General features: G+C 58.7%; 42 protein-coding genes and 2 pseudogenes (1 of these 44 only partly in view). 29 read left to right on the forward strand and 15 right to left on the reverse strand.

Features of this window, described 5'->3' with window-relative positions; translation table 11 throughout:
• Nucleotides 1-534, forward strand: partial view of a PAS domain-containing protein gene (locus ACR3FE_RS19300; RefSeq protein ID WP_458209123.1) — the final stretch only. Its footprint begins 2,976 nt before the window's first position; the window shows 534 of its 3,510 coding nt (coding positions 2,977-3,510); the start codon falls outside the window, past its left edge; it ends in the stop codon at nucleotides 532-534.
• Nucleotides 535-619: 85 nt separating this feature from the next.
• On the opposite strand, the gene ACR3FE_RS19305 is transcribed toward ACR3FE_RS19300, so the two are convergent.
• On the reverse strand, nucleotides 620-1,042 hold the full coding sequence (locus tag ACR3FE_RS19305) for a hypothetical protein (protein ID WP_458209124.1): 423 nt from the start codon (nucleotides 1,040-1,042) through the stop codon (nucleotides 620-622).
• Between the two features lie 158 nt (nucleotides 1,043-1,200).
• On the opposite strand from ACR3FE_RS19305, the gene ACR3FE_RS19310 reads away from it, so the two are divergent.
• Entirely contained in the window at nucleotides 1,201-2,277 is a 1,077-nt protein-coding gene (locus tag ACR3FE_RS19310; protein WP_458209126.1) for a saccharopine dehydrogenase family protein, read from the forward strand.
• A 67-nt stretch (nucleotides 2,278-2,344) separates the two neighbouring features.
• Here the strand turns inward: ACR3FE_RS19310 and ACR3FE_RS19315 are convergent, their stop codons facing one another.
• The gene (locus ACR3FE_RS19315; protein ID WP_458209127.1) at nucleotides 2,345-3,994 is read right to left on the reverse strand and encodes an acyl-CoA synthetase; all 1,650 of its coding nucleotides are present in this window, start codon (nucleotides 3,992-3,994) and stop codon (nucleotides 2,345-2,347) included.
• Nucleotides 3,995-4,336: 342 nt separating this feature from the next.
• Between ACR3FE_RS19315 and ACR3FE_RS19320 the strand changes: the two genes are divergently transcribed.
• On the forward strand, nucleotides 4,337-5,497 hold the full coding sequence (locus ACR3FE_RS19320; protein WP_458209179.1) for a glutathione-independent formaldehyde dehydrogenase: 1,161 nt from the start codon (nucleotides 4,337-4,339) through the stop codon (nucleotides 5,495-5,497).
• 54 nt (nucleotides 5,498-5,551) lie between these two features.
• Here the strand turns inward: ACR3FE_RS19320 and ACR3FE_RS19325 are convergent, their stop codons facing one another.
• Nucleotides 5,552-6,382: a helix-turn-helix transcriptional regulator gene (locus ACR3FE_RS19325; RefSeq protein ID WP_458209128.1), complete on the reverse strand. Its 831-nt coding sequence runs from the start codon at nucleotides 6,380-6,382 to the stop codon at nucleotides 5,552-5,554.
• A 214-nt stretch (nucleotides 6,383-6,596) separates the two neighbouring features.
• Between ACR3FE_RS19325 and ACR3FE_RS19330 the strand changes: the two genes are divergently transcribed.
• On the forward strand, nucleotides 6,597-8,378 hold the full coding sequence (locus ACR3FE_RS19330; protein ID WP_458209129.1) for an FAD-binding protein: 1,782 nt from the start codon (nucleotides 6,597-6,599) through the stop codon (nucleotides 8,376-8,378).
• A gap of 167 nt (nucleotides 8,379-8,545) precedes the next feature.
• Complete coding sequence (locus tag ACR3FE_RS19335; RefSeq protein ID WP_458209130.1) at nucleotides 8,546-9,769, forward strand: ornithine cyclodeaminase, nickel-pincer nucleotide-dependent; 1,224 nt, start codon at nucleotides 8,546-8,548, stop codon at nucleotides 9,767-9,769.
• A 57-nt stretch (nucleotides 9,770-9,826) separates the two neighbouring features.
• Here the strand turns inward: ACR3FE_RS19335 and ACR3FE_RS19340 are convergent, their stop codons facing one another.
• Nucleotides 9,827-10,327: an Lrp/AsnC family transcriptional regulator gene (locus tag ACR3FE_RS19340; protein ID WP_458209131.1), complete on the reverse strand. Its 501-nt coding sequence runs from the start codon at nucleotides 10,325-10,327 to the stop codon at nucleotides 9,827-9,829.
• A gap of 20 nt (nucleotides 10,328-10,347) precedes the next feature.
• Nucleotides 10,348-11,451: an ABC transporter ATP-binding protein gene (locus ACR3FE_RS19345; RefSeq protein ID WP_458209133.1), complete on the reverse strand. Its 1,104-nt coding sequence runs from the start codon at nucleotides 11,449-11,451 to the stop codon at nucleotides 10,348-10,350.
• A gap of 146 nt (nucleotides 11,452-11,597) precedes the next feature.
• Here ACR3FE_RS19345 and ACR3FE_RS19350 point away from each other — a divergent pair, with 146 nt between their 5' ends.
• From ACR3FE_RS19350 to ACR3FE_RS19390, 9 genes are all read left to right on the forward strand, one after another.
• On the forward strand, nucleotides 11,598-12,719 hold the full coding sequence (locus ACR3FE_RS19350; RefSeq protein WP_458209134.1) for an ABC transporter substrate-binding protein: 1,122 nt from the start codon (nucleotides 11,598-11,600) through the stop codon (nucleotides 12,717-12,719).
• A 23-nt stretch (nucleotides 12,720-12,742) separates the two neighbouring features.
• Nucleotides 12,743-13,663 carry an ABC transporter permease gene (locus ACR3FE_RS19355; RefSeq protein ID WP_458209135.1) on the forward strand — a complete coding sequence of 307 codons (921 nt, stop codon included), beginning with the start codon at nucleotides 12,743-12,745 and terminating at the stop codon, nucleotides 13,661-13,663.
• A 1-nt stretch (nucleotide 13,664) separates the two neighbouring features.
• Nucleotides 13,665-14,534: an ABC transporter permease gene (locus tag ACR3FE_RS19360; RefSeq protein ID WP_458209136.1), complete on the forward strand. Its 870-nt coding sequence runs from the start codon at nucleotides 13,665-13,667 to the stop codon at nucleotides 14,532-14,534.
• Between the two features lie 93 nt (nucleotides 14,535-14,627).
• Nucleotides 14,628-15,950 carry an aspartate aminotransferase family protein gene (locus ACR3FE_RS19365; protein ID WP_458209137.1) on the forward strand — a complete coding sequence of 441 codons (1,323 nt, stop codon included), beginning with the start codon at nucleotides 14,628-14,630 and terminating at the stop codon, nucleotides 15,948-15,950.
• 358 nt (nucleotides 15,951-16,308) lie between these two features.
• Entirely contained in the window at nucleotides 16,309-17,658 is a 1,350-nt protein-coding gene (locus tag ACR3FE_RS19370) for an ABC transporter substrate-binding protein (protein ID WP_458209138.1), read from the forward strand.
• A gap of 24 nt (nucleotides 17,659-17,682) precedes the next feature.
• On the forward strand, nucleotides 17,683-18,549 hold the full coding sequence (locus tag ACR3FE_RS19375; protein WP_458209139.1) for a branched-chain amino acid ABC transporter permease: 867 nt from the start codon (nucleotides 17,683-17,685) through the stop codon (nucleotides 18,547-18,549).
• A gap of 3 nt (nucleotides 18,550-18,552) precedes the next feature.
• Nucleotides 18,553-19,665, forward strand: coding sequence for a branched-chain amino acid ABC transporter permease (locus ACR3FE_RS19380; RefSeq protein WP_458209140.1), 1,113 nt, complete (start codon nucleotides 18,553-18,555; stop codon nucleotides 19,663-19,665).
• Nucleotides 19,655-20,443: an ABC transporter ATP-binding protein gene (locus ACR3FE_RS19385; protein ID WP_458209141.1), complete on the forward strand. Its 789-nt coding sequence runs from the start codon at nucleotides 19,655-19,657 to the stop codon at nucleotides 20,441-20,443. The genes ACR3FE_RS19380 and ACR3FE_RS19385 overlap by 11 nt, the downstream gene beginning before the upstream one ends.
• Nucleotides 20,440-21,192, forward strand: a complete 753-nt coding sequence (locus tag ACR3FE_RS19390) for an ABC transporter ATP-binding protein (RefSeq protein ID WP_458209143.1) — start codon at nucleotides 20,440-20,442, stop codon at nucleotides 21,190-21,192. The genes ACR3FE_RS19385 and ACR3FE_RS19390 overlap by 4 nt, the downstream gene beginning before the upstream one ends.
• A 66-nt stretch (nucleotides 21,193-21,258) precedes the next feature.
• On the opposite strand, the gene ACR3FE_RS19395 is transcribed toward ACR3FE_RS19390, so the two are convergent.
• Complete coding sequence (locus ACR3FE_RS19395) at nucleotides 21,259-22,242, reverse strand: formyltransferase family protein (RefSeq protein WP_458209144.1); 984 nt, start codon at nucleotides 22,240-22,242, stop codon at nucleotides 21,259-21,261.
• Between the two features lie 818 nt (nucleotides 22,243-23,060).
• On the opposite strand from ACR3FE_RS19395, the gene ACR3FE_RS19400 reads away from it, so the two are divergent.
• From ACR3FE_RS19400 to ACR3FE_RS19415, 4 genes are all read left to right on the forward strand, one after another.
• Nucleotides 23,061-24,302 (forward strand): MFS transporter, encoded by a 1,242-nt coding sequence (locus ACR3FE_RS19400; RefSeq protein ID WP_458209145.1) that lies wholly within the window; start codon nucleotides 23,061-23,063, stop codon nucleotides 24,300-24,302.
• A gap of 58 nt (nucleotides 24,303-24,360) precedes the next feature.
• The gene (locus ACR3FE_RS19405; RefSeq protein WP_458209146.1) at nucleotides 24,361-25,005 is read left to right on the forward strand and encodes a helix-turn-helix domain-containing protein; all 645 of its coding nucleotides are present in this window, start codon (nucleotides 24,361-24,363) and stop codon (nucleotides 25,003-25,005) included.
• A 151-nt stretch (nucleotides 25,006-25,156) separates the two neighbouring features.
• A complete protein-coding gene (locus ACR3FE_RS19410; protein ID WP_458209147.1) occupies nucleotides 25,157-25,522 on the forward strand; it encodes a DUF7344 domain-containing protein in 366 nt (121 codons plus the stop codon).
• Between the two features lie 235 nt (nucleotides 25,523-25,757).
• Nucleotides 25,758-25,952, forward strand: a complete 195-nt coding sequence (locus tag ACR3FE_RS19415) for a hypothetical protein (protein WP_458209148.1) — start codon at nucleotides 25,758-25,760, stop codon at nucleotides 25,950-25,952.
• A 283-nt stretch (nucleotides 25,953-26,235) separates the two neighbouring features.
• Here the strand turns inward: ACR3FE_RS19415 and ACR3FE_RS19420 are convergent, their stop codons facing one another.
• Entirely contained in the window at nucleotides 26,236-26,742 is a 507-nt protein-coding gene (locus ACR3FE_RS19420; RefSeq protein WP_458209149.1) for a hypothetical protein, read from the reverse strand.
• Nucleotides 26,743-27,013: 271 nt separating this feature from the next.
• Between ACR3FE_RS19420 and ACR3FE_RS19425 the strand changes: the two genes are divergently transcribed.
• From ACR3FE_RS19425 to ACR3FE_RS19435, 3 genes are all read left to right on the forward strand, one after another.
• Nucleotides 27,014-27,598 carry a hypothetical protein gene (locus tag ACR3FE_RS19425; protein ID WP_458209151.1) on the forward strand — a complete coding sequence of 195 codons (585 nt, stop codon included), beginning with the start codon at nucleotides 27,014-27,016 and terminating at the stop codon, nucleotides 27,596-27,598.
• 214 nt (nucleotides 27,599-27,812) lie between these two features.
• Entirely contained in the window at nucleotides 27,813-28,280 is a 468-nt protein-coding gene (locus ACR3FE_RS19430; protein ID WP_458209180.1) for a zinc ribbon domain-containing protein, read from the forward strand.
• A 387-nt stretch (nucleotides 28,281-28,667) separates the two neighbouring features.
• Nucleotides 28,668-30,743, forward strand: a complete 2,076-nt coding sequence (locus tag ACR3FE_RS19435) for a PA domain-containing protein (RefSeq protein WP_458209152.1) — start codon at nucleotides 28,668-28,670, stop codon at nucleotides 30,741-30,743.
• 155 nt (nucleotides 30,744-30,898) lie between these two features.
• Here ACR3FE_RS19435 and ACR3FE_RS19440 read toward each other — a convergent pair whose 3' ends face one another.
• Complete coding sequence (locus ACR3FE_RS19440) at nucleotides 30,899-31,087, reverse strand: hypothetical protein (RefSeq protein WP_458209154.1); 189 nt, start codon at nucleotides 31,085-31,087, stop codon at nucleotides 30,899-30,901.
• Nucleotides 31,088-31,221: 134 nt separating this feature from the next.
• Between ACR3FE_RS19440 and ACR3FE_RS19445 the strand changes: the two genes are divergently transcribed.
• Nucleotides 31,222-32,649, forward strand: a complete 1,428-nt coding sequence (locus ACR3FE_RS19445; RefSeq protein WP_458209156.1) for a carotenoid oxygenase family protein — start codon at nucleotides 31,222-31,224, stop codon at nucleotides 32,647-32,649.
• A 906-nt stretch (nucleotides 32,650-33,555) separates the two neighbouring features.
• Here ACR3FE_RS19445 and ACR3FE_RS19450 read toward each other — a convergent pair.
• Nucleotides 33,556-33,918 (reverse strand): hypothetical protein, encoded by a 363-nt coding sequence (locus ACR3FE_RS19450; protein WP_458209158.1) that lies wholly within the window; start codon nucleotides 33,916-33,918, stop codon nucleotides 33,556-33,558.
• A 270-nt stretch (nucleotides 33,919-34,188) separates the two neighbouring features.
• Here ACR3FE_RS19450 and ACR3FE_RS19455 point away from each other — a divergent pair, with 270 nt between their 5' ends.
• From ACR3FE_RS19455 to ACR3FE_RS19485, 7 genes and pseudogenes are all read left to right on the forward strand, one after another.
• Nucleotides 34,189-34,665: a Cdc6/Cdc18 family protein gene (locus ACR3FE_RS19455; protein WP_458209160.1), complete on the forward strand. Its 477-nt coding sequence runs from the start codon at nucleotides 34,189-34,191 to the stop codon at nucleotides 34,663-34,665.
• A 72-nt stretch (nucleotides 34,666-34,737) separates the two neighbouring features.
• Nucleotides 34,738-35,412, forward strand: a complete 675-nt coding sequence (locus ACR3FE_RS19460; protein WP_458209161.1) for a P-loop NTPase family protein — start codon at nucleotides 34,738-34,740, stop codon at nucleotides 35,410-35,412.
• Nucleotides 35,399-35,671, forward strand: coding sequence for a DUF8156 family protein (locus tag ACR3FE_RS19465; RefSeq protein WP_458209162.1), 273 nt, complete (start codon nucleotides 35,399-35,401; stop codon nucleotides 35,669-35,671). Before ACR3FE_RS19460 ends, ACR3FE_RS19465 begins: the two co-directional genes overlap by 14 nt.
• A gap of 4 nt (nucleotides 35,672-35,675) precedes the next feature.
• Nucleotides 35,676-37,457 (forward strand): annotated as a pseudogene (locus tag ACR3FE_RS19470) (type B DNA-directed DNA polymerase); the annotation flags it as partial.
• A gap of 86 nt (nucleotides 37,458-37,543) precedes the next feature.
• The gene (locus ACR3FE_RS19475) at nucleotides 37,544-38,839 is read left to right on the forward strand and encodes an O-acetylhomoserine aminocarboxypropyltransferase/cysteine synthase family protein (RefSeq protein ID WP_458209164.1); all 1,296 of its coding nucleotides are present in this window, start codon (nucleotides 37,544-37,546) and stop codon (nucleotides 38,837-38,839) included.
• 1,025 nt (nucleotides 38,840-39,864) lie between these two features.
• A complete protein-coding gene (locus ACR3FE_RS19480) occupies nucleotides 39,865-41,160 on the forward strand; it encodes an RNA-guided endonuclease InsQ/TnpB family protein (protein WP_458209166.1) in 1,296 nt (431 codons plus the stop codon).
• 288 nt (nucleotides 41,161-41,448) lie between these two features.
• Nucleotides 41,449-41,844: a hypothetical protein gene (locus tag ACR3FE_RS19485; RefSeq protein ID WP_458209168.1), complete on the forward strand. Its 396-nt coding sequence runs from the start codon at nucleotides 41,449-41,451 to the stop codon at nucleotides 41,842-41,844.
• A gap of 59 nt (nucleotides 41,845-41,903) precedes the next feature.
• Here the strand turns inward: ACR3FE_RS19485 and hepT are convergent, their stop codons facing one another.
• The 6 genes and pseudogenes from hepT to ACR3FE_RS19515 form a co-directional block, all read right to left on the reverse strand.
• Complete coding sequence (hepT, locus tag ACR3FE_RS19490) at nucleotides 41,904-42,335, reverse strand: type VII toxin-antitoxin system HepT family RNase toxin (protein ID WP_458209169.1); 432 nt, start codon at nucleotides 42,333-42,335, stop codon at nucleotides 41,904-41,906.
• Nucleotides 42,336-42,770, reverse strand: coding sequence for a type VII toxin-antitoxin system MntA family adenylyltransferase antitoxin (gene mntA / locus ACR3FE_RS19495; RefSeq protein WP_435158939.1), 435 nt, complete (start codon nucleotides 42,768-42,770; stop codon nucleotides 42,336-42,338).
• Nucleotides 42,771-42,976: 206 nt separating this feature from the next.
• Nucleotides 42,977-43,531: a dihydrofolate reductase family protein gene (locus ACR3FE_RS19500; RefSeq protein WP_458209171.1), complete on the reverse strand. Its 555-nt coding sequence runs from the start codon at nucleotides 43,529-43,531 to the stop codon at nucleotides 42,977-42,979.
• 547 nt (nucleotides 43,532-44,078) lie between these two features.
• Complete coding sequence (locus tag ACR3FE_RS19505) at nucleotides 44,079-44,372, reverse strand: hypothetical protein (protein WP_458209173.1); 294 nt, start codon at nucleotides 44,370-44,372, stop codon at nucleotides 44,079-44,081.
• Nucleotides 44,373-44,456: 84 nt separating this feature from the next.
• A complete protein-coding gene (locus ACR3FE_RS19510; protein WP_458209174.1) occupies nucleotides 44,457-44,855 on the reverse strand; it encodes a type II toxin-antitoxin system VapC family toxin in 399 nt (132 codons plus the stop codon).
• A 26-nt stretch (nucleotides 44,856-44,881) separates the two neighbouring features.
• A pseudogene (locus ACR3FE_RS19515) lies at nucleotides 44,882-44,974 on the reverse strand (IS1595 family transposase); the annotation flags it as partial.

Raw genomic sequence — 44,974 nt, forward strand, 5'->3', positions numbered from 1 at the left:
ATGGAAACCATCATCCAGAGCCTGTTGACAATGGCACGGGAGGGTCAAACCATCTCGGAACCGAACCCGACCTCCCTGCCGAACCTCGTCGAGAGTGCGTGGCGACACGTCGATACCGGTGAAGCGACCCTCCACGTCGACGACGCGACACCGATGATTCTGGCCGACGAGACCCGACTGCAAACCGCCTTCGAGAACCTGTTTCGGAACGCTATCGAGCATGGCAAGAAAACCACGGACGTGCGCGTCGGCCCCCTCGACGCTCCCGAGAACGAAGCGACCGACCACTCGGATTCGATCAGCGGTGGCTTCTACGTCGAAGACGATGGTGTCGGAATCGGAATCGACGAACCATCGCGGGTGTTCGAATACGGTTATTCGGGAAGCGGCGGAACCGGGTTCGGTCTCGCCATCGTCCGCGAAATCATCCAGGCACACGGCTGGGAGGTATCCGTGACCGAATCGGAGAGTGGCGGTGCCCGATTCGAGATTCGCGGTGTCGAAACCGCCGACTCAACCGTGACCGGTCCGTAAGTCGTCCGTCGGTATCGGTAAGTGAGTCGTCGATCAGTGAGCCACTGGGCGAGGTGGGGTTGCTGGCCGAGGAGAAATGCCGTCCTTACCCGGACTGGCTCTCGCTCGCGTCACCGAGCGTCTTCACGACCCACTCGTTGGTGTCGCGGAGGTAGTCGGGAATCTCGTCGCTATCCACTCTCTCGTGGATGTAGATGGTATCGTCGTCCACCGTCCCGCGACCCAGATCGACGAACAGTCGCTGGAGACCGCTTCGCCAGCGTTCGTCCACCAGTTGCCGCCAGCACGCCTCGAATGCTGCCTGCTCCGGCTCAGTCGGGCCACCGCTTTCCCGAGCGAGTTCGACACAGCAGTCGGGGCAGTTGAAGACCGATACGGGACCGACGAGCGCGTAGACGTGTTCGTCGGCGGTGACGATGGGTGCTCGCTGCTCCATCCTTCCGTGTCGGTCGCAGACGGCGGATTCGGGGTCGGTGCCGATGTAGATGGGGCGTCGTTTCGATGTCATGGGTCGTGGATAGGATCGCTCGACTCGGTTGCTCGTCGGTCGAGCACTGCTGGTCGATTGCGACAGACTAACGACTGACACGTCCATCAAGCTACCGGCAGGGAGTTCGCCAGGAAACGGCCCCGGCAGTTTTGTCCGTCGACTCACAACAGGATACTATGGGGGACGAACTGCTCATCTACGGATCGTACGGTTACACAGGTGCATTGGTCGCACGAACAGCGGTCGACGAGGGACTCTCGCCGGTGCTCGCCGGTCGGGACGCGGAGCGGGTCGAAGAGCAGGCGATGGAACTCGGACTCGACCACCGCGTGTTCAGCCTCGAGCATCCGGAGGTGGTCGAGCGCCACGTCGAGGATGCCGCCGCCGTGCTGAACTGTGCCGGGCCGTTCTCGAAGACGGCAGCCCCACTGCAATCGGCGTGCCTGCAGGTCGGAACCGACTACCTCGATATCGACGGCGAGATCGACGTGCTCGAAGCCACCGCCGAACGGGACAGGGAGGCCGAGCAGGCCGAGGTCACCCTCCTGCCATCGGTGGGCTTCGACACCGTCCCGACTGACTGTCTGGCCGCACACCTCGAAAGTCAGTTGCCGACCGCAACCCGCCTCCTGCTGGCGATAGACGGCCTCGGGACGTTCTCGCCCGGCACCCTGAAATCCATCATCGAGGGACTCGCCAGACCGGGCGCGATCCGAACGGACGGCCAGATTCGAACGGTTCCTGCGGCGTGGCAGACGCGCCAGATCGACTTCGGCCAGGAACCGAAGACCGCCGTGACCATCCCGTGGGGTGACGTTTCCACGAGCTACTACACGACCGGCATCCCGAACATCGAAACATATGCCACGGTCCCGGAACGGGCGGTCGGGACGATGCGCCGAACGCAAGCACTCACGCCTGTGTTCGGGTCGAAACCGTTCCAACAGGCCGCAAAGCGCATCGTAGACGCCGTGGTTTCGGGACCGACCGCGGAGCAACGCGCACAGAGCACGACACGAATCTGGGGTCGCGTCGAAGACGACGAAGGCCGTCACGTCTCCGCGCGACTTCGAACGCCGGACACCTACGAACTGACAGCTCGAACCGCGGTCGAGGCCGCCCAGCGCACGCTTGCTGGCGAGGTTGCACCCGGTTTCCAGACGCCAGCCTCGGCGTTCGGTGCCGACTTCGTCCTCGACTTCGAGGGCGTCGAACGCGAAGACGTGAGCGAGAAGATGGCCGTAGAGTCGTAGCGACGGGTCTCGGTGACGGTGATGTAGCAGAATCACTGCGAAAATTACGACGGTCGATTTCCCTGTTCTATTCGGTCTCGTCGCGCAGTTCGGTACGCCGGATCTTCCCGGTCACCGTCTTCGGCAGTTCGTCTACGAACTCGACTTCACGCGGGTACTCGTGTGCCGAGAGTTCCTCTTTGACGTGGCGTTTGATGTCCTCGGCGAGGTCGGGGGATGGGTCGGCTCGCTCGCTCGGGACGATGTACGCTTTCACGATGTTGCCCCGCTCCGCGTGTGATTTCGGAACGACGGCGGCTTCGGCGACTGCTGGATGTTCGCCGAGCGAACTCTCGACTTCGAAGGGGCCGATGCGGTAGCCCGCACTGATGATGACGTCGTCTGCCCGTCCCTCGAACCAGAAGTAACCGTCCTCGTCCAGATGGCCGAGGTCGCCGGAGAGATACCAGTCGTTCACGAAACAATCCTCGGTCTTCTCGGGCTTGTTCCAGTACTCGGCGAAGAAACAGGGGTAGTCGCCGCGCTGGGCTATCTCGCCCGTCTCGCCCGGTTCCAGGGGTTCGCCGGTCTGCGGATCGACGACGGCGGCCTCGATTCCGGGGAGCGGTTTGCCCATGCTTCCCGGTCGAACCTCCATGGTCGGGTAGTTGTTGATTATCATGTTGCCCGTCTCAGTCTGCCCGTAGGTGTCGTGGATAGTGACACCGAGCGTCTCCTCACCCCACTCGACCACGCCCGCCGAGAGCGGTTCGCCGATGGAGAGCGCGTGACGGAGGTCGAGGCTGGCGTCCTCCAGCACGCTCTCGTTCTCGCGGAGCATCCGATAGGCGGTCGGAACACTGAACAACACGTTGATGGGGAACTCGTCCAGCAGTCCGGCCCACGTCTCGGGGTCGAACTCGCCTTCGTAGGTGAACAGGCTGGCACCCCAGAACCACGCGCCGAGGGTGTTGATCGGCCCCGTCAGCCAGCCGAGGTCGCCGGTCGACCAGTAGAGGTCGCCCGGCTGCAGGTCGACCGCGAACCGTTGCGTCGCGGCGACTCCGGCGACCCAGCGATGTTTGTGCAGGACACCCTTCGCCAGCCCGGTCGTGCCACTCGTGTAGTAGAGGAGTGCGTCGTCTTCGCCGCCCGTCTTCGCAGTCTCGTACCCACGGCTCGCGTCGGCCATCGCGGCGTGATAGCTGATGTCGCCCTGCCGAATCCCGGTGCCATCGTCACTGACGACGATGACGTGTTCGACCGACGGGGCGTCGTCGAGTGCTGTGGCGATGGTGTCTCGATTACTCGGCGTCGTGATGACGACCTTCGCGTCACAATCGTCGAGGCGATAGGCGATCCCGTCGGGGCCGAATCGCTCGTTGACGCCGCCCCACACGCCACCAGCTTTGAGTGTGCCGACGAGAGCGACGTAATGTTCGGGGATGCGGGGCATGTAGGAGAACACCCGGTCGCCCGACGTCACGAGGTCGGAGAGGAGGTTGGCGAATCGACTCGACTGTTCGGCGAGTTCCCAGAAGGTGAGTTTCTGGCGCTCGCCGTTCTTTCCGGCGTAGTAGAGTGCGACCTTCTCGCGGTCGTTCGCGTGCCGGTCACAGACTTCGTGCGCGATGTTCAGTTCTTCCGGCGCGTTCCAATCGGCTTCGGCGTAGATATCGTCCCACTCGAAGGAGTTCAGTTCCTCGTCGTAGTCGTGGAGATTGTGACCAGACATCATACATTCAATCCACGATGGGCCGTATAATCGTTCCCCTACCACCCATCTATGGGTACTTTTCATCTCCGGCGAATGTCAGCAGTCACTACTGTCGAACAGCTGTTCGATAGTCACGAATTGTGGCAGATGGTGGCGCTCATCGACGTTGCCCCGGAACGAACCCGAATGAGAGTGCTGTCGACGGAGTCGATCTGTATCGATACGGTACCTGAATTCGACACGACCACGGCTGAAAGAAGACCGCAGACACCTCGGTTCAGTCTAGATTTACCATATCGAATCGAATAACACCATTCCGGTCACGGGCGTACTGGGTGAACTGCGGGGTGGGAGTATATGACAATGGACGCGGTCGTCTATCAAGGACCGCACGAGGTAGCAGTGGAATCGGTCGATGAACCGGAGATCGAACACCCGAGCGACGTCATCATCGACATCTCGACGACGGCCATCTGTGGCTCGGATCTCCACATGTACGAGGGACGGACAGACGCAGACCCTGGAATCGTGTTCGGGCACGAGAACATGGGTACCGTAGACGAGGTCGGCGAGGGCGTGACGACCCTCGAAGAGGGTGACCGTATCGTCCTCCCGTTCAACGTCGCCTGTGGCTTCTGTAAGAACTGCGAGAACGGCTATACGGGGTTCTGCCTGAACGTGAATCCCGGCTTCGCAGGTGGCGCGTATGGCTACGTTGCGATGGGGCCGTACAAGGGTGGGCAGGCCGAGCGTCTCAGAGTGCCGTTCGCCGACTTCAACGCGCTCAAACTACCGGAGGGAGACGTCCACGAGGATTCGTTTATCCTCCTCGCGGACATCTTCCCGACGGGTTGGCACGGGACGGAACTGGCGAATCTCCAACCTGGGGAATCGGTCGCCATCTTCGGGGCAGGGCCGGTCGGATTGATGGCCGCCTACAGCGCGAAGATAAAAGGTGCGGCGGAGATCTACGTCGTCGATAGAGTACCCAGTCGGCTCGAACTCGCCGAAGAGTACTGTGACGCGACAGCCATCAACTTCGAGGAGTCCGACCCGGTCGAACAGATAAAAGACGCACATGGTGGCGGTGTCGACAAGGGAGTCGATGCGGTTGGGTATCAGGCCATCGACCCCGAAACGGACGTGAGCGACGACGCCTACGATCCGGCCCGAGAGAACCCGGCAGTGGTTCTTAACCAACTCATCCAGGTCGTCCGCGCGACTGGTCAGCTGGGAGTTCCCGGTCTGTACGTCCCGTCCGACCCCGGAGCACCGGACGAGATGGCAGCACAGGGACGACTCGGTATCGATTTCGGGAAGTTCTTCGAGAAGGGCCTCAAGGTCGGCACCGGTCAGTGCAACGTCAAGGAGTACAACCGCCAGCTTCGGGACATGATCATCGAAGGGCGCGCCGACCCGAGCTTCGTCGTCTCACATCGCGTCGACCTCGAACAGGCACCCGAGATGTACGAACGGTTCGACAATCGCGAAGAGGGCGTCACGAAGGTGTTGCTCGAACCCTGACTCGACGACCACGTTTTTTCTGCGTCGACTCGAATCGACACGATAATCGAGTATTCACGCAGTTTGCAGCCCTTCCTCGAGGGCCTGCCGAAATCCCTGCAGCGTATACTCCTCGATACGAACGGCCCCCTTCTCGTACGATTCGAAGACGGCACACGCCCACTCGCGCACTTTCGGCGAGTCGGTATCGACGAACACGTGGAGGTTTCTGGTATCCGTTTCGCAGACGCCGATGCCGACTCGGTCGTCGAAGATAGCGAGCGCGAAGGGGAGGTCGTCGTGCAGCCAGGCGGTGAGATAGCCACTCGCACAGGCTTCGATACATCTGTCGGGGTAGCCGGTCAGTATCTCCTCAGTGACACTTGGAACGCCGATGTTCTGGGTCTCTACCCCGTCGACGATGTGTTCTACGATCTCATCCATGTAGATGGGGGCGATAGCGTCCATGTCGAGACCACGGAGGGTGTCGGTCTCCTGAATGAGTGTGACGAACCGACGGACAGGGCTATAGGGGTCGCCACGGTCGGTTCGCGTCACGGTCGCACCGTTGAACGCTTCGGCGTCGATCTCGATCGGTGCATCCCGTACCGCCTCTAGCACGGGGGCTAGTTGGAGCACCGACCCGGCCTCCGTTTTGAACGTGACCAGCGTCTTCGTGAGAAGTTCTCCCACCTCTGTGAGCGCGAACTCACCTCCCTCCTTCTCGATGAGGCCTAACTCGCCGAGCAGTCGGGTGTGACGATGACTGGTCGCTCTCGACACCGCCAATCGTTCCTGTAACTCCCGCCGGTCGAGCGACCCCTGCTGGAGCTCTTCGAGCAGCGACGACCGCCGAAGCAGGTCGATGAGCAGGTCGGTTTCATCGACCGTGTGTGTGCCAACCATACACACAATCGGTGTTCGAGTACATTAGTTCTGTCTCAGGGGGTGAGACACCCCTATCAAGACTCTCACGACGGGGCAAATTATCACTAGTTGATTACATTTTCTGTGCGACCGTAGCCTCGTCTATGTCTCTCGAAGAGACACCGATTGCAGGCACAGACGACAGAATACGGCTCGCAACGAGCCACCGAGTAGATGATGGGAGAACGACCACATGACAGCCGACACCGAAACGCAGCAAGCAAACGAAACGCTCGTCCGCGGACTCATCGACGCGGTGTGGAACGATGGTGACCTCGACCGACTCGACGACCTGTGTGCGCCGGACGTGACCATCCGCGACCCCTCGACACCGACGACGACCCACGGGATGGACGGCTACGAACGGTACGTCTCCCGGTTTCGTCGTGGCTTTTCTGACCTGGGGGTGACCGCCGAGTCGTTCGAAACCACGAACGAGTTGGTCGCGGTTCGGATGACCGGGCGCGGAATCCACCCTCGTGGATTCCGCGGTCGTGAGCCGACCGGTGAGGAGACCACCCTCACCGGGTTGCAGGTGTTCCACGTCGAAGACGGTCGCATCACGGAGTGGTCGGGTGCGCTCCTGGACGAAGGCGACGTGTCGTCGTTCAGCGAATCGTTCGGCGGGCGGGTGATCAGCCCCTCCGACGAGGACTACGACGACGTTCGAGCAGTCTGGAACGGGATGATCGACCGCTACCCCGCGCTCGTCGCTCGCTGTACTGGCGTTGCCGACGTCATCGCCGCCGTAGACTTCGCTCGGGAGAACGACCTGTTGGTGTCCGTTCGCGGCGGTGGACACAACGTGGCGGGCACCGCCGTCTGTAACGGCGGGCTCGTCATCGACTGCTCGCCGATGACGGGTATCCGGGTCGACCTCGACACCCAGACGGTTCACGCACAGGCCGGTGTTACGTGGGGCGAACTCGACCGGGAGACGCAGGTCTTCGGCCTCGCCACACCGGGCGGTGTCGTCTCGACGACCGGCATCGCGGGACTCACCCTCGGTGGCGGTCTCGGCTGGCTCCGCTGCAAATACGGGCTGAGCATCGACAACCTCAGATCGGTCGATATCGTCACGGCCGATGGCGAGTTCCTGACGGCGTGTGGGACGGAGAACCGAGAGCTGTTCTGGGGAATCAAGGGTGGTGGCGGTAACTTCGGCGTCGTCACCTCGTTCGAGTACCGACTCCATCCGGTCGGTCCCGAAGTGATGTTCGCCGGGGCGATGTATCCGCTCGAAACGGCCAGGGATATCTTACCTGCGTGGCGCGAGTACATGGCTGACGCGCCCGAGGAGGTGACCGCGGAAGCAGCGTTCTGGTCGATACCCGAGGTTCCGGATTTCCCCGAGGAGACCCACGGGGAACCCATCGTCGCACTGCTGGCCGTACACTGCGGGTCGGTCGAAACGGGACGGCGCGTCCTTCAGCCCCTCCGTGAGTTCGACGATCCCCTCATCGACTTGAGCGGCCCGACACCGTACATCCAGGTTCAGCAGATGTTCGACCCGTTCCTTCCCGAGGGCGAGTTGAACTACTACTGGAAGTCGATCGAACTCGACTCGCTCGACGACGAGGTCATCGATGCGGTCGTGACCGCCGCCGAGAACCGACCGTCTCCGCAGACGATCATGCCGGTCTGGCACCTCGGTGGCGAGATGAAGCGCGTCGGCCCGACCAAAACGGCGTACGGCGACCGGAGTACCACGTATCTGTTGAGCATCGATTCGACGTGGGACGACCCTGCCGACACGGAGGAGAATATCGCGTGGACGCGGGAGGTCTGGGCTGACATGCACCGGTTCTCGGATGGCAGTTTGTATCTGAACTTCCCCGGCTTCAACGAGGAAGGCGAGGAGTTGGTTCGGGCTGCCACGGGCGAGCAGAACCACGAACGCATGGTCGCGTTGAAAGACGAGTACGATCCGACGAACCGGTTCCGGATGAATCAGAACGTCACACCGACGACCTGATTTTGCCCGGACGACGCGACAGGAACGACGGTGACCGCTACCTTGCGATGATTCGGGAGGCGTCGTCCGACCCCTAGCCAGGTGACGGTGCTCGACCACCGGCGTCGTCTCCGTCACACGTTGACGCTGGCGCAACGCTGATAGCGTTCACGTGCGTCGGAATCAGTATGACAGATGCTCGCACGGTCGAGCTCGAAGGGCACATCATCGACTCCGGCATGATGCAACGATGTTTCGGAGTCGTGATGGACCTGGGCGGCGATTTCGAGGTCGAGGAGTTTCGCGTCGGCAAGCACAAGGACGAAGAATCCTACGCCCGGATGACGGTCTCCGCGGACGACGACGAGACGTTGCGCTCTATCCTCCACGAACTTCACCAGAATGGAGCCCATCTCGCAAACCCACCGAATGCGACGCTGAAACCGGCACCCGCCGACAAGGTGGTTCCAGATGGTTTCTACTCCACGACGAACCATCCGACGCAGGTGCGATACGAGGACGAGTGGCTCCCGGTCGAGAACATCGAGATGGACTGTGCGGTCATCATCGACCCCGACGAGGGGACGGCGACGACGAAGGTGCTCAACGCGATCGAGGAAGGCGACCTCGTCGTCACGGACGAAGCAGGTGTGCGTGTCGATCCGCCGGAGCGCCCGCGCGGGTCGGGCGGCCCGTTCGGATTCATGCAAGGTGGCGTGTCGAGCGAGCGCCCCTCGGAGTCGCTCATTCGAGAGATCGGCGAGACGATCGCGGAGACGAAAGAAGATGGCGGGACGGTACTGGCCGTGGTCGGCCCGGCACTCATCCACTCGGGGGCTGGCGACGACCTCGCGCGCCTCATCCGCGAAGGGTTCATCGACATGCTCAGTGCGGGCAACGGCTTCGCCGTCCACGACATCGAACGTGGACGATACGGTACCTCGCTCGGCATGGATATCGAGACGCTGGAGCATCCGCGGAAGGGCCACAAACACCACATCTACACCATCAGCGAGGTGATCCGGGCAGGTGGTATCGCCGAGGCCGTCGAAGACGGACTCATCGAGGAGGGTGTGATGTACGAGTGCGTGACGAACGACGTACCGTACGTACTCGCGGGGTCGATCCGCGACGACGGCCCGCTTCCCGACACCATCACCGACGCGGTCGAAGCACAGAATGCCATCCGCGAGCAGGCCCACGAAGCCGACCTCGTGTTGATGCTCTCGACGCTGCTGCATTCGGTCGCGGTGGGCAACTGTCTCCCGTCGACTACTCGCGTGGTCTGTGTGGATATCAACCCCGCGACCGTCACGCAGTTGCTCGACCGGGGGAGCGCCCAGGCTATCGGGATGGTCACCGACGTGGGGACGTTCGTGCCGACGCTCGCCGAGGAGGTACTAGCCGAGTAGTCGAAGGTTACAGAGAGTGCCCGACCACGAGTCGGTGAGCGAGAGACGATCCGCGACCTACTCCACGATGGCTTGCAGGTCGCTCTCGTCGTAGTTCACCAGTAACCGCGATTCGTTCTTGAACTCCCGGAGAACGATGTGGGTTGCGGAGTCCTCGACGCCGTCGGTGTGGATGATGTCGTCGATGAGCCGCTGAAGATGGTCGTGGTCACGAACCTTCGAGATGACGATGAAGGACATCTCGCCGAGCATGAAATACACCTGATCGACGCCGGATAGCTCCGAGAGTTCGTCTGCGATGTCGTCGTATCCCGGCCCGTAACTGCTCTTGATCTCGGTTATGGCGGTCAACTCGAAGCCGAGCTCGTCCGGGTTGAGGTCGGCTATCTTGCCGTCGAACAACCCCATCTCCCGGTACTGTTCCACGCGGTAGTAGACGGTGGAGGTGCTCACGTCGAGTTCCTCGCTGAGTCGCTCGGCGTCTATCTCGCCAGTGGAATCTATCGATTCGAGGATCTGCAGGTCTGTCTCGTCGAGATCGTGATCGTGATCGCCCATCCGTACTCCTCCAACGGTTGTTAGGCAGATCCCTCGAACACGACAGGGGCGTCCTCCGTCACCGCGAACGTTGCGTCGTCGCCCTTATCGACTGGCGTCGTGCGCCCCTGTAAGACGACGTTGATGGCTGGTAGTTCGCTCGCCTCGGGTTTGAATGTGTAGATTGTCTGGTCGCCTTGGAAGTATCGCTCGACAACCGCCCCACGAATCCCGGCCTCGTCGTCGCTGATGGCGAAGTCTTCCGGCCTGACGGAGACGGTGACCTCTCCATCGACGGCAGTGTCGGTCGTGAACCGGAAGCCACGCTCTCCACCGACCTCGACGACCGATCGACCGTCTTCGTTGCGCGCGACACCGGACATGAGGTTCGTATCACCGATGAAATCTGCCACGAACGGGGTTGCTGGCTGGCGATAGATCTCTTCAGGTGTACCGACCTGTTCGATCTGACCCTCGTTCATCACCGCGAGACGATCCGAGAGGGTCATCGCCACCTCTTGGTCGTGGGTCACGTAGAAGAACGCACCCTGGGTCTTCTCGTGGAGCGTCCGGAGTTCGACCTGCATCTGCTTGCGGAGCTTTCGGTCGAGGCTCGACAGCGGCTCGTCCAGCAGGAGCACGCTCGGCTCGTTGACGAGTGCGCGAGCGAGCGCGACACGCTGTTGCTGGCCGCCCGAGAGTTCGCCCGGATTACGGTCTTCGTACCCACCGAGATCGACGAGTTCGAGGTATCGTTCGACCTTCTCCTGTCTGACGTCACCCTCGGACTTGCCTTCGGGAACATTGCTGGTACTTAGTCCCGACTTTCGTAGCCCGTAGCCGACGTTCTTGCCGACGCTCATGTGCGGAAAGAGCGAGAGGTGCTGGAAGACGAGGTTCGTATCGCGTTCTTCGGGTGGGATCCCGATTGAATTCTGTCCATCGATCTCGACCATCCCGGCAGTGGGTGTCTCGAACCCGCTAATCATCCGGAGCGTCGTCGTCTTCCCGCAACCTGACGGGCCGACTAACGAGAAGAACTCGCCGCGCCGCACCGTGAGGTCGATGCCGTCGACGGCGGTCACGTCTCCGTACTCCTTGCGGACGTTCGAGAGGTCGACCAACGGTGTGTCGTCCGCTACCATAAGTCACTGTTTGATAGTGGTGTATCTTAAATCTATGGGTTATTTCGGAGTAATCTCAATCTAGGGTTTGGAATAGTCGAATCACTTTAATTAGAATGCAATAATGTTGAGGTAACTTTAATACGTGTTAATCGCTTGCACTACGTATGCCACTTGATGACAGTGGTGACGGTCAGAGCACTGGTACGAAACGGCGGCGATTCTTGCAGTCGGCCGGATTGGCCGGCGCAACTGGGTTGGCTGGTTGTGTCGGTGGTTTCGGTGGTGGTAGTGGCACCACCACGATCAACATCTACACCTGGGAGGAGTACAAGGACTTCAAGGACGAGATCGAGAAGAAACTCGACGTGAAGGTGCAGATGAAAGTCGGTACCTCGTCCGCGAAGATGTTCTCGGCGTTCAACTCCGGGCAGGACGCCCAGTACGATATCGTCATTCCCAATAACAACTACATCCCGAAGCTGATGGCCTCGGGGAAAATCGCCCCGCTGAATAAGGATGCCGTCCCGAATTTCGACAAGCTGTACGGCAAGTTCAACGAGTTCGCCAACACGCAGTTCTCAGACGGCGACAAGATCTACGGCGTTCCCATCCGTTTCGGCTGGTACGGCGTCTCCTACGATAGTCGGAAGATATCGAGTCCCAAGAAGAGCTACTCGGAGCTCTGGAACTCCAAGCATAAGGGCAACATCGTCATGTACGACAACCATTTCAAGTCGATGAGCGCGACAGCCCTCATGCTCGGATACACCGACGCATTCAAAGGCGCGAAGGTGTCGCTGTCCGACCAACAGATCAAGAAGGTCAAACAGAAGCTCATCGAGCAGAAGAAGCTTCTTCAGGGATATATCTCGGCCGACCCGACGTATATCAAGTCACTCCGACAGGGGAACCACACCATCGGTCTCTCCGGGCGGAACGAGATCGTCGAGATGTGGGCCAACGGTGACGACTGGCCGGATATCTACGTTCCGAAAGAAGGCTCGCTCGCGTGGTTCGAGGGTGCCGCCGTCTCGAAGAAATCCAAGAACAAGGAGATGGCCTGGAAGGTCGTCAACGAGTACATCTCGACCAAGATCGGTGCCAAACTCGCCCAGGCCGGCTACTCACCGAGCTGTAACCCCAACACGCAAAAGAAGCTCTCGAAGGAGCAAAACGAGATGTACGGCTCCATCAAGCCCTCGCGGCTCGATGGCTTCATCCCATTCAAGGCGGTCGAGAAAGAGGACGCCTGGATCAAGGCATGGGAGGAAGTCAAGTCGGCCTGACGGCTGCACACTCTTATCTCACCATGTCAACTGAATCACAAACCACGCGCCAGCGACTCGTCAGAACGTTCGCCTCAGGAAGGAAACGGCTGGGGCTTTCGCTGGGGCCAAGCGTCATCTGGCTGTTCCTGTTGTTGCTCGCACCGCTCACCTTCGCGATGACCGTGAGTTTCCTGCAGGTCAACGAAGCCTATCAGATCGTCTGGGAGCCGACGTTATCGAACTACAGGCAGTTGTTCGAGGGGAGCGGTCCGTTCTGGCAGACTACGTTCTTCCAGGCGTTGACGCTATCTTACGCAATCGCGATGGCGACGACGGTGCTCTGTCTGTTCCTGGCGTTCCCACTGGCGTACCTCTTGGCGAGGAAAGACGGTCGCACGTTCAAGATCATCATCTTCCTTGTCTTGCTTCCGTTCTTCACGATGTATCTCGTGCGGGCGTACTCGTGGCTGCTGATGTTCGGACCGAACGGCGTTATCAACAGTACGCTCATACGATTCGGTCTGATCGGCAAACCACTCGCACTGTTCAACTACGGGAAATCCGCCATCGTCATCGGGTTGACGCACGCGTACTTCCCGTATATGCTCCTGTCGCTGTACGCCAGCCTCGACGGTCTCGACTTCTCTTTGACCGAGGCCGCCCGCGACCTGGGCGCGAGCCGACTCGCGGTGCTCAAAGACATCATCATCCCACTTACCCTGCCCGGCATCATCAGCGGGAGCCTGTTCGTCTTCGTCCCGTCGCTGGGCGCGTTCATCACGCCCCGTTTCCTCGGTCGGGGGAAGGTGTTGATGATCGGTCAACTCATCGAGAAGCGTATCAACTCCCTGTACGCCATCGACTACGGGAGTGCAGCCTCGATGTTCATCATCATCTCCATCGTCATCGCGTTCGGACTAGCGTTCCGCTACGTGAGCATCGACGAACTGGGGGGTGTCTGACATGGCGACCCAAAGCGAGACGGAAACTCGAACTGGATCCACGTCCCTGTTCGACCACCGACTCCAGGAACGGTTCCTTCACCACGGTCTTTACGGGGTCGCTGGCCTTCTGCTGGTGTTCCTCTGGATCCCGCTGTTGGTGATGATAATCCTCTCGTTCAGCGTCAACTCCAGCACGCTCTTCCCGTTCAAGGGCATCACACTCTCCCACTACACTGCGACGTTCGCAGACCGTACCCTGTTGCGGTCGCTACAGAACAGCGTCATCGTTGCGACGTTCTCGGCGATCATCGCCACGGTGCTCGGCGTCATGGCGAGTTTCGCGCTCGCTCGGTACGATTTCCCGTACAAGGAACTGTACCGAACGTTCGGTATCCTGCCGATGATCATTCCGGGTGTCGTCTTCGGGATGGCGTTGCTCATCTACTTCCAGACGCTGTTGGGTTTCAGCACCGGCTTCCTCACGCTCGTCCTGACCCACAGCATGTACGGTTTCCCGTTCGTCCTCCTCATCGTAACCTCCCGACTCTACACGTTCGATACGTCACTGGAAGAGGCTGCCCGTGACCTCGGTGCCGACCCATTGACGACGTTCCGGGACGTGACGCTTCCCATCATCGCCCCTGCGGTCGGCGCAGGATTCCTGTTCGCCTGGATTCGCTCGTTCGAGGACTTCATCCGGGCACACTTCGTGAGTGGCGTGATGCAGGTTCTCACGACCTACATGTTCGGAATGATCAAATACGGTGCAGCCCCGAAGATGAACGCGGTCTCGTCGTTCATCGTCTTCGTCATCGCCATCCTGCTAGCGATCGCGATGAACGTCGGCAACGTCACTCAGCACGTGGCAGGCACCGAGGAGGACGAGTAGATGAATCCCGCCCACATCAGCAACCCCATACTGACCCCATCCATCACCCGACGACCACCTGACCAGGCGTCTCCGGTCGACTAACCTCCATCCATGGCGAACCATCATTCCGAGCACGACAGAAACGAACGAAGTCGGAAACTCGTCTCGCGTGCCCGCGACGTGATCCCGGGCGGCGCCCAGACGGGCTTGCGCGCCCAGGCGTACGAGACAGGTGCTGTCGCGTTCGCCCACGCGAAGGGCGCGACGCTCACGACGGTCGACGACGAGGCGTACACCGACTACCACCTGGGCTTCGGTCCCATCATCCTCGGCCACGCCCACGAGTCGGTGGATGACGCCGCCCGCCGCGCCATCGACGGCGGCGTGCTCTACGGCGCGGGGACGACCGAACTGGAAGTCGAGGTCGCCGAGCGCCTGGTCGACCTGTTGCCGAGCGTCGACCAGGTCAACTTCTGCAACAGCGGGAGCGAAGCCACGTATCACGCCATCCGGCTCGCACGCGCCCACACGGGCAACGAGAAGATCCTGAAGTTCGAGGGCTGTTATCACGGGTGGCACGACTACGTCGACGTGAGCGTCTACCCACCGGAAGACCACCTCGGCGAGCAGTACCCCGAATCCGAGGGGATGCTCTCGGCGGCCGTCGAGAACACGCTCGTCATCCCATTCAACGACAGCGAGGCAGTCGAGGAAGCACTGCACGAACACGGCGACGACCTCGCGGGCGTCATCCTCGAACCCGTGCCCCATTCGGTCGGCTGTCTACTGCCCCGTCAGGAATTCTTACGAACCTTGCGCGAACAGACCCGAAAGCACGACGTGCCGCTCATCTTCGACGAGGTCATCACCGGCTTTCGCCACTCCCCCCACGGCGCGCAGGGCGAGTTCGGCGTCGAGCCCGACCTGACCTGCGTGGCCAAAGCCCTCGGGAACGGGTATCCGGTCGCGGCGGTCGGCGGCCGGGAAGACCTGCTGGGGCAAGCGGGCGGCGACAACAAGTCGGGCGTCGTCATCAGCGGCACCTACTCGGGCAACTTGCCGGGATTGGCGGCGGCGCGCGAGACCATCGACACCATCGTCGAAGAGGACGTGCAGGGCCACGTCACCGAACTGGGTGATGCATATCGGGCGGGTTTGCGTGACCTGCTCGCCGACCACGCTCTCGAGGGGCGGGTCGTCGGTCATCGCAGCATCTTCAGCTTGCAGTTCGGCGTGACCGGCGAGCCACGAACCTACGAGGACGTCCTTGGATTGAACGAAGAGAAATTCCGCGCGTTTGCGGCGGGGATGCGTGACCGAGGCCACTTCTTCACGCCCAATCCCTACAAGCGCCATCATCTCTCGTTCGCGCATGGCGACGAGCACTTAGCGGCGTATCTCGACGCCGCCGACGCTGTGCTGTCGAGCTTATAACGTCTCGATCGCCCCAGTCGGCGACGCACCTCCTTTGATTTTCACGCCGTTCGACCTGCTATCACTCGTTTCGACTGTGCTGTTCGGTGTGACCCTTACATCCCAAAAGGACATTGAGCGTAGCTCTCCGATAGAAGACAACTGCTTGGTACAGACAGACGAATTGGCAGACAGGTGTGAGATTTCGGCGGCAGTACGGACACGGGAACGACCAGCCTGTCGACCACGATCGGTCAGATTTGGGGGCATCGACTGTTCGGACTTTGGTCGTGGGGTGTAGAGGATGACTGAAGTACGGTTTAACATGTTAACAACCCGCACACTTATGCGGATTGTGATGGATACTGCTAAGGGGAAAATGGTAAACGACGATACCAACTGTGGTGGGGGAGCGTCGGAGGGGCGGAGCTATCAAAGCGACGATGACACACATATCACTGTGGGGGAAACGACAGGTTTCGACCGACGACGATTCCTGCGATATGCTGGTGCTGGAGCGACCGTCACGCCACTCACGGGATATCTCGGGTCGGTACGAAGTCTGCAAAATGCGCTCACTATCGGCGTCCTCGCACCCGAACCCGGAAACAATCCGATCGGTGCATCGATGGCGAACTCGGCGGAGCTCGCCGCGAACGAACTTAATCAGAACGGGGGTATCCTCGACCAGGACGTCGAGGTCAGCGTGAAAGATACGAAAGAAGACCCCTCGACCGGCCAGCGGGCGTATCAGGAGCTCACCGTCGGTGAGCAGGTCGACCTGACGACTGGCGTGTTCACGAGCGAGGTGCTGATCAACCTCATGCCGAGCATCGCCCAACAGCAGACGCTCCACATGAGCACGGGTGCGGCGACACCCGACGCGAGCAGACGGGTCGCGGAGAACTACGACCAGTTCAAATACTTCTTCAGAACCGGGCCGGTCAACTCCCGGTTCCTCGGGCGGAACATGGTCACCTTCGCGGAGGCGAACTTCGAGTCGATGGGGTGGAACTCGGTCGCCGTGCTCGCGGAGGACTTCAAGTGGACGGAGCCGATCTCTGCCGAACTCGAAGGCGCACTGAGCGACACCGGAATCGACGTTCCGGTCAACCAGCGCTATGCGAGCGGGACGGAGAATTTCTCGCCCATCTACGACGACATCCAGAACGCCGGGGTCGACGCAGCCTACGTCGTCATGGCACATACCGGGACGGCAGCCCTCGTCCAATGGGCGAAACAGCAACGACCGTTCGGCTTCGGTGGTATCCACGTCCCAATGCAGTTGCCGTCGTACTACCAGTCCGTCAACGGCGCGAGTCGATTCGCCGTGACCCAGAACTCCGCGACGCCGACGAGCGAGATCACCGAGAAGACGGTTCCGTACGCGAACGCATACCAGAACTCCTTCGACCGGTTCCCCGTCTACACCGGTTACATCACCTACGATGCGGTCAAGCAGTACGCCGCAGCAGCCGAGCAAGCGGGGAGCAAGGAGGCCGAGGAGATCATCCCCGTCCTGGAACAGATGTCGTTCACGGGGACGACCACGGCGTCACTCGAATACTACGGTCGGGATCAGCAGTTCCCGCACGACGTGAAGTACGGGGAGGAGTTCGCCTGGCCGGTCTGGCTCCAGTGGCAGGAAACGGATGGGAACGGAACCCAGGAGGTCATCTGGCCGGAGGACGTCAAGACAGCCGACTACCAGTCCCCACCCTGGGTGTGACCACCCACATTCGTTCTCGAAACCATGGTCGACGTACTCAACGTGACGGTCAATGCCGTCTTGATAAGTGCACTGTACGCGCTGGTCGCTATCGGATTCACACTGATATTCGGCGTCGGTGGCGTCCTGAATCTCGCACACGGAGCGAACATCACCATCGGTGCCTTCGCGGCGTACTACGTCGTCACCGCGCTGGGAGCCAACATCTGGGTCGGGGCGGTCGCCGCACTGCTCGTTCCGGGACTGTTCAGCGCCGCACTGTACGCAGGCATGATACGCTGGGTGCAAGACGAGCCGATAACCGTGATGATACTGACGCTCGTAACCGCGATCGCCGTCGAGCAACTCGTCCTCGTCGTGGAGGGAACGCAGCCGAAGGCGATCCCGTCGCTGCTCCCCGGACAGCTATCGTTCGCCGGAAGCACCGTCCAGACGAACCTCGTCTTGGTGTTCCTCCTCTCGTGGCTGCTCATCGGGATCCTGATAGTGGCGATACACTACACGCAGACGGGAAAGGCCATCCTCGCGACGAGTATGAGCACGAAAGGTGCCGCACTCGTCGGCATCGAGAGCGACCGCATGTACCTCTACACGTGGTTGGTCGCGGGAATGCTCGCAGGCATCGCCGGACTCTTTCTCGGGTCGTTCAGAACCGCCACCTGGACGATGGGACGTGGGCCGCTGATCCTCTCCTTTTCCATCGTCGTGCTCGGTGGCATCGGCTCCATCCGTGGGAGCGTCGTCGGTGCGTACCTGATCGGCTTCCTCGAAGTGTTCACCGTCTCGTACGTCGATTCGAGTCTGAGCGGTCTCGCATCGCTCGTCGTCCTGGTCGGTGTCCTCCTGCTCAAGCCCGAAGGACTGTTCGGTCGTGAACTCGCGGAGGCCTGACCCATGGCGGACGACGTCACCACCGAACGGCGGACGTACCGGGACCTCCTCGACCCGACGTCGCTCGCGCTCCGTCACCAACTCGGCATCCTCGGACTCCTCGGACTCGGATTGCTCCCGTTCGGCGTCGAACCGCTCACGGTGCTGAAACTCACGGGTGCGTTCTACTTCGCCGTCTTCGCCATGAGCTGGGACGCCGTCTCGGGGTACACCGGCCAGATCAGCTTCGGGCACGGCCTCTTCTTCGCCGTCGGGGGCTACTCGTCGGCGCTTCTCAATCTCGAACTGGGAATCGACCCACTCGTCGCGATACCGCTCGGGACGGTCGTCGCCGCGATCGCCGGAATCGTCATCGGCGTCCCTGCACTTCGGTTGGAGGGGCCGTACCTGTCGCTCGTCACGCTCGTCGCGCCGCTCATCCTGCTCCAGGTCTTCATCGTGTTCAGCGGGACGTTCGGTGGGGAACTCGGCCTGGCGAGTCCGGACGAACTCCTCAGCTTCGAGGATTTCCAGATGGTGATCACGGCCAACTACTACCTCGCGTTCGGGCTGTTCGCGTTCGTGTTGCTCCTGTTGCTCGCCGTCACGCGCTCCGACGCGGGTGCGGTGTTCACCGCCATCCGCGAAGACGAGAAGGCTGTCTCGGCGGTCGGTCTCAACCCGTCCAAGTTCAAGATATTCGCGTTCGTACTGAGCGCCGCCGTCGGCGGCCTCGGCGGTGCTGTGTTCGTCCACACGCCGATCGGCAACCCTCAGCCGAGTCAGTTACTCGTCCTCACCGTCAGCATCGAGGTGATCATCGCGAGCGTGCTCGGCGGGATGGGAACCATTGTCGGCCCGGCTATCGGCGGGTTGTTCTTCTACATGTTCCGGGATTATCTGAGCCAACTCGAATGGACGGTACCGCTGTTCGACGCCCCCATCGCCGAACTCGACTTACTCCTGTTCTCGGTCGTCACGCTCGCACTCCTGTTCTTCCTCCCTCGTGGCATCGTCCCGTGGGCGGTCAGGAACGGACGGCGCATCATGGCCCGGAAGAACGGAGATGCGGGGCAGGTGCTCCCGGATGGAGGCCCGAATGGAGACCCTGATGGAGGTGGCGACGATGAGCACTGACCAGTCCACGACCGGCGGAGCGGAAACGGCGTACGAACCGAGCGACGGCATCCTCGTGTTGGACAGCCTGACGAAGCAATTCGGCGGCCTGACGGCGGTCGACGACCTCTCGTTCGCCGTGGCGGAAAACGAGATACTCGGCTTCATCGGCCCGAACGGTGCCGGTAAATCGACGACGTTCGACTGCGTGATGGGGACGTACCCACCGACCGACGGAACGGTGTGGTATCGCGGCGAGGACGTGACCGGCGAACCGACCTACCGGATGGTCAAACGCGGGATGGCGCGAACATTCCAATCGTTCCGACCGCTCGAAGACCGAACCGTCATCCAGAACGTCGCGCTCGCGCTCGTCCCGGACAAGATCGCATCCATCACCGGACTTCGAGGGAAGACACGACGACAGGCGTCGGAGATCTGCGAACGGGTCGGTCTCGGCGACCGACTGACACAGCGACCGGACGAGTTACCCCACGCGGGGCTGTTGCGACTCGAACTCGGTCGCGCCCTCGCTACCGATCCGAACCTGTTGCTGATCGACGAACCGTTCGCCGGTCTCTCCAGTCAGGAGGTCACGGAGATCTCCGCGCTGCTGGAGTCGTTCCGCGACCGCGGTATCACGCTGGTCGTCGTCGATCACAACATGCGTGGCCTCCTCTCGCTCATCGACCGGGTGATCGTCATCCAGTTCGGGTCGAAACTGGCGGAAGGAACGCCCGATGAGATCAAACGCGACCCCCACGTCCGGGAAGCGTATCTCGGCGGTGAGACGATATGAGCACGGACGTCGGCAGTGGCCCGTCATCGCAGGACGAACACCACCGCGAGACGGTGTTGCTCGCCGAGAATCTCCGCGTCTCGTACGGTGAGGTGGCCGCACTTCGCGGCATCGACTTCCAGGTTCGGGCCAGCGAGATCGTCGGTATCATCGGCCCGAACGGTGCGGGAAAATCGACGCTCGCCGACGCAGTCACCGGCCATCACCCCTACGAGGGGCGTGTCACCTATCGGGGGCAGGAGATCGCCGATTCGCGGCCGAGCGACCTCGTCTCGCAGGGATTGATTCACTGCACCGAGACCCGAGATCTGTTCGGCTACATGAGCGTCGCCGACAATCTCGAACTCGGTACGTACCGCCATCGAACCGACAGCGACGACCGACTCGCGTTCGTCTACGACCTGTTTCCGACGCTCGAATCACGGACGACGCAGAAGGCTCGAACCTTGAGCGGTGGCGAACAGCAGATGCTCGCCATCGGACGGGCACTGATGAGCGACCCCGACCTCCTGTTGCTCGACGAACCGACCCTCGGCCTCGCGCCGGTCGTCCTCGACGACATCAGCGATGGCATCGACGAGATTCGGGATGCTGGCGTCACCGTGCTGTTGTGCGAGCAGAACGTCAGGTTCACGCTCGAACACGCAGACCGGATCTATCTGCTCGAAAATGGCCGATTCGAACGCGAGGGAACACCGGAGACGCTTCGCGGCGACGAATACATCCGTGATGCGTATCTCGGTGGATGACGAATCGACTCGATAGCCCCCTACCGGGTTCCCCATCAGGGAGAAGTGACGGGCAGGTGTGGTGAGTCACGTACCGTTGCGGTATCTCCGGTCGCCGTCTCTCGTAACGGTCAGTCCCGACAGTACGCGCAGTTTCCCGACAGCCGTCTTCCCCACGTAGCGAGCAACGTCTTCCCCAGTCGGTATCGTATGCAGTTCACCTAATGAGTCGGGCGTCGTCGGCTCGTGGGACACGTCTCGAAGCCGCCGAACGCCGACCGCGAGGAGTCGCTTGCACGCGGCGATCTGGCGACGTTCGACCTCGCGCCATGTGTGTGCGTCGGTGATGTCGACCGTTTCTTTAGCGATTATCTCGCCACCGTCGAGCGTCTCCTCGATTCGCTGGAGCGTAACGCCGGCCGTCGGTTCGTCGTGGAGGAACTCCCAGAAGCCACCGGGCTGTCCGCGATAGGATCCGAGGTCGCCTCGATGAAAGCTCAACACACCGTGGGTGGGCATCGTCAGGAACTCGCCTTTCAACACGCCGAAGCCCAGGCGAACGACGATGTCCGTGTTCTCACCCACCGTCGTCGCCACGTCTGTGGGTAGCCGGTTCCCGAAACCGCTGGCTGGAACGGGACGACAAGATATGCGCTCGGCGGACGAGATGGTGGCGATCGATTCGACCGGTTTCGGCTCTTGATACTCGGGTGTCGGAGCGAACTGCCGACCGATACCCGTGAGCGACCAGAGTGGATGCGAGCGCAGGCGGTCGACACAACATGACGCGTACTCCCGCATACCTCTCGGAAACGACCCTGCGAGAAAATCGCTCAGGTCGTCGGGAGCGGCGGCGGTGTTGACGACGAGATGCGTTATTTCGACGTTCGTCTCCACAACCATCCGTTCGATGGCGCGTTTCATCCACGCTGGAACCGTCTCGCCGGGAAGAAGCACCCCCACCCGAAGGGGTTCTTCCGCCGTCTGCGACTGCTGAGCCGTGTGTTCCCTCGCGATCGTCGATTCGCTCGACTGCCCCCGAACGGACTGAACGTCGGTTGTAGGAGACATATTCCACTCCACCGTTTCGAACACACTGTGTTCGTTATACGCATCCTGTTGTCGGAGAATGCTAGATTTTCGCCGTCGTCTCGGCGTTCCGGAGACGACGGCGAGACCGGCGCTCTCCACTCGAGATGACACGAGCGACGACCGATAACCACCGTCCGCGAGGTGACTGACCGAGATCCTGGCTGGCGGCGATGGATGCAGTCGCGTGTGAACGAATGGTAGTCTCGATGGCGAACTACACGACCGGATCTACCTGCTCGAAAATGGCCGATTCGAACGCGAGGGAACACCGGAGACGCTTCGCGGCGACGAATACATCCGTGATGCGTATCTCGGTGGATGACGAACATTCTAAAATTCCATAACGTTTAACATCTATTGGATTAGAAATCTCGTCAATGCATCTCGGTTAACCGGAACGGAAGCGTCCGTCGAGTCGGTCGCTTTTCTTACGAATCTGCTCACAGGGTCGGCTCTCTCCCGAGAGTCTTCCCTTCGTGCTCCGTTCGTCCGTACTCCGGTGTGTTCGAGATGCCAACCATTCCTCGTCTCGTGTTCGCGACGATTTCGCGCCAGTAAACACGATTTCGCTTCGTTGAACACGATTCCACGTCATGAGATGTGATTTCGCGTCATCGGGGACGATTTCCCGTCGCCGGACGCGAGTTCGAGGTGTGATTCTGTGATAGGTGTTCGGGGGACGACTGGCGTCGTCTCCACCGGTCACCGGTTGGGAGCGTCTCGATAACATCGAAGCGACGGTCGATACGTGGCACCTGCCAGTCATCTGACCACCAACCGATATCACAACCAAACCCGTGAAACGAAAACTCACGACGTACTACAGTTCGCTCTCAGTATTGGAAGACCGGCGGATACTCCTCCTCTGTGTCTCGAACGTCCTCGACCGAATGTCGGAATCGATCCTCGTCCCACTGCTGCCCATCTACGCGGTCCAACTGGGACTGAGCCCGCTGCTCTTGGGCGTTATGTTCGCACTCCCGACGGCGACACGGGCCATCGTTGCCGCACCCGCAGGGTATCTCGCCGATAGATACGGGAAACGACCGTTCATCACATCGGGGATGATCGCCGGTGCGATGAGTATCATCGCCCTCGGGTTCGTGACCGACCCGGTGACGATACTACTCCTTCGGGCGCTCGATGGAATCGCCGCAGGGATGCGGAACGCACCGACGACGACCTACCTGGGCGATATCTCGAACGAAGAAACCCGCCCGGAGGTGCTGTCCGTCTACAGTAGCACCGGAACGCTCGGGGCGACGATCGGGCCTGCGTTCGGTGGCATCGTCGCTGCGGTCGGGTCGTTTTCGATCCCGTTCGTCCTGCTCGGTGCGTGCACACTCTTCGGTGGCATCCTCCTCGCCACGTTTCTCCCGCGTATCGAATCTGACACCGGCTCGACGAGTCTTCGCCCGGAGCTATCGATCGGCACCATCCGTGACCGGAGCAGTCCGCTGTTCGTGGCGCTGGCGCTCGGTGCGTTACTCAGTGGTGCCGGTCTGGGGGCGACGAGTCCGATCATCGCCCCACTGCTGGAAGAGACGATCGGTGCTGGTCCTGCGTACATGGGCCTGTTCTGGAGCCTCTTCAGCATCGCTCTCACGGTCGTCATGCCGGTCGGTGGCTCACTCGTCAACTCGTTCGGGAAGCGACGAAGCGTCCTGCTCGGGAAGTTCGTCTGGACAGCCGTCATCGTCGTCGTCGGTTCCGTCCACATCTGGTTCGTTCCGCCCCTGCTCTACGTGCTCGGTGCGGTCGGAAGTGCGTTCTCGGGGCCTGCGCTCAGTACGATCCGATACGAAACTGCCCCCGAAGGGAACGAAGGAGCGGTTCTCGGCGTCTACTCCGCATTCTCGTCGGTCGGCCACGCGATCGGCCCGCTCGCCAGTGGGGCGATCGCGTCGGCGACGAGTTACGAACTGGCATATCTAAGTGTCGCTGTGGTGTGGGGTCTCGACGCGCTCGTCCTCGCATACGCATTTGCGGTCGACGGTGAACGGATTTCCACACCGTCAGGGAGTGCGACCACAGAGTAGGTCTTCGAGGGTTCCTTGCCGAAGAACGCTCAATATCGCTCCCGGCGTAGCAACCAGTATGAGCGTCATCACCGAGATCTCCATCGACGCAGACAAGTTTCGGTTCGGTGAGGTACTCGCCAGCAGTCATCCAATGCACATCGAACTCGAACGCGTCGTCCCGATGCAACGTGGAGCGGTTCCCTATCTGTGGGTCGAAAATGCCGATTATCTCGACTTCGACGAGTCACTGACACAAGAACCACTCGTCAAGAACTTCGACCGACTCGACAAACTCGAAGGTCGCGTCCTGTACCGAATTGAATGGACAGAAGAGCATGATATCTTCGCTGGAATCACCGAAGCGAAGGGTGCGTTGATGGAAGGGCATGGGGGAGATAGGTGGAAGTTCCAGCTCCGGTTCGACGACCACGAACACATCGCGGCGTTCTACAACTATTGTACGAAATACGACATCGCACTCCAGATAGACCGCGTCTACTCGTTGACCGAGGAGTACCGGCGGGGTCGGATGTTCGGCCTGACGCCCGAACAGCGCGAAGCCCTCTTGTTGGCCGCGAATCGTGGGTATTTCGAGACGCCCAGCCGAACCACGCTCGACGAACTCGGCGAGGAACTGGACATCAGTTCGCAGGCACTCTCGAAGCGAATCCGCGGCGGGGTGGAGAAGTTGGTCGAAAATGCGTTGTTAACCACCGCTTGAGACCGAGACAGCGGGTTTCTACCCGGTACTAATATACCGGTTGACGCACCAACCTCCACTCCTATCTGGCCATGGTACGAAGACGAATTCGACCGTGCTCGTGGTGACGACCACCACGATGGAAAGGCCACATTTCGAGGAAGAATCAAACATGAGTCCAACGCGGATGAACCGACCGAGAACGACCGACACGACACAGTTCCACGGCGGATTGAACACGTTGTTCGACTGCCTCGCCAATCAAGACAGGCGTCAAATCCTCTCTCGTCTCCACGAGGTCACCTCACACGGCGAGAATAAACTTGCGCTGGGTGATATCACTATCGATACCGAAGACGTCGAACTGTTCGAAACACAACTGCATCACGTCCATCTACCGAAACTGGAGGCGGCTGGATTTGTCGAGTGGAACCACGATACCGACGCGATCGAACGTGGTTCGTACTTCGACGTGATCGTCCCCTTCGTCGCACTTACAGACGAGTACCCGGACGAATCATTGATCAGGTGGCAATAATAGTGCGTTTACTACTCATTGGGGTCTTAATCCCGAAGGCGCGCCCTCTCCCGCGTCTTCTGCAGCTCTCACCTCTACATGAGTCACATCTCTGTCCTGCACACCGCATCCGTCTCCTGCGCTCTCGCGCCTTTACGAGTGCCCTCTGGGCGCGACGCGAGAGCGCGCCCCGAGGAAAATAATCATCCAGCACCGCCCCGCCCGGGGCGAAGCGACCAGCACACAAGCCGGTTTCGTGTCCATCGACCAGCGGGGAGACGCAACCGACAGCACGCTTGGTGCTGGCGGCGAGGCCAGATACCCGGAACGGCCACAGGCCGCATGCCCGGACTGGTCGATCGCGAGCGACGCGGCGGGCGGAATGCGGCGAGCGGGGCGTGCCGGAGAGAACCACCAGTCAAACCATGAGAACACAATTCCGACCATCTGAACCGGGGGGACTGAAAGGGGCCGAGCGCTCGCCGAATGAGCCGACGTTCCCACAAGCGAACGAATGTGAGTGAGAAGCAGCGAGAGCGGAGCCGGCGAGCGTGCGGGGCTTTCAAGAAGACAACACTGTTGAAACCCTCTCCACCTACCAAGAACGGCGTGCTGAATAGAGAGGATGTATTCAGCAAACGTCTCCTTTTATTCCAGACCTTCCCCAGAAGTGAAAAATTCGGTCAGTCGGTCCCTGTCCCGGTCGTGAAAGACGGAACTGGAATATCGCCGTATCAGTACGTGACAGAGAGACCGTCACTCTGGAAGCTGTTTGTCGTATAGTCGATCAGACCGACCATCTCACGAACAGTTATGAAGTTCGTCGTCTCGTTTGAACCTTCGGGGAGATGGTATCTGAGATGCTGGCCAGAGTGTTCGGCTACTATGACTTTATGTATCGCAGGGTGCGTATCCAATAGCTTACTCCGAATCTTGTTCAAATCTTCATTTGCACCGTCATACTTGCTTTGGAGAATTGCCTGCCGAATTTCGTCCTGTACTTCTATTTCTATGTCATTTGGGCGGTAAGCTATCGGCAGACCAAAATCGTTCGCGACGAAAACTATTAAATCGCCATCAACCCTGCCGTTCAATCGTCGAATATCAATACAAACGGAATCTGGGTCAAAGAATTCAACATCGTCTCTCTGACCGCGAAGACTGGTTATTTCCTCACGGAGCAATCTATATTTCTGGTTCAAATCGTCTGTTTCAGTGTATTCCTCAATCCAGTCAGTCATTAGACACACTTGCTTACCTATAAACAAAACCTTTGGTGAACCGTCGCTCTATTCCCGGCGAACTCTGCCCCGTGACCGATACGCGCCCTGTATCTTGCAGTGGCTCACTGAGTTACCGAGCTGCTGTCAGAATTCTTGTGCTGAATAAGAGAGAGTAGAGTTATCAACGCGCCTACCTGGTACTCAGTCATCGCTACTGGTTTGAGCAATCTAACTTAGCAGTTGAGAATCACCGTCTATTGTTAAGCCACTTCTCGAGGTATCGTACGACATGGCATCGATTGTCCAATCAACCAGGGATGCGCTGAGACTTCCTTCCATCCAGGGCTTTTCTCCGTTAGCTAAGACACTTGTGGCGGGAGGCACGTATATTGCATGGACAGCGCTGACGTGGCCCTTAGAAGGGCGCATTCAAACGTTTCTCCGTCCCGAAGCCGTGACTGACCGACTTGTCTACACAGGGGTTACAAACATCCTCTTCGGCACAATCCTTGCGCTACTCTTGATCCGGGAATTCGTTGCCTCAGAGTTTACTACTCGGACACAACTCGGCTTCCGCTCGGCCTCCCGTACCCTCGGAGCGATTATCCTCGGGGGTACGATTGGGTTCGGCCTCTACGTCCTTCAACAACCTCCTACCTCCGATCCTATCGTGGTCATGAACGTGTTCGCGCAGGTACTCCCTGTATCTATAGCCGAAGTCGTTGTGTGTTGGGTCGTCGTCGGAGGCAGTGTTGCTGCACTATTGCGCCACCGTGGGGTGAATCAGTATCTCGCAGACGAGAGTGCACTTGTCATCTCAACTGTGGTTTTGGCGTCTATCACTTCGCTCACAGTCCCCCGTTCAATACAGTAGGGATGGTCGGACTCCTCACTATCATAGGTGTGGGTACGGGCTTAATCTACTTCGGGGGCAGGTCGTTCTACGGTGCGCTCGTCTTCCACAACTTCATGGCGTTGTTCGGTATCGTCTCGTCACTGGCCGAAGCTGGCCAGCTCGGAACGTATCAGCAACCGCTTGTTCCCCTACTGGCGACGGGTCAGACATTGCCGGACTGCACGTGCGAAAAGTGCGTCCAGGCAACACGTCACGATCGTGTCCTCGGTGCGGTTCCACAGGACACACCATCAAGTCCCCCGACCACTATCACGAAGTGTGGTGGGGTGGTCACTTCCGCTGTGACAACACTTGGTGCGGCTATCAAGCCGGTCGAGACTACGTTGGTGCAGTGAACGTGGCTCACGTGTTTTTCAGCGAGACGGCAACGCTGGACCACGAGTTCACGTCCTCGTATATCGGGGATGCTGAAATCGTGCTAGCAAGCCGTTCCGCTGGCATGCGTCTCACGTTTGGGACTGCGCCAATCGCGTACACTGAACAGTCGGAACAAGCTGTGACTGCTGGTGGCGGGTCGTGTGTCATACAGCCCGCTGTCATCCCGACAGAGACGAAAATCGAGAGCAGTAACCAGGCCGTGTCAAGCCCAGCGACACACGGCACCTCTCAATTCGTGAAGAGGACTGCTGTTTACTGCTGAAAACTGGAACGGTCCAACAGACTCATCACGAATGAGGACACCAGCCAGACGAGACCGCCCAAAGCAATTCCGAGTCCCAACTCCGGGGCAATCGCCACGCCAGTCACAATCCCTGCGACGGCACCGATCCACGACGCCCAGACGGGTGTTATCTCAAAAATGCCTCGTTGTAAACTACTATCAGCGGATAGCCTATATTAGGGAGTTCAGGTCGAGTCACTACAGTTTTCCAATAGGTTTCCCGCTTTAGAACTCATTCAGGATTCGAAATTTATAATATATAATAACCATAACATTAGTTAACTATATATTTAATTAGGACAACTATAGCTGTGCAATACTAACGGTGACCCTTGAATAGGGTATACATCGTTGGTGTTGAAACCTATGCCAATAGAAGATTCACCAAACAAGGATGACGAATCGACCGACTCAACAGTGCGCACCTCCGTATCCCGCCGGACGATACTCTCGCTGGTCGGTGTCGGCGGCCTTAGCATGTTCCCACAGACTGTCGGTGCACACCACCCGTCAGGACCGACCGACGATCCCAATGAGACAGGCGACCACGGCCACGAGCTTTCCGGCCATGGGGCTCCAGACCCAAGTCAATCGCTCGTCGAACAGGATGCCACGACCAGCGGCATCGTCAGCAGTGGGCCGTCCGCCAAGGTGACGAAGAATCTCGCCGTCGCGGGCCGCGGCGAGCGCCTGCTTCCGGATGGCACTACAGACGTGTGGACACACGACGGGTACGCATACCTGGGGACGTTCAACACCCCGTGTGGGACCGGTGACGGCTTCGGCGACGACTCTCTCGTCGACGATCTCCTGGGGCCGGGTATCGCCGTCTTCGATGTCCATAATCCGAATCGACCGGAGTACGTCGGGAGCGTGCCGTCAGTCGCCGGCAGTCGGGTCAACGACGTCAAGGTCGCCACCATGAATTCGGGGACGGTTTTAGTTCACTCCAACGAAGCCTGCGACGGTGGTCGCGGCGGGTTCGAAGTGTACAATGTTGATGATCCCACAGCCCCGATGCACTTGGCGTCGGTTCAGACCGACGACGTAAACCAGCTGTTGCGCGATAATCTCGGCTTCACCGACTTCGGCGTTCACAACGTGTTCCTTTTCACCCAAGGATCGAAGGACTACGTTGCCGCAGTCGTTGAGAGTGAGTTCGGAAACTTCCAGATATTCGATATTACCGATCCAACGAATCCGCAGGTCGTGAGTGCATGGGGTGCCGAGTTCCTCGCACCGTCGTATGATCCCACGACCGGTCTGTTCGTTGACCCGGCCACCGGTGATTTGGTCGACCTCTACGCCGACCCGTACACTGGGAGTTTCGACCTGATTCTCGAGTTAGACGCCTATCTGTTCGACGGCTTCGGGAATTCTAAGAACCGGTTCCTGCACGACATCACCGTGAACGAGGATGGCACCCGGGCGTACCTCGCCAACTGGGATGCCGGGTTGGTGCTCTTGGACATCAGTGACCCAGCAGACCTGCAGTTGGTTTCGGTTGCGCTCGATCCCAGTCTGGGGGACGGAGAGGTCAACAGTCACCAGGCCTGGCCCTCGGAGGACGGTAGCATCGTCGTCGAGACCGAGGAGGACTTCGACCAATTCGAGGTCGAGTTTACCATCACCGACGGCCCCACTGCAGGCGAGTACGAGACTGTCGAGGGATCGTTCACGACGCCCATCTTCACCTTGCCTGACCGCACGATGAGCGGGTCAACTACGTACGTCGGGCTAGCATGCGACCCCAGTACTGTTCCGCCTGCCTCTGGTTCGGGTGAGATTGCGGTCATCCAACGCGGGGAATGCCGGTTCGATGAGAAGGCGCAGAACGCCATCGACGCTGGCTACGACGGTATCGTGGTATTCAATGATGCTGCCAGAGGGGACGAACTGACAGTCATGGGTGGGGAGTCACGTGACATTCCGGGCGTGTTCGTCGGTCACTCCACCGGCTTGGCGATCTTCAACGTCACGGATGTGAGCGGGCTCACGATCGGCGATACCGGTGCGCCAATTGAGGTCGTGGCCACTCCTGGCCGCTGGGGGAACGTCCGTATCTGGGACTACTCCGACGAATCGAACCCGGAACTCGCCAACGAGTTCGACACGGTGTGCAGTGCCAACCCCGGAGACGCGAACTGCGATCCACGAGGCACCTACTCGGTTCACAATGCAATGGTTGAGGGAGACAAGGTGTACCTCTCTTGGTACTCCGACGGAGTGCTTGTCCTCGATATCAGCGATCCCTACAACCCGGTCGAGATTGCGCGATACAGCGGCGGTGGCGACGAGTTCGAAGCGCACAACGGCGGCATCCAAGATGTCTGGGGTATCTACAAGGAGCCCGGCAAGCCCTGGATTTACGCCTCCGACCGAAACGGTGGATTGTACGTCCTCAAGGAACTTGGATCTGGGTCGAAAAACCGGCGTAGCTAGCGACCCTCACTCACAGGCGTCCCCGTGAAGCACCGAATTCCACGATGTGGTAAGCTACGTGGAGAAGAAGCTCGTGAATCAGAATCACGAGTTCGAGTGAAGTGGACGAACGAGGATGCCTTTTGCAGGCTCGTTGCGTGCCAGTTGCGTTGCTACTAATAGTACCGGTTGACATCCTCCACCGCGTTCACGCGGAGGAATCCCTCGACCACATCGGGGTCGGTCTCCTTGATGCGACCCCGCATCCGGGATAGCGTCTCGCCCTGCCAGTCGAGTAATTCCTTGATTCTCGCGTCGATGAGCGTGGAGGGAGATTCGTCATTCTCCGACGCTTCACCTGCCATGATTGCTCAAATAGGCCGTGACGCAGTCGTCAACGTCGGTAGTGTCGGTTGTTGCCTCCTGAACGCGAAGGTATCGAACCGACAGCTAGCAGAATGGGCAGTGGTCGGATAAGGATGCACGGCAATGGAAACGTATGGAAAACACGTGGCACCCCGGGTTTCGAACGCAACATGAGGAAGTTCATGATGTTGCCCTCGACGTCGAAGGCACACTTCCGGAGTGGCTCAACGGCATATTCATCAGCAACGGTCCTGGTCAGTTCGAGGTCGGAGAGACCTCGCTCGAACACTGGTTCGACGCGTTGGCGATGCTGCGCGGGTTCCGGATCGACAACGGGTCAGTCCACTACACGAACCGTTTTGTCCGAAGTGACGACTTCCGCGTCGCACGCAAACAGCAGCGTGTCCGGCGCTCCCTGCCCGGCACCCCCGCCGACGGCTCGGCGTTCAAACGACTCTATCGGGGCCTGTCCGGCGCATTCCAGGATAACCCTTCAATCGGCGTCATCAGACTCGACGACACACTCTATGCCGTCACCGAGAGCCCAGTGGGTATCAAGATCGATCTGGCGACGCTAAACACGACGGGACAACGCGACCTCACGACCGGATTGAACAGCGACATCACACTTGGCCACACCCACGTCGAAGACGGCGTTCAGTGGGGACTGGCTGCCGACTTCGGGAGTAAATGCACTTACACGCTATTCCACCGGGCGGGCGACCGCGATGCTACCCCGGTCAGCCGACTCGTCTTCGACGACCACCCGCCATACGTCCACGCGTTCGCGTTGACCGAACACTACGCCATCATCCCAGAGGCTCCGTACGGTGTCGACTTCCGCCGACTCCTATTGGGAACGCTGCGTGGAGCGACGTTCCTCGACGCCTTCGAACTTCGAGAGGCCCCACCGCGCTTCCACGTTCTCAACCGCGCGACGGGCGAGCGGGTCGCCGCCATCCACACCGAGCCGTTCTTCGTCTACCACTTCGCCAATGCCTACGAGGATGACGATGCGATTATCGTCGACTGTGTGGTGTATCCCGACTCGAAGGCCATCACCGGACTGACGCTGTCGAACCTCCGTCGGGACGATCCCGACCTCCCACGTGGGAACTTCGTCCGGTTTCGACTTCCGCTACACGACGGCGACGCGGAGCGCACGCGGCTCCTCCGCGGCCCCGTCGAGTTCCCGACGATTCACTACAGCCGATACAATGGCCGCCAGTACCGCTATGCGTACTTGACGGCGACCGACTATGGAGCCCTTCCGACGGCAATCGCGAAGGTCGACCTCGCCGGGCCAACGACCGTCAGATGGTCCGAACCCAGTCTCCACCCTGGCGAACCTATTTTCGTTCCCGCGCCGTCACCGGCAACCGAGGACGACGGGGTGTTGCTCTCAATCGCGCTCGATGGATGCGCCGAACGATCCGTGCTGCTCTGTCTCGACGCCGAAACGTTGACCGAGCGGGCGCGAGCGCCACTGCCTCATCGCCTTCCCTATGGGTTTCATGGGCAGTTCTATGGCGCGACCGACACAGGTCGGTCGATGGCCTGACCAGATGGAATCTCACTACCGCGACTATATGCATCGCAGCAGGTCGACGCCGTCATCGACGCATCGCCAAGTGACAAGCCCTCCGCCTGTTTCGTTCACGCTAGTGGATTTGCGTCCGACGAACGATCTCGTTCACCGAGCTCCCCACAACCCTGAAGTCGCCGATCATATTCGATACCGCATACTGAAACAACAACACAGTTCGCATCAGATTCCCACGCTCCCCATGCTCGAAGACCAGATGCGACCGTAGCGTGAACTTCCCTGCGGTGAGCGCTTCGCTGACCTCTTCAATCGTACCACCCTCGGGCTGGCGAGTTCCAGAAATACCCTTCTCGGCATACCACCCTCGGGCGTATCGGAAGTTGATCCACGACAGAATTTCGTTCCGCGACTATCCGACGACGATTCGCGAGTGCGTGCACGCGTAGCGGGTGATTAGGGTCGTCTCGAAGAAGGGCGGGGCTTTCTTAGGGTCGTCTCGAAGAAGGGCGGGGCTTTCTCCTTGATTCTCAGTAATTCCGAACCCGTCACGAAGTTGCTCTCCCTTTTCCGATCGAATTTCACGGCGACCAAATCCGTGGAACAGGCGATTGGCTGCTCAGAAGATGGTATGGATTGCTGTTGAGGTCAGGTTAGACGGCGGAATTGACCCCTTTATGACTGCAACCCCTCCATGTTGAGAGACGTCTACCGAGTCATACCGGTCATACATCTGTTTCACTCGCGGGCGCTCTGGTTCGAACGCCTCGCACCCCTCTACGGGGCAGAAAATTATCTTTGGAAAACACTTAGAACAAGCGTGTCCCCCGCGCCACCGTGTATGGGGTCGGTGACGAACATGTGTGCGATAGACACTGTTGTTTCTCTATGACGCAGTCGACGACCGCCCGAAAAAGTGGTACGTCACGCGCCTGGCACCCCGAGTGCTCGGGGGGCGACGATGTTGAGTAGCGAGAGCAGGTACAGCACGACGGCCGCTGCGATCCAGGCGACAACCCCGATCACGATCGCGTTCCCCCATCCGCCGGGGTAGCGCCAGTTGATGACGCCGATCCAGGCAACGAGCGCCAAGAGCGCGCCGACGAGCGGTATCCACCCAACGAAGAAGCTGACGATCCCCCACACTATCGCGCCGATCAGCGCCGTGACGATCGCGTGCGAATAGCTCGTTGCGTGACCGAGAACCGTTCTGGCACCGACGTAGATTCCCAACCCCCCGACCAACAAGCTGATGATGAAGATGACGATCGTCGATACGAGTCCCATCCGTTACGCCCCCCTTCGGGCGGGGTGCGACACGGTTCTGTGCCCGGTCGAGCGACCGTCGTTTATGTGCATCGATCTTCCACCTCGTTTACAGTACGACGGAACCGTACGAATGTTTATCGGCCAGAAGAAGCCCGCAACCCATTGGACACGGGGGTACTGCAAGCCACTAAGCTATCACAGTCGCTGTTGGCTGGTCAGTGTCGTTGTTGCGAGGAAGAACTGTTCAGCCAACTCGATGGACGCCTGACCAGTCGATTGTAGACCTGTGTGAGAATTCCGTTCAAGAAGTACCACCTCGAGGAACTCGTCGCCATCTTCCACGCTCGCGCTCGGTGGGGACTTTCGGAACACGCTATCGGAAACGAACAACTGGCCCTCATCGCTGACGCCGCAGCGGGCGACGCACGGGTTGCTATCGGCATTCTCAGAAACGCAGCACGACGCGCTGATCAGGCGGGCACCGACCAGATCACGACTGAGATCGTCCGCGAAGCTGTCCCCGATGGTCGCCACGAAGTCCGGCAGAAAACCATCGACCAACTCAACGCCCATCAGCGCGCCCTCTACGAGATATTAGACGAGGAAGGCGAACTCAACCCTGGGGAGCTGTACGAGTTGTATCAGGAGCAAGTTGACGAGCCGAAGACGAATCGCACCGTCAGAAATCATCTGCAGAAAATGGAACACTATCGGCTGGTTATCGCCGAGGGCAAGAATCGCGCTCGCACCTGCCGACTCCGCTGATCGTTGCTTTCGGAAGGATTGGAAACGACCCTGTCTTGCCTATGTACTGTTCCGTCGATATGTCTATTTGTGATGATGCGCCACGACCAACCAGAACTCCCAACGCTCGACAGTGGAATCACACTGCTCGAGACGGCCGAGCGAGCGACCGGAGCGTTACAGTCGCTCGTGCTCGACCAGTTACTCCTCGAAGGTGGCTCGGCCGTCTGGGTGGACGCCCACGGCCACGGGACGACCCAGCCACTCTCTCGGATTGCACCGTCGATGCGCGTTCTCGACCACATCCGAATCGCTCGTGCGTTCACACCGTGGCAGCACCAGAGTCTCTGCCAGGATCTCGCACCCGAACTCACGGACGACAAAGCTGTGGTCGACCTTCCCGCGTTCGACTGGTTCTACCGGTCGGAAGACCTCCCGCGAGGCGACGGTGAGCGGATGCTTGCAGCGGCTGTCGATCTCATCGGCGACATTGCTGAGACGTTCGACATTCCCGTGCTCATCACCCAGCACACGGACGATTCGTTGACAGCACCGATTCGGGAGTTAGCAGACAATACCATCCGCTGTGAACAGACGCCGTACGGGCCACGTTTCACAGGTGAGGAGTACGAGACGCTGGTGTACCCACTCGACAACGGACTGGTGCAGACGACGCTCGCGTTCTGGAAGCGCGTGCTCACAACACGCCACCCAGCGGTTGCAGGCGCAGAGTCCCCAACGGAGGTGAGTGCGTGTGGGACGTACTAATCCGACCTACCGTGACTCGCTGCGTGCCATGGAATCACGATGGACGGACTACCGCCGGGCGCTTCGACACGGCGATCAGGAGGTATTCGACCGCCTGTTCGAGGACGCACGAGCGCACGCCGACGCAAGTGGACTGCAGAACCACCAGTTCGTCGAGATTCCGGCACTCGTCTCGATCCTCCTCGAACAGCAGAAGTACATCGACGACCTCGAAGACCGCCTCGACCACTTGGAGGACGACCTGAACGCTGAGGCATGACGCGATGGCGTACAAGTTCGACTATCTCGATGGCGAGGTACTGAGATGGTCGCTGACCGAATCGGGCGCTGAGTACGAGGTCGACGAGTCGTACACGCCAACCATCTACGTCTCGACACACGGTGCTGGCTCACTGTCCGATGCAACGGCGGCCCTGCGTGACCATCCTGCCGTCGCTCACGTCACGAGTGTCGAGGAACGCATTTCCTTTCGACACGATCCCGAATCGGTACTCCGAGTGGATGTCGTCGATCTCGACGCCATCACCGAGGTTGCGTCGATGATCCGGCGATGGGGCTCGCCGGGCGAGTATCGATGCTACAACGTCGATTTCTCCCGTGAGTTCCGCTATTGCCTTGAGAACGAACTTTCACCGCTTCCTAAGAGCGACCTCTCACAGCTGCACATCACGGTGCCAGAGACGGAACTCGCACGCGAGACGGTCACCGAACTAACCATCGACGAAGAAGTGGTGACTGGTGACGGAGAAGCCATATTGGACACGCTCGCAACGCGTGTCGACCGTGACGACCCTGATGTCCTGATGCTGAATACCAGCGACGTTGTTCCCGTGCTGTATCGCCAGGCAGACCGCCTCGATATCGATTTCCACCTCGGCCACCTTCCCGGTTGGCAACAACTCGCTGGCGAATCGACGTACACGAGCTACGGTCGCGTTGGCCACTCACCGGCCCGGTACAACCTTCTCGGCCGAGTCATCGTCGACAAGTCGAATACGTTCATGTGGAATCAGACGAATTTAGATGGCTGTCTCGACCTCGTTGAGCGGTCAGGCAAACCACTGCAGGAACTGTCGTGGTCGTCGATTGGGAACATTCTGACTGCAATCCAGATCCAAGAAGCTCGGGAACGAAATGTGCTCGTCCCGTGGCGTTCGTGGCGTCACGAGAAATTCAAAACGATGCGCCAATTGCACGATGCCGACTGAGGTGGGTTCACCTTTGCACCGGACGTCGGGCTGCACGAGGATGTCCACGAACTCGACTTCTCCTCGTTGTACCCGAATATCATCGTCACGCGGAACGTGAGTCCGGAGAAAATTCGGTGTGAGTGCCATGCTGGTCGGGAGGACGTGCCAGGCATCGGGTATTCGATTTGTGACGAACGGGGGTATCTTCCGGATGTGCTAGAGCCGCTGATCGAGGATCGGGATGCGATCAAAGCCGAGATTCGTGAGACTGAGGACGAAGAGCGTCGCGAGGAGTTGGAAGGCCAATCGAGTGCGATCAAGTGGATTTTGGTGTCCTGTTTCGGCTACCAGGGCTTTTCGAACGCGAAGTTCGGGCGGATCGAGTGCCACGAAGCAATCAACGCGTATGCTCGGAAAATATTGTTGGAGACGAAAGCAGTGCTCGAGGAGCATGGGTGGCGGATTGTGCATGGCATCGTCGATAGCGTGTGGGTGACTCCGATCGAAGGCGAAGAACAGACGTCACTGTCCGAGCTTGTCTCGGAGATTTCCGAGGAGGTGGAGATTCGGCTCGAACACGAAGCCCACTACGACTGGATATCGTTCGTTCCGTTACGTGATTCGAATGCTGGTGCATTGACGAAGTACTTCGGGAAAGTTGCTGGTGAAGATGAGTACAAGTATCGGGGCATCGAGTGTCGCCAGCGAAGTTCGCCGTCGTATATCAACGATGCGCAGAAAGCGTTGATTCAAGCGGTCAATGCGTATCGTGATCTAGAGACGGTTTGTGAAAGTGGGCCGTGGGTTGATCGGCTTGAGCGGGGAGCGGTCGATCCGTATGAGTTGGTGATTACGACCGGCAGCCCAAAATGCTGTCAACGATCTCGGCAAGCTTTCCCTAAATAAGTTCATATAATATCCCAGAATTCATTTAGGAATGCATGAGCGACGATCCTACTGATAGTTCATTCGCTACTGATTCACTACACGCCGGTCAAGATCCCGATCCTGTGACTGGGGCACGAGCGCCACCGCTCTATCAAACCACTTCATACGTCTTTGAGGATGCTGAAGATGCAGCAACCCAGTTTGCGCTCGAGAAGCCTGGCTATATTTATTCTCGGTTGATGAACCCGACTCTTGAAACACTCCAAGACCGACTTGCCGCTCTTGAAGGAGGAGTAGGTGGCGTTGCCACCGCATCTGGGATGGCTGCTCTGAATCTCGCAACGTTCCTACTGGCAGAGGCTGGCGACAATATCGTCACAGCCTCTTCATTATACGGAGGCACCTACACGTACTTCACCCATTCAATCGAACGGCGCGGCGTCACGGCCAAATTCGTCGACACACTCGACTATCAGGCATACGACGATGCCATCGACGACAATACGGCCTATGTCCATCTTGAGACGATCGGGAATCCAGCCCTCGACACACCTGATATCCAGCAGATCGCCGACATCGCTCACAACCACGGCGTTCCCTTGCTCGTCGATAATACCTTTGCGACTCCCTACTTATGTCGTCCACTCGAACATGGAGCAGATCTCGTCTGGAACTCGACCACAAAATGGCTACATGGCTCTGGCACCACTATCGGTGGTGTAATCGTTGATGGTGGCACGTTCCCTTGGAGCGATTATCCAGAAAAATATAGTGAGATTGCTCAAGATAATCCCGCCTATCACGGTGTCAACTTCGCAGAAACATTCGGCGACGAGGCGTTCACATACGCTGCGATCGCCCGTGGACTTCGTGATCTTGGAAACCAGCAAGCACCCTTCGACGCTTGGCAAACCCTACAAGGACTCGAAACACTCTCCCTTCGGATGGACCGTCACTGCGAGAACGCAATGGCAGTAGCCGAATATCTCCAGGACCATGAGGATGTTGCGTGGGTGAACTATCCCGGCCTATCCTCTCACGAAACCCATGATACGGCCACCGAATACCTCGAAGGTGGCTATGGCGGCATGATCACTTTTGGCCTCGCCGACGGATATGATGCTGCGCGAAAAACCGTTGAATCGACAGAGTTGGCGAGTTTGCTTGCTAATGTTGGTGATGCAAAGACACTCATCATTCATCCAGCTAGTACAACCCATCAACAGCTTACAGACGCTGAACAGGCTGCTTCCGGCGTCACTGATGATCTTGTTCGTCTTTCTGTGGGTATTGAAGATCCTGGACAGATCATTGCTGATCTTGAGAACGCTATCGACGCCGCCACATAGACGGCTCTTGTCGTTCCGGTACCGAGCCGATAATCAGAAAGGATCGACAAGTGGTTGAATATCGACGATGCGCAGAAAGCGTTGATTCGAGCCGTGGATGAGTCTCGTGATCCAGAGGCGGTTTGTGAGGAATTGCGGTCGTGGGTTGATCGGCTTGAACGTGGGGCAGTTGATCCGAGTGCGTTGGTGATCACGAATCGCGTTTCAAAGAAACGGGAGGAGTACACGCAATCGACCCGGAGTGTGGCGGCGTTGGAGCGAGCGGCTGAGTTGGGGTTGGCGCGTGCCCCTGGTCAGAGTGTGTCGTATGTAGTAGTGGATGATTCGAAGAAATCTCGTGAGCAGGTGCAGTTGGCGGGTGAGGAACTTGGTGAGTCTGATCTCGGGTTCTATCGGGAGTTGTTGGTTCGTGCCGCAGCGAGTGTGTTGTCGCCGTTGGGGTGGCGTGAATCGGATATTGAGAAGGAGTTGAGACAGTATACCGAGTCCAGTTTACAGTCATTCGGTTAACACGATATGAAGGATATGCAAACGTACCTGCTGTTTGCTCGTGCCGTGAAGAACTGTCTGTGTCGAAAGAATCACGCTATGTCTGCATCAGTTGTCCCTGTTAACGGAGCAACACGGAACACATAGTCTGCATAGACGCCATCCAGATTAGTGGGACTTTCTTCAGCCGCATGCCTTTGACAAAGACGAGCTTCTGCCTCAACAGCCCCGTGACCCGTTTCTTCTTGGTAGCGTTCAAGGACGATAAACTTCGCCAGCTCGTCGCACCCACGACGGTGACACGTCGGGTGCGAGTCCGAATTTTCTTCTCTCACGTATCGAGAATCATCTGCTTCGTTCTGGTCGTCACGTGGTTCTGTTTCGTCCATCCGTTCACACGATTGCAAGGAGGAAGCCCACGGCTTCAGCCGTGGGAGGAATCCGACAACAGACAATCCAGCCATCAACAATCACAGGTTGACTCCCCACACCAACCCGGATAATTATAAAGAGATAGTTCAATATGTGAAATACCGATGGGGGTGATTCGCACCGTCAAAGTCAAACTCGACATCCCCAGCGAGCGGTGCAACGACCTCCATCAGACGAAAGATCAGTTCCTCCACTGTGCGAATACCACCGCAGAGTGGGCATGGGGACACCCGACCGACTACTGTGTGACCTCGAAACAGAACGCCGAGAACGCCCTGTACGAGCGGCTCCGAAACGAGACGGAGTTGACGGCAAACCTCGTCCAGAAAGGGATTCGACGCGCTATCGAGGCCACGAAAAGCGGTGTCGCACGGCTCAAGAAAGGTGACAAAACGAGTCAACCGCACTTCGATGCGTGGAGCGTCGTCTACGACAAACGCTCCGCGACGTTCCACCGCGACCACGTTTCGCTGTCCACAGTAGACGGTCGCGTTGAGTGCAACTACGTGATTCCCGACGACGCCGAGAGAACGCCGATTGGCGAGTACCTGCTGAACGGGGACTACGAGTTCCGTATGTCCACGCTACAGTACGACCGCCAAACGGAGTCGTTCTACCTCCACGCACGGATGCGCCGAACTGAAACCAACGAGCAGGCCGCTATTGATTCGTCCGACTCCAAGCACAGAACAGTCCTTGGTGTTGACTTGAACGTGGATGGCTCGCTCGCTGTAACTTCGACAGGCGCGTTCGTCGGGAACGCCGACGAGATGAATCATCGACGACGAGAGTTCGAGAAGACTTGTGGGTCGATGCAACAGGCTGGTACGCGCTCTGCACACCTATCGATTCAGTCGCTGAAAGACCGCGAACATCGCTGGATGCAAGACGAGTTGCACCGAGCATCCAATCAGATTCTCGACGAAGCTCGTGACCACGGGTGTACACATATCGCGTTCGAGAACCTGACCGACATTCGCAAGCGGATGGCTGGTGCAAAGCGATTCCACGCGTGGGCGTTCCGACGCCTCTACCAGTACGTCGAATACAAGGCCGAGATGTACGGTGTCGTGGTCAAGCAGGTGAGTCCTGCGTACACGTCTCAGCGGTGTTCGTCGTGCGGGTTTACACACGAGAATAATCGACGGTCGAAGCACCAGTTCGTGTGTCAGAAGTGTGAGTACGAACTGAACGCGGACTACAACGCGAGTAAGAACATCGCTCGTAAACTTCTCAAGAAACTCCACTCGGGGCAGACGTCTCCGAGTGGAGGCGCACCCTGTCAGTGTGCGCTACCGTCAGGGACGCTGAACCTAAACGGCGAGTTCCACGCCTCCGTCGATTCGACGGCAGAAGGGGAGTCCACTGACAAGCCCACGACGTCAGTCGTGGGTTACTGACGGGCTTGTTCAACTTCCCACGCTCGCTGGCGGTTCTCTTCGTCATGAGCTTGCTTGTTTCGGCTCTTTTTGTTGTCCGCCATATCATATTTAGGTGAACGAAAGGGATAACGCTGTGGCCGGCACTCGGGACTTTTTCACCAGTGATTCTTGTGTTCTCACACGGACATTGTGAGACGGAAATTCGCCTACCGGAGTGGACTACTTCGCTTCTTTGAGATTCTCAAACAGTCACAGAACATCCGGACGAATCTAGAAGGTGATTTTCATTATGTTGGATGTCTAACTATGCCTGGCATGATGCTCCGTCTGCTCCTTTCAGCTATCGGTCTCACCGAACTGCTTTCACCAAACGCGCTTATCGATCGTGCCGAGCAGCTCGCACTTGACAATCCCGATGACTGTGAATTACGGTCGTGGGTTGTTCCCGGTGCGCGGATTGAAGGACTCCTCATCTTAGTTTCCATGTGGCGAAGCGATCGCTCGTATTCTTCATTTAAGCAATTTCTCGGTGTTATTGGACTTCTTGCGCTGGTGTTCCCACATGCTTATGTTGACTATGGAAGCCAGCTTGCGTACACCGATGCCAGCGACTGTCGATGGAAACCGTGGGTCTACGTCGGTACCCGGTTGATCGGAGTATTGTATGTGATCATCGCTCTCAACGAACTATGGAACGACTGATCTGGATGTTGGTTACAGGATTTCGAGGAGAAAGCCCACGACTCCAGTCGTGGGAGTAGTCACGTACTGTGCTGTTGCTGGAACCACTGTGCCAACTCCTGTTGAAACCGCTCAAACCACTGGAGGTCGTCTTGAAGGACGTCAAATACGACCTCCTGATCAACGTCACCGTAACGATGGGCGAGGATATTACGGAACCCAACGGCCTCCTCCAGCTTCATCTGTGTTTCACTTGTGATGATCCCTGCCTCACCAAGCGCTTGGATTTCTTGTTTTGCCGTTTCACTCGATGAGAGATCCTCTGTGGCACGGATGTGCTGGGCGAGATCGAGACACGCTTGGATGAGATTCATCAGTGTTCGCTCGACTGCCCGCTGCCGAACCATGTCGTTCAGATACTGGTCTCGTGACTGTCCACGCATCTGCCGCAAATCGTCGGTGTATTGGTTGATGTATTGGAGCTTATCGACGAAAATCTCCTCATCGACCATCTATACGTCACCGCTCGCAAGACGGTTGATGAATTCCTGACGTTCCCGCTTTCGCTCATCGGCGGTTGCATCGTACTCTTGTTCGATTTCCGTTCGATAATCGTCTACGGCTGTTTCATCGCCGACGAGGAGTATTCCATCACGAACGGCTGAATGAACGACGTTCAATGGGAGCTGTTCGATGTCGCTTACGTCCACAAAGCCCTCGGCATATGCTTGGAGGTCAGCATCGATACGATTCCGTCGTTGAAACCGCTCACGGGCATCAAGCTGGTCTGGAAAGTGGAGTGCAATATCGACATCGGAGGTCGGTGTGGCCGTCCCGCGTGCATGGGATCCAAATAGGAGGGCGAACGTGACTTCAGTCTGCGAAAGATAGGACTGGAGCCGAGTGACATCAATGCCGTCGATGTCCGTGTCGCTCGTCCGCTTCATGAGTTAGTGTTTGCGAGCGATGACTAATATACTTACGTTGGCTCCATCTCGGTCGAGTGCTAACGATGCAGAAGACGGGAAGGTGGATCTCTCCTGTAGGATCCCGTAAGTAGAAGACGCGAACATGGTCTTCAGAATCAAACCGCACTCTCCTGACGGTGACTTCTCGGTCGATCTATTCCGATGCCTAGTTAGGGGTGATTTGGTCATCGGAGGCTGTAGTCGACTAGGACGGAGCCGTCCTCGAAACGACGTGTCGTGTTGAGAGCGAGGTCGATCCGCGTTGCGTCGGGGAGGGTTCGGGTTCCCCCACCGACGACCGTCGGGACCAAGCGCAGTACATACCGGTCCACCAGACCTGCCCGGATGGCCTCGGAAGCGAGACCGGCGCCACCGATGGACAGGTCGCGGTCAGCCTCGTCTTTCATTGTCTGCACGACTTCGGGGTCGAACGTCCGCTCCAGACGGGTCCGCGGTTCCAGCACGGTGTCCAGGGTAGTTGAGTAGACGACCTTGTCGGTATCCCCCCACGCCTCGGCGAACTCGCGTTCTACCTCGGAGAGGTCGTCGAGGGGAAAGGTGTCCCACACCCGCATCGTCTCATACATGCGACGGCCGATAAGGGAGGTGTCGACCGATTGTTGGAAGTCGTTGAAGAAGGCATGCGCGTCCTCAGATGGCTCTGTCCAGTCGAAGTTGCCGTTTTCGTCGGCGATGTAGCCGTCGAGTGATGAGTTGATGAAGTAGATGAGGTTGGCCATGGAATCCTCTTGATCGTCGCGCCTATTCAATATAGACGACAGAAGGGGCGGAAACTGATCAGACGATCTGTATCTACAGACGGTTCAAGGCGAGTGCCTCAGGGCTTGACCCCGAGGCGGTTCACGTTGCGCACCTCCTCGAAGGCAGCCACAACCCCGGATGGGACCGCCGCTATGTGAACCCGGTCTCTTTCATCTGTAGATAACGCTCTGCTGCATGCATCCTCTCTATCTTACGCACCATTCATAACCGGTGATTAGTGGGTAATGTTCACCCGCTAGCTCGTCAGCTCGGAACACTTTGCTACGTTCTCAACCAAGCCGTCCTCGACTGTCACTAGTAGGAGTAGTCGATTATACCGTTGTAATAGAGGGGGATCGCGAGAGCGACCCCCTCCATTTCGCAGAAATAGACGCAGAAAAAGACACACACCACCGTAACCAACCGATTACTACCACCATGTGTCACCGGCAATGCGGTGTGAATCTCTTAGGTGGAACCGCCCGAGTGGGGGTACGTCGAACCCCCGTGATTACAACACTATAATCAGCGCCCTCCGTTCACTCCCGCGTTTGCTTCGTGTGCTCGCATCCACCCGGCTAAGTCGGGATGAGCGAACGTGATCTCGATGTGATGCCCGCCAACGCCCATTGCATCATCCACACACAGCGTCCGTGACTCTTTGTAGGTCACGCCGGGAACCCGTTCGGCCATCTCCTCCATGACGCGATAGCCGTCGTTCTTGTACGCGCAACCGTAATGCGTCGCGACTTCTCGATAGCCCAATCGTGCGACCATCACGTCATTCGTCTTGGCGACGTTCTTCGCATGCTCAAGCACGTCAAGGTATTTGTCCTCGACTTGCTGGGTATTTATTTGCGTTAAAAAGACAAACGCCAGTACTTACTGGTTCAATAACGTTATCTATGAATCGTCGATGATTTCTTCCGGTGAGCGCGCACCTGCTTCAATAAGCTCCTTGTCGAACGAGACTAATGTCGTATCTTGGCTCTCGGCACACGCCAAAATAAGACAGTCCATCGGATAGAGTAGAGTTTCCTGATGTCGTTTATTTGCGGCAAGCATATCGGATGCATCCGGAACGACAATTTCAACCTGGGATGTAACCCGTCGCTCCAATTCGGCCACACGCTCTTGTTTGAGCTGCTTCTTTTTGCCAAGAACACTCCGCAACTCCATCACATTCAGCAGCGAGGTATAGAAGTCTGCCTCGTGATTTAGAAAGCCGACTGCAACCTCTCCCCTGTTTGGTTCGTCTGTAAGTGCTGCAATGAAAATATTCGTATCGTCAAAATATCTCATCGCTCATGTGTAGCACATTGTTGATTTCAGAGAGTCGCTTTGACAGCGTGTTTGAGTGCTTCTCGACCGGGTTTTCTGAAGAGTTCGCTGCGTAGCTGAAAGGCGCGGAGATACTGTGT

The organism is Haladaptatus rarus, assembly GCF_054177585.1.

Bases quoted from the DNA above. Each gene is read 5' to 3' on its own strand.
- mntA (WP_435158939.1), bottom strand. From the start codon at position 42,770: ATGAAGCGGACGAGCGACACGGACATCGACGGCATTGATGTCACTCGG.
- ACR3FE_RS19385 (WP_458209141.1), top strand. From the start codon at position 19,655: ATGAGCACTGACCAGTCCACGACCGGCGGAGCGGAAACGGCGTACGAA.
- ACR3FE_RS19460 (WP_458209161.1), top strand. From the start codon at position 34,738: ATGATGCGCCACGACCAACCAGAACTCCCAACGCTCGACAGTGGAATC.
- ACR3FE_RS19370 (WP_458209138.1), top strand. From the start codon at position 16,309: ATGGTAAACGACGATACCAACTGTGGTGGGGGAGCGTCGGAGGGGCGG.
- ACR3FE_RS19420 (WP_458209149.1), bottom strand. From the start codon at position 26,742: ATGACTGACTGGATTGAGGAATACACTGAAACAGACGATTTGAACCAG.
- ACR3FE_RS19345 (WP_458209133.1), bottom strand. From the start codon at position 11,451: ATGGTAGCGGACGACACACCGTTGGTCGACCTCTCGAACGTCCGCAAG.
- ACR3FE_RS19435 (WP_458209152.1), top strand. From the start codon at position 28,668: ATGCCAATAGAAGATTCACCAAACAAGGATGACGAATCGACCGACTCA.
- ACR3FE_RS19365 (WP_458209137.1), top strand. From the start codon at position 14,628: ATGGCGAACCATCATTCCGAGCACGACAGAAACGAACGAAGTCGGAAA.
- ACR3FE_RS19475 (WP_458209164.1), top strand. From the start codon at position 37,544: ATGAGCGACGATCCTACTGATAGTTCATTCGCTACTGATTCACTACAC.
- ACR3FE_RS19325 (WP_458209128.1), bottom strand. From the start codon at position 6,382: ATGGTTGGCACACACACGGTCGATGAAACCGACCTGCTCATCGACCTG.
- ACR3FE_RS19310 (WP_458209126.1), top strand. From the start codon at position 1,201: ATGGGGGACGAACTGCTCATCTACGGATCGTACGGTTACACAGGTGCA.
- ACR3FE_RS19485 (WP_458209168.1), top strand. From the start codon at position 41,449: ATGCCTGGCATGATGCTCCGTCTGCTCCTTTCAGCTATCGGTCTCACC.
- ACR3FE_RS19380 (WP_458209140.1), top strand. From the start codon at position 18,553: ATGGCGGACGACGTCACCACCGAACGGCGGACGTACCGGGACCTCCTC.
- ACR3FE_RS19480 (WP_458209166.1), top strand. From the start codon at position 39,865: ATGGGGGTGATTCGCACCGTCAAAGTCAAACTCGACATCCCCAGCGAG.
- ACR3FE_RS19355 (WP_458209135.1), top strand. From the start codon at position 12,743: ATGTCAACTGAATCACAAACCACGCGCCAGCGACTCGTCAGAACGTTC.
- ACR3FE_RS19410 (WP_458209147.1), top strand. From the start codon at position 25,157: ATGAGTCCAACGCGGATGAACCGACCGAGAACGACCGACACGACACAG.
- ACR3FE_RS19405 (WP_458209146.1), top strand. From the start codon at position 24,361: ATGAGCGTCATCACCGAGATCTCCATCGACGCAGACAAGTTTCGGTTC.
- ACR3FE_RS19395 (WP_458209144.1), bottom strand. From the start codon at position 22,242: ATGTCTCCTACAACCGACGTTCAGTCCGTTCGGGGGCAGTCGAGCGAA.
- hepT (WP_458209169.1), bottom strand. From the start codon at position 42,335: ATGGTCGATGAGGAGATTTTCGTCGATAAGCTCCAATACATCAACCAA.
- ACR3FE_RS19510 (WP_458209174.1), bottom strand. From the start codon at position 44,855: ATGAGATATTTTGACGATACGAATATTTTCATTGCAGCACTTACAGAC.
- ACR3FE_RS19305 (WP_458209124.1), bottom strand. From the start codon at position 1,042: ATGACATCGAAACGACGCCCCATCTACATCGGCACCGACCCCGAATCC.
- ACR3FE_RS19450 (WP_458209158.1), bottom strand. From the start codon at position 33,918: ATGGGACTCGTATCGACGATCGTCATCTTCATCATCAGCTTGTTGGTC.
- ACR3FE_RS19350 (WP_458209134.1), top strand. From the start codon at position 11,598: ATGCCACTTGATGACAGTGGTGACGGTCAGAGCACTGGTACGAAACGG.
- ACR3FE_RS19320 (WP_458209179.1), top strand. From the start codon at position 4,337: ATGGACGCGGTCGTCTATCAAGGACCGCACGAGGTAGCAGTGGAATCG.
- ACR3FE_RS19315 (WP_458209127.1), bottom strand. From the start codon at position 3,994: ATGATGTCTGGTCACAATCTCCACGACTACGACGAGGAACTGAACTCC.
- ACR3FE_RS19425 (WP_458209151.1), top strand. From the start codon at position 27,014: ATGGCATCGATTGTCCAATCAACCAGGGATGCGCTGAGACTTCCTTCC.
- ACR3FE_RS19340 (WP_458209131.1), bottom strand. From the start codon at position 10,327: ATGGGCGATCACGATCACGATCTCGACGAGACAGACCTGCAGATCCTC.
- ACR3FE_RS19445 (WP_458209156.1), top strand. From the start codon at position 31,222: ATGGAAAACACGTGGCACCCCGGGTTTCGAACGCAACATGAGGAAGTT.
- ACR3FE_RS19375 (WP_458209139.1), top strand. From the start codon at position 17,683: ATGGTCGACGTACTCAACGTGACGGTCAATGCCGTCTTGATAAGTGCA.
- ACR3FE_RS19330 (WP_458209129.1), top strand. From the start codon at position 6,597: ATGACAGCCGACACCGAAACGCAGCAAGCAAACGAAACGCTCGTCCGC.
- ACR3FE_RS19500 (WP_458209171.1), bottom strand. From the start codon at position 43,531: ATGGCCAACCTCATCTACTTCATCAACTCATCACTCGACGGCTACATC.
- ACR3FE_RS19390 (WP_458209143.1), top strand. From the start codon at position 20,440: ATGAGCACGGACGTCGGCAGTGGCCCGTCATCGCAGGACGAACACCAC.
- ACR3FE_RS19440 (WP_458209154.1), bottom strand. From the start codon at position 31,087: ATGGCAGGTGAAGCGTCGGAGAATGACGAATCTCCCTCCACGCTCATC.
- ACR3FE_RS19360 (WP_458209136.1), top strand. From the start codon at position 13,665: ATGGCGACCCAAAGCGAGACGGAAACTCGAACTGGATCCACGTCCCTG.
- ACR3FE_RS19335 (WP_458209130.1), top strand. From the start codon at position 8,546: ATGACAGATGCTCGCACGGTCGAGCTCGAAGGGCACATCATCGACTCC.